Origin of the sequence: Acidisphaera sp. S103 (assembly GCF_009765975.1) — a bacterium.
Lineage (GTDB): Bacteria > Pseudomonadota > Alphaproteobacteria > Acetobacterales > Acetobacteraceae > Rhodopila.
This window is the reverse complement of record NZ_LMUJ01000054.1, coordinates 1-45,975: the sequence shown is the minus strand read 5'-3', so window position 1 is coordinate 45,975 and position 45,975 is coordinate 1. Positions and strand designations below refer to the sequence as shown.

Genomic DNA, 45,975 nt, shown 5'->3' with positions numbered 1-45,975 from the left:
AGCCACTCCCAGGCCCGCGGCGGGCCAGCCCAGTACAAGGGCCGGCCCGGGGGATTCACGGAAGTCTGTTAGTCGCCACCGCCGACATAGCGCCCACCCAGGCTGTTCGCCGTGTTGTCGTACGGGCCGGAATGGTAGACCGGCCGGTGTTCGCCCGGGACGGCATGTGCCATCGGCGCGATCGCGGCAGTCAGGGTCAAAGCCGCGAACGCGGCGAGAATCAGGCTTTTCATAGAAATTCTCCGTCACTTACCTGGCTGAATGTCCGGCCAGTGCGACGGCAACATGCGACAACCACCGTAGGCGCGGCTTCGCCCGGCCATAAAATCGATTTTAGGCGCGCTCCGGATCGTCGGCGGTCACCGGGTCCGGTGCCGGCGGCGCACCCACGGGTTCGCGGATCATGTATCCCGCGCCCAGGACGGTATGAATCAGCGGGTACGCGAAGCCTTCATCGACCTTCTGGCGCAGCCGGTGAACATGCATGTCGATGATGTTGCCCCGCGGCTCGAAGTCGTAGTTCCACGCGGTCTCCAGCAGCATGGATCGCGTGACGACCTGGCCGGCATGCCGCATGAGAAACGCCAGCAGAAGCAACTCCCGGTGTTGCAGATGAATGTCCTTGCCAGTCCGCGAGGCGCGGCGGCCGGGAATATCGACCTCCAGATCGCCGACCCGCAGCACCGCCGATCCCAGCGCCCGATCCGCGCGGCGCACCAAGGCCTCCAAACGGGCCAGAACCTCCGCGAAGGCATACGGTTTGGCGAGATAGTCGTCGCACCCGGCCCGCATGCCCTCGATCCTGTCGGCCGTACCGCCGATCGCACTCAAGACCAGGATCGGCGTGACTTTGTCCCGCTCGCGCAGGCGCCGGATCAGCGTAAGCCCGTCCATGACCGGCAGCCGGCGATCGACGATAAGCACATCGTAAATCCCCTCGGATGCAAGCGCGAGGCCCAGTTCTCCGTCGGCGGCGCGATCGACGATGTGTCCGCTTTCGGTCAGGCCACGGGCGAGGTACGAGCCGGTGCGGTCATCATCCTCTACCACCAGCAGGCGCACGCTGTCTCCACAAACATTACCTATTGTTCATCTTCGCGCGAAGCCCATTTTGGTTGAGCAATGCCAAACGGACATCCAGATAGCAACTCCATATAAGGTGGCGGCGGACGCACGCCGCCACCCTTCTGCTATGAAAGTAGGACATATGACTCGCGTGCTGGTGGTCGAGGACGATCGCCAAACGGCCAACGAAATCAAAGCCGCGCTTGGCGATCACGGATTCGAGGTGGAGCAAGCCGCCACCGGGCGGGAAGGCCTGTTGAAAGCCGCCGCCGATCCCTACGATGCCATTGTCCTGGACCGTATGCTGCCCGGCGGTATTGATGGCCTTGGTGTGCTGTCAACCCTGCGAGCGGCGGGCGTGGTCGCGCCTGTCCTGATCCTCAGCGCCCTGTCGGCGGTGGATGAGCGTGTGCGTGGTTTGCGTGCGGGTGGCGACGATTATCTCACCAAACCGTTCGATTTCCTCGAACTCACCGCTCGGCTGGACGTCCTGCTGCGCCGCCAAGTCGTCCCCCAGCGTGAGACGATGTTGCGCGCCGGCAAGCTGGAAATGGATCTGCTCACCCACGCCGTCCGTTACGCTGGCAAAGCCATCGAACTGCTGCCACGCGAATTTCGCCTGCTTGAATTCCTGATGCGGCACGCCGATCAGGTCGTGACCCGAACCATGCTGTTCGAGGAGGTCTGGAACTACCGTACCGTCGAGCCGACCAATCTGATAGACATGCACATCAGCAAACTGCGCCGGAAACTCGACTGCGAAAGCACCGAACCGATGATCCGCACGGTGCGCGGCGCCGGTTACATGCTCCATGCGGCTGGTTGACCTTCCCCGGACATCGAGCTTTCGGCTCGCGCTGCGTTTCCTCATCTTGTTCGGAGTCGCGTCGTTCGTCCTGTTCGGGTTCTTGTACTGGCAGACAAACCACTACATCATCGGCCGCATCGACGCATGGCTGGCGCATGAGCAGACGATCTTGCGCCCGCTGGACCGTGACACCCTGGTGCAGCGATTGACCGCCCACGTGGTCGCGGATCCCACGTTCGAGCGTCCGGCGACGCTCTTCGACCCCGTGGGCATGCGGCTGGCCGGAACCCCGTTGTCGCTGACGGGGGCCACGTTAGCCGGCATGCCGCAAGATGTCCCGATGGAATTCGGGCTTCAACAGGACCACGGGCCGATGCGCTTCCGCGCCGTCGTCCACCGCAGGCCATCGGGGGATTACCTCGTCGTCGCGCTGGACATGGACGCGCAGCACGCATTCGCCGACGTCCTGGTCAACGCATTCATTTGGGGCGGCCTGATCACCGCGCTGATCGGCCTGGCCGGAGCGGCGTTCATCGGCGCCGGCGCCGTCCGCCGCATCGATGGCGTCACGCGCGCTATCCAGCGCATCGTGAACGGCGATCTATCGGAACGGCTGCCGACCCACGGCCAAACCGACGATCTCGACCGGCTGGCCATCGTCATCAACGGCATGCTCGGTGAAATCGAACGCCTGATGCAGGAGGTGAAGGGCGTTTGCGACAACATCGCGCACGACCTTCGCACCCCGCTGACACGCTTGCTGGCCGGAATGGAACGCATGCGCCGCCGCGCCGTCTCCACCGAGGACTATGCGGCGGCGGTTGATGACGCCATCCTGGAAACCAAGGATGTCCTCAACACGTTCGCGGCCATTCTGCGCATTTCAGAGGTGGAAAGTGGCGCCCGGCGGGCCGGATTCACCGAAACGGATATTTCCGAGGTGGTCGCCGACGCCGTTGAATTCTACGAACCGGTCGCGGAAGCAAAGGGCGTCCAACTCGTCCATCTCACGCCGGAGGACGCGCCGGTGACGATGCGCGGCGATCCAAGCTTATTGTTTGAGGCCGTGGGCAATCTTGTCGACAACGCGCTTAAGTTCACCCCACGCGGCGGTCAGGTCACGGTGTGCGGTTTCGCCCGGGCGGGAACGATCGGCTTCGAGGTGACGGACACCGGACCCGGCATTCCCGCGGATGAAGCCGCTTGCGTGCTCCGCCGGTTCTATCGTGCCGAGTCCAGCCGCAACACGCCGGGAAGTGGACTGGGCCTGGCCCTCGTCGCGGCCGTGGCTCGGCTGCACGGTATGGATTTGGCTATCAGCGACGCACGGCCCGGATGCCGAATCACGATCGCACGCCACGAGCCGGTGTTTGGATCGCCCGACGTGCCGATCTCCGGGGCGGAATTCGGTCACGACGACGCCGCCGGACGCGCACTGGCCGAACAATGGGTTGTCGTCGAAGGCGCCGGGAAAACGTCGGCGTAATACCATCAGCCTAAGCGCTGATGGTTTGCGCGCAGGGTTGGCGTGGCGACTGTGCGCGTATCAATGGCGATTATGTATTTAACAAACTCATCCATCCCTGACAGGAATGCTGTCAGGAGATAAAGCCATGTCGATCTTTTCCGCCCGGTATTTCCACGATGAAGCCGCCGCTCACGTGTTGCTGGAAGAGATCGTGTGGCAGTCTGGCCCGGTCTGCCCGCGCTGCGGCAGTCTGGACCGGATCACGACGGTTCGCGGTGGTCGGTTTGGCCTCTATCGCTTCTGCCCCTGCAAGCGTCAGTTCACGGTCAAGGCTGGCACGGTGTTCGAGTCCAGCCATGTGCCGCTGACCCAGTGGCTCCAGGTCGTCTACGCGATGGGCAGCCATCAGGTTATGCGGACCTTGAACGTTCAGTACAAGACCGCCTGGTTCATGACGCATCGTATTCGCGCTGCGATGGCTGAAACCCATGACTTCGGCGGCCCGAAGCTGGGTGGCTCTGGCATGACGATCGAGGCCGATGAAACCTACATCGGCGGCAAGGCCGCCAACCGCGCCTATGGCCCGATCCCGCCGAAGCATGCGGTGGCTTCTCTGGTAGATCGAAATGGCCGGATGAGTAGCTTCCATGTGCCGAACGTAACCGCGAACAACCTGTATCCGATCGTGGCTCTGCTGGCTTTAAATCCACAGCTTGGCCAGATAATCGCGGGTATGCGGGTAAAACATCCCGCCTCGGTTCGAAAATTCAATACGTAGTTTGTGCTGTGGTTTGCCTCGGTAACGAGTTAGCGCATCTTTTTGGCAGTACTGCGTTACCTTTTCGAGTAAGATCCGGGCCATCCAATTGTAAAAGTAGTTCTTTGACCTGACGACCTCGGTTCTTGTGTTTCGATACCCTCGCATATTCGGCTTGTGAGACACCGATACAAACCAACGAAAATTCAAACTTTCTAGATAGTGGCAAACTGTTTCCTTTCGCTCGTCATCCAGCTTCGCAAAATGAATTTCGGTTCTCTGGCGGGATCTGAGTCTGTGGAGAGCTTCGGTCAGCCACTGTTGAACGAATGCGTCCTCATGGATCGGGACGACGAATGCGCCCAGAACGAACCATTCAGATGCACCGTTTGGATCGATAGGGGCCACGGTTTTTACCCCGTCGTCGCCCGCCTCATCGATATAAACCACATAACCGATCGGAGATGATATAACGGATAATGAGAACGGACTCGACCTGAACGCTAGTACGCTTCAATTTGACCGCTTCAAGGGATTCGCCCACGATAAGGACTCGATAATGGTTATTGAAAGGGCCTTTTGATTTAGTGGAGCGGAGAATGCGCGCCATCCGAGCGGGGATCGCAACTTTGGTTTTCGCCCTGTGCGGATGCGCTAAGCCCATTCAGTATTGGGTAAAATCCAATACCGATATTACAACGACGGCAGCCGACTTGTCCGGTTGCAGGCTGGCAGCGAACGCCGGCGGTCAACGCGTCTTTAGCGCGGGAGAGTTAGAATCACCATGTATGGTGGCTAAGGGCTATCATCTTTCGCGCACTCCACCGGCCCAGAATTGAGACACTATCCCAGGAAGCCCATGCCAGCACGCAAACGACCCGACCCCAACGCCAAGTCCCAATCCCAACGCTTCGTCGAAATGGCCCGCGAACTCTGGTGCGACGAGTACGAAGCCGCGTTTATGGAGAAGCTGGGGAAGATCGCGCGGCATAAGCCGAAGGATGAGCCACACGTGCCGCAGCGGAGAGACGACAATGCCACCAGCTGAGATCGCAGACGATGCTGAAAAAATCCGAGACTTGGTACAGAGGTACTGCGCCGAACAGCGCAACTCCCATTTGGCACCGTTCGTGGTTCACGGCCCGGTTATGGCTGGCGACGAGGTTTACCGGTTGGAAGCTAGCCAAAAGCCGGGGTGCTACGTGTTCTACGGGAGAGACGGCCGCTATCACTATATCGGCATGTCTCTCGTCGGTGTCGGTAGTCGGGTCGCCGCCCATCTGAACCCAGGCACCCAAGCCAGTCCATTCTGGCATAACGGCAAGCCACCATACTCGGTTGACCTCATCGAAGTGACCGAAGCTTGGGAAGCACCCTCATTGGAGGCGTACCTGTATGCTAAGATGGCGGGCACAGCGCAACTAAAAGAGTAAGTCAGGATGGTAAACCATCCTAGCCCGATCGTGTGTTTGCAAAGTGCATAATTGCCGTATCAATGCAGTTCCTATCCCGCCTCGAACACCGGCAAAGTCAGATCATCCTTCACCCGGTCGAACGCCACCACCACCGGCAGACCGACCCTTAAGGCAGACGCGTCGATCCCTCGCGCCTGCGCATTCATCCGCACGCCCTCGGGCAGGTCCACCGTCAGCAGGATGTAGGGCAAATCCCCCTTCAACGCCGGGTGGAAGGCATAATGCGTGATGGTCCAGCTATGCACCGTCCCGGTACCCGCCGCGTCGACCCAGTCCGTGTTCATCGACCAGCACGCGTCGCACATCGGCCGCGGATAATGCCGGACCTTGCCGCAATCGGCGCAGCGTTGCAGCCGCAGCCGGCCCTCGTTCAACCCATCCCAATAAGGCCGCGTCTCCGGCGTCGGCGACGGCACCAACTTTTCGTAAATCGCGTCCATCGCTCAGCCCCTCCGCATGATAGCGAGCGCGCCGTCGCCCATGTCACCATATCCGGTCACCAGCCCGATCTCGGCATCCGGCACCTGCGCCGCCGCCTCACCACGCAACTGGCGCGCCAGTTCGACGATATGGTTCATGCCGGCCATATGCGCCTGCGATAGCAACCCGCCATGGGTATTGACCGGCAGCCGGCCGTTCAACCCGAGCGCCCCGTCCTGCACGAATGCACCGCCCTCACCCTTCTTGCAGAAGCCAAGGTCCTCCAACTGGCACATCACGATGTAGGTGAAACAGTCGTACACCTCGGCCACATCGATATCGGCATGCGTCACCCCGGCCATCTCGAAAACCTTGGGCGCCGCCTTGGCCAAACCCAGCGTCGTCAGGTCCGGGCGTTGGGTGATGGCGGACGGCGAGTCGGGATGACCCTCGGCCACCCCCATCACCAAGATCGGCCGCTTCGCCAAATCCCGCGCTCGGTCTGCCGCACTGATCACCACCGCCGCACCACCGTCGCTCTCCAGCGAGCAATCCAGCAGACGCAGCGGGTCGGAAATCATCCGGGATGATTGGTGGTCCTCGATGGTGATCGGGTTCTTCATCGTGGCATTGGCCTGCAGCGAGGCATGGTAACGGGTGGTCACGGCGATCTCCGCCAGTTGGCGGGACGTTGTGCCATACAGTTCCATGTGCCGCCGAGCCATCGGGGCATAAAGTTGGGCAGGGGCGATGGCGCCCAGCGGCATTTCGAACTCACCAATTACCTTGAACTGCGGCATCTGCTGGACGCGCGTGCCGATGCGGCCGCCGGAGTAGCCGGTGCGGCCCAACGACAGCAGCACGTGCTTGCAGATGCCGGCCTGGATGACCGCCAGCGCGCACTGGATCGAGGCAACGGCCGAGGCGCCGCCCATCGGCGTGGTGGCGGAAAACCGCAGGTCCTTGATGCCGAAATTGGTGATGAAGTCCTCGGCGACGGCGCCGTGGCCATAGGGGATGACACCATCGATGTCCGATGGTTTCAGGCCCGCGTCGCGGATCGCGTTCAGCGAGGCTTCAAGTTGGAACGACAGCGCGGTGCGATCCGTGCCGCGCAGATATTTGGTTTCACCAACGCCCGTGATGGCGCCTGCTTCTTGCCGCGGCATAAGGCGGTTTCCTTTCCTTGGACCGTCCGAGGGTGCGCCAAATCCAGGAATTGGGAAAGAGTCGACGTTCGTTCCAGCTATTGCCGGGGACCGGCTCCAGCAAGCCGGCGTGCCCGGAAATGCGATCAGGACCGGCGATTTTTGCGGTTGCGATCGTGCAACCGGGGGCGTTACGACAACATCGATGTCAGATGCCAGTGCCCCGCCCACCCCCGACCTTCTGCCCATCGCCACAGCCGCGGCGGCGACCACCTATATCGAGCGTAAACGTCTCTTCAAGGGTCAGTCCGGCATCGATTTGTGTGACGCTCTGGCGAGCCGTCCGAATGGCGCATTCTTCAATGCCGCCGGCGGGACGGCCACCGTGCGTAACTACACGCTTGAAGACGTGATACTGGACGCGACCACGCTGCTGCTGCTGAAGAACGGGCAGGTTATCGCCGAAACGGTCTATTTCCTGCCAGGCAATGATGATGGGCATCGGTCAATGCAGCCGACCGCCCCCCTTGGCGAGAACGAGGTGCTGGTCTTCGGCACCAACAACGCCCACTGGGGGTATCAGCACTGGCTGATGCAATGCCTGCCGGCGATCGACTGGTCACTGCGCCAGACACGGACCGAAGATGTCCGGCTACTGCTGCCGGATATGCAACCGTGGCAGGAAGACTTTCTTGAACTGCTGGGGTACGCCGCCATCCCCCGCCTCACGCCTCGCCGCGGCGAACTGTACTACCTGCCGCGGGTGGAGTTTTCCGAATTCATCAACGGCACCACCGGCTTCGAGATCAGTCTGACCCTGCTGGACACCGTCCAGCGCATCCTGGATGCGGTGCCGTCGCAGCCGACGGCCGGCAAGCTTCTGTACCTTCCTGACATGAACGCGCAGCACGGCAAAATCCGGAATCAAGCCGAGGCGATCGCACTGCTGTCCCAGCACGGCTTCACTGTTATCGATCGCGACCAGCTTGGCACAGCCGAACGCATCAACCTGTTCCGCCAGGCCGATGTGGTGATCGGACCGCTGGGTCCGCACCTGGCCGACGTGGTGTTTTGTCGGCCGGGCGCCCTGTTGTGGGAATGGATGCCGGAACATCATCAAAACCACACGTTCAACCGCCTGGCCCAAACCGCCGGGGTCGATTACTGGGGCGATCTGTTCGAGGGCGTCGCCGAACCGGCCAGTCCCGGGGAATGGGAAATCGATCTCGATGTCGTGGCCCGGCGGCTCGCCGCGCTCCCGGCCCGCCCCGTCCCAAGACCGGCCGCTGGGGCAGTTCTCGCCAGCCACACCGCCAGCCCGCCGCTGGAGACGTTGATGCTATGTTTCGAGAGCCTGGGCGATAGTTGCGAATTCGGCCTGGTGCAGCGCAACGCCGGGGTGGAGCCGCTGGGCCTGATGCGCTTCAACGGCATCTATGTGCCGCCGGAGTTCCGCCTGGAAAAGCTGGTCGCCGCGCTGGAGCGCAAGTTCGAGGGTCTGGCTGCCCCGGGCACGATCACCGTCACCCCGGAGGGCCTGCCGGGTCAGCGCGAACTGATGGTGCGCGAGTCACACTATAATTTTCATTATCATACCGGGATATCCGAAGGCCGCATCGAACCGCTTGCCCAGGCCGAACGCGAAATAACACGCTTGACGTTTCTGCGACGTAAGCTGCTGGAGGACCTCCAGTCCGGCGACAAAATCTTTGTCTGGAAGTCGGAGGCAAGTACAGATTCCGAGCATGTGAGGCCGTTATTGGATGTACTGCGCCGCATGGGCCCCAACATCTTGCTTTGGGTCGTCGAAGCCGACACGGATCATCCCGTCGGTTCCGTCGAGCGGCTTGAGCCGGACTTCCTCAAAGGCTACATCCGGCGCTTCGCCCCCTGGCCCAACACGACGGATATCGACTGGGCATCGTGGTTCGAGGTTTGCTGGCACGCTTATGAATTGCGCCATGGGCCACAAGAAACGGCGCAATTGGGAACAGTAACGATCACCAAAATCGCCTTGCCGCCACGCCCGGCAACCCGGATACAAAAGGCCGCCATTCAGCCCGCGCCGGCTCGGGCACCCCTGGCACTCGCCGACGTGGCAGAGACGAAGGTCTTCATCGAACGTGAACGTATTTTCAACGGCCAATCCGTCACGAGGCTGAGCGACGCCCTGGCCAACCACCCGAACGCAGTGTCCTTCAAAGCCCTTGCCGCCACGATGACGCTGCGGAACTATACACTGCGCGATATCGTTCTGGACGCGGACACACTGCTGCTGCTGAAGGACGGCGAGGTCATCCCCGAAACCAACTACTTCGCGCCAGCGTACGACCCCCGACACCCCCGGAATGAAACCCCACCGGTATCGCTCGACGAGAACGAGGTTTTCATTTTTGGCTACAACAACCAGCACTGGGGCTATCAGCACTGGCTGACCCAGTGTCTGCCGGCAATCGACTGGTCGCTGCGCCAGCCCCGGGCACACGGCGTCCGACTGCTGCTGCCGGATTTGGAGCCCTGGCAGGAAAATTTCCTTCGCCTGCTGGGTTATGCCGATGTCCCGCGCTTCCGGCCGAACACCGGTCAGCGATATCATCTGCCCCGCCTGGAATTGTCCGAATTCATAATCGGCGCGAATAGCTTCGGCATCAGCCGTAGTTTACGCGACACCATCCAGCGCATCCTGGACGCCGTGCCGGCCGACCCGTCACCGGACAAGGTGTTATACATCCGCAATACAAGGCCATATTACGGCGCCGTGCGTAACGAGGCGGCGGTGATCGCCGTTCTACGCCAGCGCGGCGTCACCATCGTCGAACCCGATTCTCTGGGCGTCGCGGAACGCATCAATCTGTTCCGTCACGCGGATGCGGTGATCGGCCCACTGGGTCCGCATCTGGCCGACGTGGCGTTCTGCCGGCCGGGCGCCCTGCTGTGGGAATGGATGCCGCGTCACCACCAGAACCACACCTATTACTGCCTCGCACAGGCGACCCTGGTTGATTACTGGGGCGATCTTTTCGAAACCGCCACCGATCCGGCTACCCAAGACGAATGGGAGGTTGACCTCGCCATCCTCACACAGCGCCTTGCCGAATTATCCGCTCGGTTTGCCCTGTTGGCATCCACGCCCCCCGCCACGCGGACCCAATCCGCCCCCATCCGTTCCAGCGCCTCGCCGGAAAAGCTGATGCTCCGCTTCGAAAGCCTGGGCGACGACTGCGAGTTCGGTCTGCTGCAACGCCATGCCGGCGCGGAGCCGCTGGGTCTGCTACGCTTCAACGGCTTTCGTGTGCCGCTGGCGGAGCGGATGGACCAGTTGATCACCGGAATAGAACGCAAGTTCGATGGTCTTGGCGATCCTGGCACCTTCTCGGTCGTTCCCCAAAAAGTCGAACTGTTCGCCAGCGACAGCCTCTACAACCTCTGGTACCACACCGGCGCCAGCGTGGTCGGCGCAGACTTGCAGGCAGCAGCCCAGGCACAAGGCCCCCGGCTCAAGTTTTTGCGGCGTAAGTTCCTGGAGGATCTGGAAAGCGGGGAGAAGATTTTTGTATGGAAATCACCGCTAACGACCCAACGCGAGCAAGTACAGCCGCTACTGGCTCTCCTCCGCCGCATGGGGCCCAACACCTTGCTTTGGGTGGTGCTCGCGGACGGAAACCATCCCCACGGGACGGTTGAAGAACTCGAACCGGATTTACTCAAGGGCTACATCCGCCGCTGGCCAAGCTCTGACCACCTGGGTGACATCGACTACGAGTCGTGGCTGGACGTGTGCTGGCGCGTCGACGAACTGCGCCCACCGGCGCCGGAGAATGTCGAACAACCCGAGGACGTAAAACCGCCTCGATCCGCGATAGAGTTGCTGGCGCGCAACCCAGCCGTGACGCCCGCTGTGCAACCGACGCCCAAAGCTTCGATGTTCACGGGAATCCGCAAATGGCTGGGCATCCGGTCGGCCTGACCGTCTGGCACCCGATCGCAGAAAAGCGACTACGTGGCGCAAAGCGGCGTTGGTGTGCAGATGAACACTCGAGATCGACCGGTTACCGGCCTTATTGGGGAGGTGGCGGCGGCGGACGATCGGGTGGCGGCGGACGGTGCGCCCTCTCATGGTGGCCAGAGGGCATAACAGTGCCGCCCTCGCTACCGCACATGCAATAGCCGCCAATCGGCATACTGGTCCCGCACGTTCGGCGGCCCGAATCAGTGAGACACATATTGGCGGGCAGTACCGGTGTAGCCGACACTGCGCCAATCAGGAACACGCAGGCAGTTAGCATGGATTTCATGCGAACGACCTTTCAGGATCGGGTTATCGCACCTGCGATTGTGCCGAAACCATGGAAAGCATCAATCCACATTACAGTGAAGCGTGTGCCGCACCGCGGCACACGTCCCCCAACAGCCAGACTACTCCGCGGCGATCGCAGCTGAGCGCCCCGGAAACGCATGCATCACATCCAGCGCATCCTCGAACACTTCCATGTTCTTGCCGTAGGAAATCGCCGCCGCCTGCACCCCGCACACCAGATGCTGCCACCGCCACGGATCCCGCGTATTGCGGAACTCCTCGACGATCGACTGGTGGTGCTTGAACGCGTGCATCTCGGTAAAGCTGTCATGGCACACGATCTCCGCCAGACGAGCAATCAGCACCTCCGGATCATACCGCAGGTTCACGTATTGCTGCGCCAGGTTCACCGTCTCCTTCACCTCCGGCACCGCGATCATCTTGCCCAGGTTGGTGACCGTCGACCAATCGGTCGGCGGCTGCTGGTGGATGCTGTCGGTGATCGCCGCCAGCAACTCGTCCTGGCTGCGATGCGGCAGGGCGGCCACCGCATCAAGGTCAGGCTCCGACACCGGGTTCATCCGGTACTGAGTCGACATCACTTCCGGCCCGGTGTGCCACAGCAGCAGTATCAGCAACCGGTTGCGACGGCTGAACCCGTCCAGCTTCAGCAGCCAGCGGCGCAGATTGGCGCTGGTGTGCATATGCACATCCATCGGATTTCCGGTCTGCGACCGCAGGAACAGCCCCGCCGCGCCGATCGACAGCGCCTCACCCGCACCTTCGATCGACATCCCGTCGACCAGTGCCTGAGCCAGCAGCCGTGGGATCTCCGGATATTTTTCGACGCGCCCGATCGCCTCACCAACCCGGCCGATCTCGGCCGTCTCGTCATCCCCGGTCTTCTCGCGCAGTTCGATATCCATCAAGCCGTATTTCTCGATTACCGAATCCACATCCGGAACGACCCGATGCGTGGGGAACCTGGCGACATACCGCACCGCCGGCCGCATCAACACTTTCAGGTGCTCATCGCCATACAGTTCCAGCGCGCGCCAAGTATAGGCCGGGAAAATGAAATAGTGATCGTCCAGCGAATTCTTCGGAATCGCGACGCTCATCAGCAGATCGAACGCTTCCATTTTCGGCACATGGTCCCACAGCCACAGGAACAGATGGTCGGCCTTGTTGCTTTCACCGCGGCTGCACGCCTTAAGGAACGCCGCTTTGGCGGCCTCGACACCCTCGGCATTGACCACATCGCCCGAACCGTCGGCGGCCAGGTCTTCGGTGCGGCTAACCGCCGCGCCGCGAGGGTCCAGTGGCTTGAATTCCAGCAACTGGAATGGGCCGGTGACCGGATCATGGATATGTTTGTTCGACAGCGCGACGTGCTGCATGATCGGCAGGAACCGTTCCTCGCCGTGAAGCCGCTCGCTCAGTTTGGTAATCGCGTAAATGCCAGCCAGCGGGTGCAACGGCCCGCCATGGTGACCGGGAGGCAGGTCGGCCGACCGCACCACCGCCAGCGCGGAGGCTGTCATCATGGTCTGGATCGGCACCCCAGCCCGTAGTTTCTCCAGCGTACGATCGATAATGTCCGCCCTCGGGGTTTCCTCGATGAACTGGACTAAAGGTTCTATGGATTCAGGATACTGGACGCGATTCGGCACGGTGAACTCTCCCTAAATACAGTGATAATCGTGGTCTTCGGTGTCTGGTCCGGATCGTCGATCCGGCGCTGCGTCTCTCGAACGGATCGGCGCAGCCTCGGCCCGCGAAGCGGCGGCTTTCAGCGCGGTCTTGATCCAGTGAGGCGGACGTCTCCATCACACGGTGTCCCGCTAGCGCTCGATAGTCGTCGGACGATCCCGCTTTGGCACGTCGCACTCAATCGCTGGCGAAACGGCGGCAAGACGAGGTCGTTCATCAATCTGTCGCTGATCGTCATACGCGATTCAACGGGTGTCAATGTTTGGACATCGCCAAGGCCGCTACGCGACCTCATGTCGTCACGATTTTACGCGGTTTTCCAGCATCCATTCCCCCGCCCAGGCGTTACGGCGGAGAACGACCGGGCAGGTCGCCAACCCGTTGGGCATCGCAGCAGCCCCGAAACAAGGAGTCCCCCATGAAGCCCCTGCTAGCATTGGCTACCTTGACCCTGACAGTGCTGTTATTTGAGGAAAAAGCCCGCCAGATCGCGAGTGACGCCCAAGACGCGATTGATCAAACCGTGGTTCAGGTGCGGGACGCAAAACGATCCCTGACCCACAAGGTGGAGCAACAGCCTCTGATCTCGATGCTGTTCGCCGGCGGGGTCGCCTACATGCTGGCGAAAATCATGCCGGTCCGAGAATAAAACGTATCGGACACAAAAAACCCCGGTGCCAGTCACCCGGCGCCGGGGCCAAACCAAGCCATCGCTCGCCGATCAGACGTTCGCGGCGATCCAATCCTTCAGTTTGCTTTTCGGCAGCGCGCCAACTTGGGTCGACACCGGCTTGCCGTCCTTGAACATGATCAGCGTCGGGATGCCACGCACGGCGAACTGATTCGGCGACATCGGGTTGTTGTCGATGTCCACCTTCGCCACCGTCAGCTTGCCGGCGAACTCACCCGCCAGTTCCTCCAGCGCCGGCCCGATCATCTTGCAGGGGCCGCACCACTCCGCCCAGAAATCCACCAGCACCGGGCCGGTCTTGCTTGCTTCCACCACGTCGGTGGCGAAACTCTTATCCGTCACAGGGACCGTATTCGCGCTCATTGTCGGAATCCTCGAATTTCAGTTGGACCAAAAGTGGGACCGGTGGCCAACCCGGTCAAGCCGCATCCCTCGCATGGCCGGGATCGTGCGAATCGAGCATCTCATCCGGCAGAATCGCCACGCGCGCCTCCCGCGTCCAGATCAAAGCGCATCGCACCCGCCGATCCGGGAAAATTGCCCGCAGCACCGCTCGGTACGACGCCATCTGGCGCAGATACAACACCGGTGTGTCCTCCACCCGAACCGGAGGGCGGCGGTTGGTCTTGAAATCCGCGACCAGCACGCGATCCGGCAGCACCACCAGCCGATCGACCAGGCCGCCCACCACCGCATTCCCCACAACGCCGGTCAACGGCACCTCCGCCCGGCTATCCGGCCCAAACAGAGGCGCCAGATCAGGGTGCGCCAGCACCGCCAATACCTCATCCGCGATCCGTTCGGCCTCGCCCGCCAGCAGCCCGTGCCCCGGCTTGTCGAGGAACCGCACCGCCGCGTCCCATCGCGCCTCTTCCGGCACTGCGGGCAGATGCTGCAACAACGAATGGATCAACTGGCCACGCCGGAACCGGCTACCGCCGCCATCCCGATCCGCCAACGGCGAATCAGCCGCCGGCACCGTCCCGAGTTCGACTCCGTCCGGACGGCTCGGCGCCAACGGCATCGGCCGGGCAGGTTCAGGCGGCGGCTGGGCTGGCACCCACGCGGGCGCCGACCCCATCCACACGGGAAGATCCTCGGCATGATCCGGCCCGGTCGGCACAATCGGAGTTTCGGTCGGAACCGATTGTGCGGAGCGCAACCGCAGTGCCTCACCATCCCACGGGCCGAATGGCGTCCGTTCGGTAGCCACCGCCTCAAAACCACGCCGCACCAGGCTGTGCCAGCTTTCGTCCTTCACCGAACGGGCTTCCCAGCCGCAAATCAGCAGACGGTCCTCCGCGCGGGTCAACGCGACGTACAGCAGTCGGTTGTGCTCCTCCATCTGCCGCTGCCGGCCAGCGGCACGCAGCCGGTCCAGCGCGGCGCACCGGAATTCCCTGCGCGGCGCCCAAAGCGGCACGGCGCGCGCGGTCACGGCATCCTCCGCCCAGACAATCGACCCGTCGTCCTTCGGCAGCGCCGAGGTGTCCGGCACGATTACCAGCGGCGCCTGCAAACCCTTGGCCCCATGTACCGTCATGATCCGCACCAGGTTGCCCGCGGCCTCGGGTTCGCGTTTCACCTCGGCGCCGGACCGGCGCAACCAGTGCAGGAACCCCTGCAACGACGGCGGATGGCGCCCCGCATACGTCAGCGCGGCATTCAATAATTCGTCCACGGGCTCCGCCGCCTCCGGCCCAAGCCGAGCGAACAGTCGCGCCCGCCCACCGAGCGGCCCCAAGGCCTCGGCGAACAATGCATACGGTGAGACGTAATCGACCCGGCCCAAAAGCTGCGCAAAAACCACCGCGGCCCGGCGCCACGACAAACGCTCTTCCGCTCGGTCACGCAATGCATCCCACAGCGAGCCTGGCCGATCGATCGCGAGGTCGGACAGCTCATCGTCCGAAAGCCCACCCAAGGGGCTGGTCAGCAAACAGCCGAACGTCAGATCGTCGTGCGGCAGCAGCAGCGCATCCGCCAGTGCCATCAGATCCTGCACCGCCGGCTGGTCGGTCAGTACCATCCGGTCCAGGCCAGCCACGGGAACACCCCGGGTTTTCAGCGCCCGCACCAGCGCGCGCGCGAACTCGTCCCGCCGCCGCACCAGAACCAGCACATCGCCGGCCGTCAGAGGGCGGCCTTTGCTCTCCAGCATCACCGAACCGTCGGTCTGGTCACGGATCCAGTCCGCCAGCGTGTCGGCCAGCAACTGGCGCGCCGAGGTCTGCGACTGGTTGTGCTCCGGCACGGTCCACGGCCGGTGCGGCGCAGGGTCTGGCAGTGGCGCGAGCGGCCAAAGTTCCACCATCCCGGCATGTCCGGCGCGGTCGGCATAATGCGCCAGGGTTTCGCCCGGCGCGACAACGCCGGGGCGCGCCAAAGGGTCGGCGAACACCGCGTCCACCAACGCCAGCACCGGTCCGGTGGACCGGAACGACACGTCGAGCCCGACATCCTCGAAAACCTGGCCGGAGGTCCGCACCCGGCGCGCCAGTTCGTCGTGCGAACGATCGAATTCCTCAGTATCCGCCCCCTGGAAGGAATAGATCGATTGCTTGCGGTCCCCCACCGCGAACACTGTGCGGATCCGATCGCGAGCACCCGCTCCGGCGAAGAATTCCTCGGTCAACGCGTGGGCGATCCGCCATTGCTGCGGGGCAGTGTCCTGCACCTCGTCAAGCAGCAGATGATCCAGACCGCCATCCAGTTTGTACAGCACCCACGCCGCGCCCGGATCGAATAGCAGCGTGCGGGTCCGGTCGATCAGATCGTCGTAATCGAGCAATCCGGCCTCGTCCTTGCGCTGCGCATAGCCGCGCGCGACCGGCCCGGCCAGCAACGCCAGCGCGCCCGACACGGCGGCCAGCCGGATCGCGCGCCTGCTGTCCTCGATAGCCAGAATGCGGGCGACTTCTTCCCGGTAACGATCCAGCAGATCCGGCCGCTTCTCCAGCAGCACCTTGTTGACCAGCGCCGTATCGCCACGTGGTTCGCCCGCTGCATTAAGGAACAGCCCGCACCAATCAGCCCAATTTTCGGCGCGCTGGTCCGATTGCTGGCTCAGCCAATCCAAAATCGCCGCCGCCCGATCGGCAACCCCCTTCGAGCCGCTGGCCAGCACGATCCTTGCGGCGTCCCGCAGGGCGGATTCGCCCAGCCATTCAACGGCTCCAGCGATCAACGTCGCGTCGTCGGGTGCCGTTACCCCCAGGACGCGCTGCTGCGCCCGTTCCAGTTCCTCACCAAGTTGCAAGGCCGCCTGCAATCGCGGCCGGTCGGACTGCAACGTTTTGACGTGACCGCCGAACGCCTCGGCCGAACACAACCCGGCCAACGTGCGCAACGCCTGTTGCATCGCCGAGGTGCCGGCGCTGGTCAGCATATCCTCACGCGCCTCGGTCAACGCGTCGTCGGCGTCACGGTCGTCGACCAACTGGAAATGTGGGGAGATCGCGGCTTCCAGCGGGAAGCGCCGCAGCAGCGACTGGCTGAACGCATGGATCGTGCCGATCCGCATCCCACCCGGCAGGTCCAGCACTTTCGCGAACAACGCCCGAGCGGCCTGACACGCGGATGCGGTGGGTTCCACGTGCAGGCGCAACAATTCCTCGGCCAATCCGTCGGGGGGCATCGTAACCCACCGACCCAGCATTCGTTGCAGACGCAACGACATTTCAGCGGCGGCGGCCTTGGTGAAAGTCAGGCACTGGATGCGTTCGGGCGCCGCGCCGGTCAACATCAAGCGCAGCAACCGGTCAGTAAGAAGCTTCGTCTTCCCCGATCCGGCGGAGGCAGCAACAAAGGCGGATACCGCAGGGTTGGAGGCAGTCAGTTGCTCGCGATTGGCACGCTCGCGGGCCGTTTCGGGGTCGTTTCGTTCAACCATTGGACGCGCCACCCGCGATCTGCGTCAGGCTTTCTTGCCTGGTCTGATGATACAAACGCATCCGGGCGCCACGAGTCTGCTGCAAGACCGGGCTAGTGCGCTTACTCATCGCCATCCCCCGCCGCCGACCATTCGGCGACCCGCGCAAGCTGCTCGTAGTCCGAGAACCGGGGTGCCAACCCGGGATGCGGACGCGACAGGTATGCCCGGTCCGGTTGATCGAACGCGTCGATCAGGTCGCAAAGCCGATCTTTCGCATCCAGGACGGCGTCATGGATGCCTGCAGCATTCTTCTTGAACAACGGGATGGATTTACCCGGGTCCAAACCACCCGACAGGTGCCAATAGACCAATTCCCCCGTCACACCTGCCAGATCCGAGCCGAACCCCCGGTCCGCCGCTATCGCGGCCTCCAACAGCAATTGCGGCGCCAAGCCGGCATCGACCTCTTTTTGCGTGGGCGGAGACCCGGTTTTGTAGTCCAGGATCGACAGCGTCCCATCCTCATACCGCTCGATCCGGTCGGCCCGCCCGGTCAGGCGGAATTTACCGCCGGGGCGTATCAGTTCGATCCCCCCGTCCATCTCCGTCGCGATCGTCACCGGCGCCCGCACCGCTCGGCGATCCGCTTCGGTCTGCGCCACCCAGTCGGCGATCCGATCCAGCCGAGGCGACCACCACGCCCGCAACGCCTGCCGCAAGCCGGCCTCAGCCAACGCCTGGGCCATCGCGAGGCGAAGTTCGCGGGCCGCGTCGTTAGGCCAAATAGCGCCGTGCCGGCGCAGGAACCGGTGCAACCCGTCATGCACCAGGGAGCCATAGTCCGAGGCATCCGTCGCTTCGTCCAACGGCTTCAACGCGGAGAGTTTCAGGATCGTACGCGCATGGATCGCATAGGGGTCGCGCAACCAGGTCTCGATCGCGGTGACACTCAGCCTGCGGGGGCGCTTGTTGACCGGCGGGGACGGGCGAGGGGGTTTGACCGGACTGGCCGGCCCGTCCGGCAGGTCTATCGCCCGCGCCCACGCGACGGCCGGGTGCTCAAGCAGGGCGACCGGTGTGTCATAGCCCATCGCGCCAGAGCTCGCCGTGTCATGGCCGGGCTTGGCCCGGCCACCTACGACTTCGCCGTCGGCACCGGCATGCGTTACCGGCCCGGCCAAGCCTGGCCGTGACCCGACGGAAGTTCCCGCCAGGAACATATCCAGTCGCGTCAGCCAACGCGCAGGCACGGCCGGAGCATTGTCGCGCCGTACCGGGCATGACAGCACCACGTCGGGCGCCGAACAGCAGGCCGCGACGAAGTCGTGCGCGGCTTGCCCCACGACGTCCTCCGGCGCCGGCAATCCAACCCGCGTCCGCATCGGCCGGGACAACCATGGTCCCGGCTCCGCCATCGGCGGCCAGACCGTCTCGGCCAGACCGCCCAGTACGATCAGGTCGACGGATTGCAATCTGGCCTCCAGCAGGCCCCAGATGAAGATGCGGGGATGCTCGACGCCGCCACGGCCACGCAGCGCCCGCCGGCTGCGCACGACCTCCCCTTCCAGGACCGCATCCAGCAGGCCAGGCAGCACGCCGCGCCGCAGATCGGGCATCAGGTCGACCGCATTCCGCACGTCCGTCAACCGAGTCGCCAGCGCCTCGCCTTCCTCCGCCGCCCACAGACGGACAGGACCGGCCGTATCATCCGTGGCGGCCAGGCGTTCGGCGGCCTCGATGACAGCGGTCAGGGCTTCGGCCGGTGCAATCTCCATCGCCGCGTCGATCCGCAGCGCGGGTTCCAAGCACCTCTCCAACCGCGACAGGAACGCGGCGACCGGGGAATCCGGACCAGCCTCCTTGTCCACCGCCATGCGCAAACCGGCGATCCCATGCGCCGGCCGAGGCCCACGCAAACGCAATGTTTCCAGCCGCCGCGTCGCCTCTCGGCAGGCGATTAGACTCATGCCGGCGCCAGAAAATGGATGCTTCAGCAATGCCAATAGCGGCACCGGCGCCAGCTCATCGGCCACAGCGCGCACCAACAGGCGCAGGAACACCGCGGGGGGCGAATCCGCCAAGGGCTCACCGGCGCTGTCATCGGCGACGACGTCGAACCGCAACAAACCGGCGGCCACGCGCCCGGCCAGGTCACGGTCCGGCGTCACCAGCGCGACCCGGGCACCCGGCGTCTCCAGTGCTTGTCGCAGCACCAGAGCGATTGCCTGGGCTTCCTGTTGCTGGTCGGCGGCCTTCAGCCGCGACAAGCCGTCCAACGCCACCGGTGCGCGATCCATCCAGTTGTGCAGCGCACTTGCCGGCAACAACGCCCGCGACAGCAGCCCGAAACGCGTGGCCGGAACCTCGCCAGTTGCCCCGCTTTCCCACAACCGCACGTCACCGCGCGTTGCGTGCAGATCCGTCAACAGTCGCGCCAACCCGGCCTGGGCGTGAGAAGATTCCAGCTCGCTCCAGGCGTCTTCATCCATACCCAGGTCTAATTGCGGCAACACGACCTGCCCGAGCGGCATCCGAGCGACAACGCGCAGCAAGCGGGCGACGGCGGGAATGCCGGCCGTCGTGCCGCCAATCAGCACGTGGTAGTCGGGCGGATCATCTTCCCAGGCTCGAGCCTGCGCCTCCAGCAGGGCGACTTGTCGCGCCGCCGGGTTCATCACCCCGTTGTCGGCCAGCCAATTCGGCCAGATCCCGGTCACGATGTGCAGGAATTCCAGCGTCTGCGCCCAGTGCGCTGCATAGTCCGGGTCGGCCGCATCCGGCAGGCGTTCGGCAAGATCGATCTCCGCCCGCTCCGCCTCATCCATCAGCGATGCAAGTTCGCGGGCCAGCAGCCAGGCCCGATCGGCGGTTTGCGGGGCGCCGCCTTTGCCTTTCATCGCCAGGATCAGCGTGGACAACGTGGCGAGGCGCCGCATCGGCGCCACCGCCGGCGGCAAGTCCAAGGCTCCAGCCAGGGTCAGCGGGGTTTCATCCAGCGCACCCAGCGCGGTGATCCGGGGCAGCAGCAACGGGCGGCCGTCATGAACGCGCAGGAACGCCTCCGCCAGGGCTCGGGCGGATCGACGCGTAGGCAGCAGGATCAGGCCCTTGCTGACGATCAGCGGATCGTCGTCCCCATCCTCGCGACAACGTGCGAGCCACCCGCGCGCGAGGGCATCCAGGAAAGGAACGTGCGGCGGGACGGTGAAGAGGTTCAGCGCCACGGCCAGCGGGCGTCGCCGGTGACGCGAGCCTCCAGGATCTGTTCGGCTTCCGCCAGATCAGGCGGGGTGGACAGATGGAACCAGATGCCATCATGCACCACCGCGCGCAGGCGGCCGGCGGCCAGGGCGATGTCCCAGGCGCGGTTCATGCTGAACGCGCCGTCAGGCATCCCGACCAGCAGGCGGGGATGGATCAATTGCACGCCGGCATAGATGTAGGGGACGATCTCTCGTTCTTTCCGCCGGCGCGGGGTTCCCCATTTGTCCAGCGCGAAATCGCCATATCCGACTTCGGCATGCACGTGCGACGTACGGTGGACCAGCAACACCCCGTCAACCGAGTCATCGAACACCGACGCCAACCGAAGCAGCGCCGAGATCGGTCCATTCAGCCAGAACGCGTCGCCATTGACGACAAAGAATGGCTCCGAACCCAGCACCGCCAGCGCGGCCCGCACACCGCCGCCAGTCTCCAGCAGGTGCTGCTCACGAAGCAGGACCGTCCGAGGCGGCGAGGCTCGGTGTTCCAGATGCGCCGCCACCGCGTCGGCCTGCCAGTGGGCGTTGACCGCGACGGTTTCGACGCCAGCCTCCACCAGATGGTCCAACGCATGGTCCAGCAACGTGCGCCCACTCAGGGTGAGCAGGGGCTTGGCGGTCGTGTTGGTCAGCGGTCGCATGCGGGTCCCGAGACCGGCGGCCAGAACCATGGCGGAGCGTGGGGAAACGGTCATGGGTCAGATCCTGGCTTCACTCAGTCCGGCCGGATTGCCACGTTCGGCGACCGGTATCCAACGGTTCAAGGCGATCGCGAGCGGTTCGGCCGCCGGTTCGGACAGAGCGTCCGCCAGCAGGCACCACGTCCGCGGCCCGTGCGCGAGGTATTGCGGCCGCCCGTCGCGCAGGGCAAGCCTCACCCACTGGCAGGCGACACGAAGATGCCGCTGTGCCGCGCAAGCGGTGAACGCTGCCAGGAATGTTGTCGAATCCAGTTCAGGTCGTGCGGTCAGGTACCGTTCCAGGGCACGTCGGCGGCAAGCCGGCGGAATGTCCCGGCGGGCGTCCTGCAGCAGGGACACCAGATCGTAGGCCGGATGCCCAATCGCAGCCCCCTGGAAGTCGATGACCCCGATACGGTGGTTTGGCAGGCGCAGAAGATTGCCGGCGAAGTAGTCACGATGGACGAAACAGCGCGGCCCGTTTGCGACCGGTTCCAGCATGGCCGCCAGCGCCGCCGCCACGTCGTCTCGGGCGGCGATCGGAGCAGGCATGCCGAAGCGGGCCGGCCACCACCAATCGAACAGTGTTCCCAGCACGGTCGAGGTCATCGCCGAAGCGTCCCACGCTGGCAGGCCATCCGGCGGAGGCGCGCGTTGCATGATGACCAAGGCATCGACGGCGGCATCCAGCAGCGCGTCCGGTGCGTCACCCCGGTCGAGCAGGAGGGACAGCAGATCGTCGCCAAAGTCTTCCTCCAGGATCAGGCCCCGGGTTTCATCGGCGGCGAAAATCGCGGGCACCGACAAGCCGATCCGGCGCAGATGGGCCGCGATACGAAGGAATGGACGAACATCCTCCGGCGGTGGCGCATCCATCAGGACGGCCGGCCGATCGCCCGTGATCCGCAGATAACGCCGGAATCCTGCATCCTGCGCCAGCGGTTCCGCATCGCTGGGCGCATAATCGTTGCGAGCCAGAAAAACCGCGATCTGCTCGTCGCGAGTCACGTGCAGGCGCCATTGTCGCTGGCCGCCGCCTTATCGTCGCGCTTCGTCCTTTCGCCATGGCCGGGCGTGTCCCGGCCATGGCGAAAGGACGGGACTGCTCTCGCCGGAACATTCCCCACACTCGATTGATCCGAGGGGATTAGGGATCCGATCCGCCCGTCCCACCCCACCAGCGTCGCCTCTCGCGCCTCGTCGTCTCGGAGTCGCAGAATGACGGTCAACGCGTCCTCTGGCCGCAACGGGCCCAGCCGATCCGGCCATTCCACCAGCACAACACCATCCAACGCGTCGTCCCAGTCCAGCTCAGCCAACGAATCGGACCCCTCCAGACGCCAAAGGTCGTAGTGAAACACCGATCCAATTTTCGTGTCATAGATCTGCACCAAAGTGAACGACGGACTGGGTACCTCCATCGCCGGATCGTCCGCCGCCGCTCGCAGGAATGCCCGGGCGAACGCGGTTTTCCCCGCGCCCAACGACCCCTCCAGCAGGATGCAGTCGCCGGCCCGAGCGATCGAAACCAGCCGGACGGCTAGGGCTTCCGTCGCGGCAAGGTCGGGCAAGGGAACGATCAACGGCACAGGCATGGAAGCAATCTGAACCACCGCCGGAGTCGCACACAACAGTTCAGGTTTGTCGCTCATGCTGCGCATGCTACAGGATCACGGTAAATGGCAACCGTGGAAGTTCGATGAACCAGCCTAGTATCCAACGCTTCTTCTCCGCCCCTTTGGCGGAGACCGATCCTGAACTCGCCGCCGCCATCCGGTCGGAACTGGGTCGTCAGCAGGACGGCATCGAACTGATCGCGTCGGAGAACATCGTCTCCGCCGCCGTGCTTGAAGCCCAAGGATCGGTGCTGACCAACAAATACGCCGAGGGTTATCCCGGCCGCCGCTATTACGGCGGTTGCGTCTACGTCGATGTGGCGGAAAACTTGGCGATCGACCGAGCGAAACAGCTGTTCGGTTGCGAATTCGCCAATGTGCAGCCGCATTCTGGCGCACAGGCCAACCAGACCGTGTTTCTGGCGCTGATAAAGCCCGGCGACACCATCCTGGGCATGAGCCTCGCCGCTGGCGGACATCTGACCCACGGCGCGGCGCCGAACCTGTCGGGAAAATGGTTCCGTCCGATCCAATACGGCGTCCGCAAGGAAGACGGCATCCTGGATTACGAGGAACTGGAACGCCTCGCCCGCACCGAAAAGCCGAAGCTGATTATTGCTGGTGGGTCGGCGTATCCTCGGTTCATCGATTTCCCTCGGATCCGCAAGGTGGCGGACGAGGTTGGTGCGTATTTCATGGTGGATATGGCGCACTTCGCCGGGCTGGTGGCGGCGGGGTTGTTTCCCAGCCCGTTGCCGCATGCGCATGTCGTCACCACGACGACGCATAAGACACTGCGCGGGCCGCGCGGCGGCATGGTGCTGACCAACGACCTGGAACTGGGGAAGAAGATCAACTCGGCCCTGTTCCCCGGCCTGCAGGGCGGGCCGCTGATGCATGTCATCGCCGGCAAGGCGGCTGCGTTCGGGGAGGCGCTGAAGCCGGAATTCAAGGCGTATCAGAAGGCGGTGCAGGACAATGCCCGTGTGCTGGCGGAGACGCTGAAGCAGCAGGGGCTGGATATCGTCAGCGGCGGGACCGACAGCCATTTGATGCTGGTCGATCTCCGCCCCAAGCATGTCACCGGCAAGGCAGCCGAGGCCAGCCTGGAACGCGCACATATGACCGCCAACAAGAACGCCATCCCGTTTGATCCGGAAAAGCCGGCGATTACCTCTGGCGTGCGGCTGGGGTCTCCGGCCGGAACCACGCGCGGATTTGGGGTCGAGGAATTCCGGGATATCGGTCTTATGATCAATGAGGTTCTGGAGGGGCTTGGACGGTCCAATGACGGCACCAACACCGCGGTCGAACAGGCGGTCGGGGTGCGGGTAAAGGAACTTTGCGCTCGTTTTCCGCTGTATCGGTAGGTCGCCATGCGCTGCCCGTTCTGCGGTTTCGACGACACCCAGGTGAAGGACAGCCGTCCCACCGAGGATAACGGCGCGATCCGCCGGCGGCGGTTCTGCGGCAATTGCGGCCAGCGCTTCACCACGATTGAGCGGGTGCAGTTGCGCGAACTGACGGTGGTAAAGTCGGATGGGCGGCGGGTGCCGTTCGATCGGGACAAGCTGGCTCGGTCGATCCGGATCTCGATGCGCAAGCGGCCGATCCAGGAGGAGCGGATCGAGCGGATCGTCAATTCCGTGGTGCGGCAGTTGGAGGCGTCGGGCGACAGCGACATCCCCAGCAAGCAGATCGGCGAGCTGGTGATGGATACGCTGAAGGAGCTGGACAAAGTCGCCTATGTCCGCTTCGCCAGCGTCTACCGCAACTTCCGCGAAGCCAAGGACTTCGAGGACTTCGTCGGCGGCCTGGGTCCGGTGGCGGAGGAGTAGAGCATGCCATCCAACGGCGACGACCGGCTGCGGTTTTCCCGTCATGGCCGGGCGTGTCCCGGCCATCTTCGCACCAGCGGTGAAGCGCGGATGGCCCGGACACGCCGGGCCATGACGGATAGCCCCATCTCCGCCGTGACAGTTTAAACGGGGACCAGTTGCCCACCTCCCCCCACGATCTCACCCACATGCGTGCCGCCCTGGCGCTGGCGCGGCGGGGCCTGGGCACCACCTGGCCCAACCCCTCCGTCGGCTGCGTCATCGTCCATGACAACCGCGTCGTCGGACGAGGCCACACCGCCCCCGGCGGCCGCCCCCATGCCGAACCCACCGCCCTCGCCATGGCCGGCGACCACGCGAAAGGCGCCACCGCCTACGTCACGCTGGAACCATGCTGCCACTTCGGCCGCTCCCCCCCCTGCACCAACGCCCTGATCGCCGCCGGGATCGCCCGCGTCGTTGTCGCGGCGACCGACCCCGACCCCCGCGTCAACGGCAAGGGCCTCCAGCAGCTCCGAACCGCCGGCATCCAGGTCGAAACCGGTATCCTGGAAGCCGAGGCCCTGGAAACCCTCATCGGGTTCACCACGCGCGTCACCCTCGGCCGCCCGATGGTGACGCTAAAACTAGCCTCCACCCTCGACGGCCGCATCGCCACACACTCGGGGGAAAGCCAATGGATCACCGGCACCCCGGCGCGCCGCCTCGCCCACGCGATGCGTGGCCGGCACGACGCCGTCATGGTCGGCGTCGGCACCGTCCTGGCCGACGATCCGGACCTGACCTGCCGCATCCAAGGCTTCCGTCCCACCCCCAACGTCCGGGTCATCGCCGACAGCCACTTGCGGACTTCACTGACCTCCCGCCTGCTGGTCACCGCCGCCGACATCCCGACCTGGTTTCTGCTCCGCGAGGGCACCAACCTCGCCCGCGAGGAAGCCTTCACCAACCTTGGTGCCAGGCTGATCAAGGTGCCCGGCTCGACGGCTGGCGTGGACCTGAAAGCCGCGCTGACCGCCCTGGGAACAGCCGGCCTGACCCGCCTGCTGGTCGAAGGCGGAGGCCAGATCGCCGCCGCCCTGCTACGCGCCGACCTGGTGGACCGCATCGCCTGGTTTCACGCCCCGTCGGTCATGGGCGGCGACGGTTGGCCCGCCGTCCAGGCGTTCGGGACCGAGACCCTCGCGCACATGCCGCGCTTCCGCCGGGATTGCATAACCGTAATCGGCGACGACATGTTGTCGGAGTTCACCAGGCAGAGACCATGTTCACCGGCATCATAACCGCCCTCGGCCACATCCGATCCATCGACCCGATTGCCCAAGGCCACGACATGCGCCTGGTGATCGAAACGCCTGAAACCTTCCTGACCGAACCGCCGGTGGCGCTGGGCGCTTCGATCGCCTGTTCCGGGTGCTGTCTGACCGCGGTCGAATTCGGCGCCGGATGGTTCGCCGTCGATGCCTCCGCCGAAACCCTGGCCCACACCAAGCTGGGAACGTGGCAAGTCGGATCGCGGGTCAATCTGGAGCGGTCACTGCGCCTCGGCGATGAACTCGGCGGCCACCTGGTCTCTGGCCATGTCGACGGCGTCGGCCACGCGGTCTCGGCGACGACGGAAAATGCTTCTACACGCTGGGTTTTCCGCGTTCCCAAGGACATTTCCCGCTTCATCGCGGTCAAGGGCAGCGTCGCCGTGGACGGCGTATCGTTGACTGTCAATGAGGTCACGGGCGATACCTTCGGGGTGAACATCATTCCACACACCGCCTCGGTCACGGGGTTCGGGACACTGAAGCCAAACGATCCAATGAATATCGAGATCGACACCCTCGCGCGCTACGTTGCTCGCCTGGCGGAGACCGCCTGATGGAAAACCTGCACGAAAAACTCGCCACCGCTGAGTTGTCCAAGTATCTGTCCTCCGCCGAGGAACTGATCGAGGAAGCCCGCAACGGCCGGATGTTCATCCTGGTGGATGACGAAGACCGCGAAAACGAGGGCGATCTGGTGGTCCCCGCGCAGTTCGCGACGCCGGACGCCATCAACTTCATGGCGCGTCACGCCCGCGGCCTGATCTGCCTGGCGCTGACCCAGCACCGTGTCGAAAAACTCGGCCTGCCGCTGATGAGCCAGCAGAACGGCACGCGGCACCAGACGGCGTTCACCGTGTCGATCGAGGCACGCGAGGGTGTGACCACCGGTATCTCCGCCGCCGATCGTGCCAAGACGGTGGCCGTGGCGATCAACCCCGATAGCACGCGCGACGACATCACCACGCCGGGGCACGTGTTTCCGCTGCTGGCGCGCGAAGGCGGCACCCTGGTGCGCGCCGGCCATACCGAGGCATCGGTCGATATCGCCCGCAAGGCCGGGCTGAACCCGTCGGCGGTGATCTGTGAGATCATGAACGACGACGGCACCATGGCCCGCCTGCCGGACTTGGTCACCTTCGCGCAGCACCACAACCTGAAACTCGGCACCATCGCCGACCTGATCGCGCATCGGCGGCTGACCGAACGCCTGGTGCGCAAGGTCGAGGAAGGTGCCTACACCCACGCCGCCGGCGGCGACTGGCGCGTGATCGTCTATGCCAACACGGTCGAGTATCAGGAGCATCTGGTGCTGATCAAAGGCGACGTCAGCGGCCCGGAACCGGTGATGGTGCGCATGCATGCGGTCGATCTGCTGGACGACATGACCGGTTCCCCGCACTGGATCGCCGTGCATAACGCCATGCACATGATCAGCAATGCCGGCCGTGGCGCTGTGGTGATGATCCGTGAACACCGCCCCACAGCGCTGGCCGAACGGGTACGGGCCCTCGCTGCCGCCGGGACACGGCGTCCGCAACGGGAACTGCGCGATTACGGCATCGGCGCGCAGATCCTGCTCGACCTGGGCGTGAAGAACATGATCCTGCTCACCAACAGCCGCCGCACCGTCATCGGCCTGGACGGTTATGGGCTGAACATCGTCGAGCAGCGGCCGATCCCCAACGTCGTCGGCGTGAGTTACGAAGGATGAGCACTCAAGACGCCGAACTGCCGAGCGCGCCGCATGTCGAAGGGCCATCGCCGCATTTGCTGATCATACGGGCACCTTACTACCGCGACGTGGTGGATGGGCTGAGCACCGGCGCGCAGCGGATTTTGAAAGAGGCCGGCGCCACGGCCGAGACATTGGACGTCGCGGGCGCCTACGAACTGCCCCAGGCGATCCGCATCGCCCTGCGCGGCAACCGCCGCTTTGATGGCTTCATCGCCCTGGGCTGTATCGTCAAGGGCGAGACCGATCATTACGACTTCATCTGCAAAGCGACGATGGACGGCATCATGGCGGTTGCCCTGCAATTCGGTATCGCGCTGGGCACCGGTCTGCTGACCTGCGACACCATCCAGCAGGCCGAGGCCCGCTCCGGCCAGGATGGCCACAATAAAGGCGCCGAGGCCGCCGCCGCAGCACTGCTGCAGATCAACGCCGCCCGTCACCTCGGCGCGGCCTGATGGGCAAGGGACCGAAAACCCGGACGCGCACCGCGTCCCGGGTCGCCGCCGTGCAGGCACTGTTCCAGGCGGAGCAGGCCGGCGACAATCCGGAAACGGTGATCGATCAGTTCGTCCGCCATCGCCTCGGCGTGCTGGAGGGTCAGGACGGGTTTGAAGACGGCCGCATCCCGGACGCCGAGGTGCCGCTGTTCAGCCGCGTGGTGCGGGAAGCGGTGCGGCGCCAGGATGCCATCGACCCGATGCTGATCGACGCCCTGCCTGACGACTGGCCGTTGGCGCGGATTGACCCCGTGCTGCGGGCGCTGATGCGCGCCGGCGCCGCCGAATTGTCGATGACGGGCGGCCCGCCGGCGAAAGTGGTGATCAACGAATACCTGGATATCGCCCGTGGCTTCTTCACCGGACCGGAACCTGGTCTGGCGAACGCCGTGTTGGATCGGTTGGCGCGTTCGTTACGGGCAGCGGAGTTTTAGAGCGTTCTACCGTGACTGGAACCGCCGCGTTGGACGCCCGTGTGTAATTGCGTCACCGCCATGGCCTGACTCGTCCCGGCCATGGCGGTGAGAGGCATGCCGGATGTTTCCACCCGGCAGAGGAACGTTCCAGAAAGAACCGTACCGTAATGGTTTTATACCAATCGCCGTTGACATCGACCTTTCATTCCCGTCATGGCCCGGCTTGTTGTTGTTGTTGTTGTTGTTGTACAGACTGGAGACCTTCCTGACAGGTGTTCGGAGAGCTTCCTGACACTTTAGGATCGCTGGAGCAATGGAGCGCCAGCGATGCCGTGGAAATCTGGAACGGTCATGGACAGTCGGCGGGAATTCGTGCGTCTGGTCGAACAAGGTGACATCAGTGTCGCCGAACTGTGCCGCCGGTTCGCCATCAGCCGGGAGACCGGCTACGTTTGGCTGCGCCGCTACCGGGCGGAGGGCGAGGCGGGTCTGCGGGATCGTTCCAGCCGCCCGCTGACCAGCCCCACCCGCTGCGCCCCGGAGATCGAAAGCCATATCGTCGACCTGCGGGGTATCCGTCCAAGCTGGGGCGGGCGGAAGCTCGGGCAACGGCTGCGCGACCTTGGCGTCACACGGGTGCCGGCCGCCTCGACGGTGACGGAGGTGTTGCGCCGCCACGGCCTGCTCGACCCGGCCGAAAGCGAGCAGCGGACACCGCCACAGCGGTTCGAGCGGTCGGCGCCGAACGAGCTGTGGCAAATGGACTTCAAGGGCCACATCGCGATGGATCGAGGCCGCTGCCATCCGTTGACGGTGCTGGACGATCACAGCCGTTACTCGATCGGGGTGATCGCCTGTGCCAATGAGACCGAGCAGACGGTCAAGGCGCATTTGACCGACCTGTTCCGCCGCCATGGCTTGCCGGTGGCGATGCTGGCCGACAATGGCTCGCCCTGGGGCGGCAGCGGGGCCACCGGCTACACAGCGATGGAGGTTTGGCTGATGCGGGTGGGCATCCGGCTGTATCATGGCCGGGCGCGCCATCCGCAGACGCAAGGGAAAGAGGAGCGGTTCCATCGCACGCTGACGGTCGAACTGCTGCAGGCGAACCGGTTCGCCGACCTGATCGCCTGCCAGGCGGCGTTTGACGCGTTCCGCCGCATCTACAACACCGAACGCCCGCACGAGGCTCTGGGACTGGCGGTACCGCAAAGCCGCTACCGGGTCAGCCAGGTGGCCTTCGCCGAGGCTCTGGCGATGCCGGATTACTATGCCGAGGACGTAGTGCGCCGGGTGCATCAGGATGGGGCCACATGCTTCCGCGGTTGGCGGGTCAAGCTGTCGCAGGCCTTCGCCGGGCTGGACGTGGCGTTCCGTCCGACCGCCACCGATGGTGTGTGGCGGGCGTATTTCATGCGTTTTCTGATCGCCGAAGTCGATCTGCGCGACCAGGCCGGCAAAACCGCGGCGGTCAGGAAGGTCTCGGACCGCTCGGCTGGTTTGGTTACGGTGTGACGGCATGGTTCTGCCCGGCCTGCATTCTTCGGGGCCTTGCGCGCGGCCGCGGTCAAGCCTGGCGCCAGCCACCGCGAAGCGGCGCGCAGCGGGCTTGAGGGTGGCCGCGCGCAAGGCCCCGAAGAATGCAGGCCGGGACGAGGAAACGGCTCTGTGCAGCCGAACCAGGAAACCACACCGATGGATCAGGAGAGGCGGTTCGCCGCCGGCTAGCCGACCGTTTTGGACACCAAAGGCGACATCGCACCTGTCAGGAAGGTCTCCGAACATCTGTCAGGCTTGACTCCGGTCTGTACACGACAGTCCGGGCCATGACGGGGTTGATGTGTCAACGTCAATGGCCGCTGGTTTTAAATGCGTCCTACCCGGCCACCATCGGGCAACCGCCGTCGTGCGACGGCCGGAACGCGTCCTCCGCCGAAACAGTCCGCACCAGACGGTAGTAGTCCCACGGGTAATGGCTTTTGGCCGGTGATTTCACCTGAAACAGATACATCGGGTTCATCACCCGCCCGTCTGCTCGTATCGAGCCTTTCCCGTACGCCTCATCCTCCACCGGCATCGCCTTCATCTGTGCGATCAGCGCCTTGCCGCTGGCCTTGGCCTTCGCCACGCCCATCGCCTGCATGGCTTTCAGCGTGTGGGTGATCGCCGAGAAATCCCCTGCCTGCAGCATGTTCGGCATCTTGCCGTCCATCCTCGGCGCGTAACGTTTTGCAAAAGCCCTGGTCTGGTCGTTCATGTCCCAATACCACGCCTCGGTCAGCAGCAGGCCCTGCGCCGTGGCGAGGCCGATCCCGTGCACATCCGGAATGGTCAGCAGCAGCGCCGCCAGCTTCTGGCCCCGCTTGGCGATACCGAACTCGGCCGCCTGCTTGACGCAGTTCACCGTGTTCTCACCACTGTTCGCCAGCCCGATGACCTTGGCGCCGCTGGCCTGCGCCTGCAGCAGGAAGGTGGAGAAATCGGTCGTATCAGGGAACGGATGTGATATCTGCCCAACGACCTTCCCACCCACCGAGGTCACCGCACGCGCCGTATCGGAGGCCAGAAATTTGCCGAATGTGTAGTCGGCGGCGATTAAGAACCAGGTGTCCCCGCCCTCCGCCACAATTGCCTTGCCGGTGCATGACCCCAGCGAATAGGTGTCATAGGTCCATTGCACGTGATTGGGGCTGCACGCTTTGCCGGTCAGGTCGGAACTGGCGGGCGTCGTGAAGATCGCGGCCTTGTCCTTCTCCCGCACCAACGTCGCGATCGCCAGCGCGGCGGAGGAATTGTTGACGTTGGAAATGAAATCGACCCCTTGCCGGCCGAACCAGTCGCGCGCGATCGACTGGGCGATGTCGGGCTTGCTCTGGTAGTCGGCGACCAGTACCTGCACGTCGACATCCGGATGCTGGCGAGTGAAATCCTCAACCGCCAGCTTGGTCGCGACGACCGACCCCTGTCCGGTGCCGTTGGCGTTCGGCCCGTTCAGGTCGGTCAGCACGCCAATCCGAATGGTCGAACGGTCGGCGGCAGGGGCGCGGCGCAGCGGGGCGGCGGCGGCGGCACCGGATACGGCGAGCGCCGCCCTCCGGGTGATAGCGAGTGACATGACGTTTCCTGTGATCGTTCCGGCTTGCGCGAATGGAATCTTGGACGATGGCCTGATACCGGTCAACACGCCGCTGGACGCCCGCACCCTATCGAAAGCCGCCGCCCAACCAGGCCAGGACCATACCGGCGAGACCGACGAGGATTTCGCGGGCCCGTTTGACCAGGGACAGCGACAGCCCGGCGGACTCGGGAAGTCCGGCCGACAATGCCGCCAGCGCGAACCCGCCCTCCTGCACGGCCAGGGCGCCGGGTATCGCGAATCCCGCCGTGCGCGCCGCCATGCCGAGGCTTTCGATTACCAACGCCTGCGGCAGGCTGGCGGGCACACCCAACGCGTACAGAATGATCCAGGTTTCGATCGTACCGAGCGACCAGGACAGGACGTGCAACAGGGTCGCGGCGGAAAGCACGCGGCCTCGGCGGTAGACCGCTGCCACCCCGGCGTGCAGACCGGTCAGCGACACATTCGCCAGTCCGGGAAATTGTCGGGCGATCCGGTCGGTCAGCATTTCCAATAGCCGCAGCAGGCCGAAGCGCTGCGCGAGCAGGAAGCCGCCAGCCGCGACCGCCGCCAGGGCCAGCGTTCCGAACCATTCGGTGGATCGGCCGCCATCCGCCACCAGCGCCAGCACACCGATTCCGCTCAGCAGGAAGACGGCCTGGGACAGCACTTCCAGGGACACATCGACGATCACGCCCGAACCAGCTTGCGCCGCCTCGATGCCGCGTTTCGTCAGCATGCGCGCGACGATCACCTCGCCGCCGATCTGTGCGACCGGCAGCAGGCTGTCGATACCCTCGCGGATCAGCCGCAGACGAAAACAGGTGACGATCGAGGGGGCCGGCCTGGCGAACAGCAGCCACCAGGAAAGACTGGACAGCAGCAATTGGATCAGATGCACGCCGATCAGGACCGGCAAGGTCCACAGCGCGCCCAGCACGCCTGCGCCCATCGCCGCGATGTCGGCCCAGGTCGCGAAGAACGTCCATCCCATCCCCGCCGCCAGAACGGCGGCCAGGGCCATCAGCAGCAAGCCGCGCATCAGGCGGGAAGCAGGGACGGCCGTTCGGAAAACAAGGTGGCCAGGAAGAACGCTCTGCGATGTTCCGACGTGACGGTGAAGCGCGGGCATGCCTTGAACGCGCGATGGATTTTGCGCGACACCTTGGAATCCGGATCGGCGGCGAAGAAGAAGTGGTTGGCCAACAGACAGGTTCCGCCGGGCGTCAGCAGGTCGGCGATGCGGCGCACGACGGCGTGCAAAATACCCTCATCCAGCGGCGACAAATAATACAGCACGTCCGCGACCACCACGAGATCGAACTTACCATCGAGCGACGACGGCAGGTTCAAGATGTCGCCCGGTTCGAACGCAAGGTTGTCGAAGGCCGCGCCACGGCGGCGCGCGTGCTCGATCGCGGCCGGCGCGATATCGATTCCCAGGACACGTTCGGCCCGGTTGGTCAGTTTCTGGGAGAGCAATCCAAGGCCACAACCTAGGTCGAGAGCGTTGGCGAATCGCTTACGCGGCAGGAGAGCGACCAGCCGGTCGTATTTCAGCCCCTGATAGCGATAGCGTGGCGACGCCGATGCCCAGGGATCCTCGGATTCGCGATACGCGGTCTCGAATGCCGCGGTCGTCCCGTCCCGCCGTTTCGCCCGAGCGATTTTGGCGTCGGTGCGCGCGCTTTTCAGGAACAGGCCGATATCGAGGGGCAGCATAGCCAGCCATGGCAGACGCGGTTCAGTCGACTTCCGGCGCGACATGAACCGGCCGACGCCAGTGACGATCGATGGTAGAACGGTTACGGACACCGGGTTGGCCCTTTTATGGTTTTTGGGACGTTCCCGTCGGCCCGATTCAAAGTGGGCCGGCCTGCCTGGCGATTCGCGGGATCCGCCGGCCTGTATCGGTTCCGAAAATCGATTTTAGCACGACAATGGGCTGCCTATGGGTATGGCAAGTCACGGGGGCATGACTATGCGAGATTCGCCCATGCCATGCAACGGCTTGTAACGATAAATCCTCAATAATCATTTACCGCAAGCGGGACCGAAAATACCGCGACCGAACGCGAGGATGAACTGGCATCCACGCTTTCGTTGAAGCGCGGATGCCCCGATCGACGTGGACCGACGGCTCAGGCGACACCCCGGATTAGGCGGCCGCCCGCTGCATGCCCTGCTTCTCGATCGCCGCCAGCAGGATGCACAGCGCGATCCCTTCCGATGCAACCGTGACATCGGCAAGCGAGGGAAACGTCGGGGCAAGGCGCAGATTGCTGTCGTTCGGATCGCGGGTGTGCGGCCAGGTGGACCCGGCCGCGGTCAGCGCCAGGCCGGCGTCCTTCGCCAGCGCGACCACCTGTTTCGCGGTGCCGGGCGTGGCGTCCAAACCGATGAAGTAGCCGCCGTCCGGCTTGGCCCAGGTCGCCGCGCCGGTGCCAGCCAGCCGGCTGTCCAGCGCGCGGGCCACGGCGGCGAATTTCGGCGCCAGAAGTGCTCGGTGGCCGTCCATGTGACGCATCAGCCCGGCCTGGTTTTTCAGGAACCGCACATGGCGAAGCTGGTTCAGCTTGTCCGAACCGATGGTCCGTTTGAACACGCGTGCCATGAACCATGCCAGGTTGGCGGGTGACGACGCAAAGAACGCCAGACCCGCCCCCGCGATGGTGATCTTCGACGTCGAGCCGAAGATGAAGGCCCGGTCCGGGTTCCCGGCCGCCGCACAGGCATCGAGGATGTTGGCGACCTCGTGCCGCTTCTCGGTCAGATGATGCACCGCGTAGGCATTGTCCCAGAGCAGCCGGAAATCCGGCGCACCGGTGCGCATCGCGGCCAGCCGGCGGACGGTTTCGTCGGAATACACCTCGCCGCTGGGGTTGGAGTATTTCGGCACGCACCACATGCCCTTCACCGACGGGTCGGCGGCGAGGCTTTCAACCGCGTCCATGTCCGGGCCGTGGCCGGTCATGGGGACGGACAGCATGCGGATGCCGTATTCCTCGCACAGGGCGAAATGGCGGTCGTAGCCGGGAACCGGACAGATGAAGGCGGGTGTCGTCTTGCCCCACGGTTCGGTCGATCCCGGCACGCCCTTCAGCAGCGCCCAGACGATGCAGTCGTGCATGACCGCCAAGCTGGAATTGTCGGCGACGAAGACCTGGTCGGCCGGCGCGCCCAGCATCGGCGCGAACAGCGCCCGCGCTTCCGGCAACCCTTGCAGGACGCCGTAGTTCCGGGCGTCGTCGCCGGCCTCGCTGAAATGGTCGCGATTTCCGGGAAACGCCAGCATCTCATTGGCCAAATCGAGCTGATCCGCCGCCGGTTTCCCCCGCGTCATGTCCAGTTTCAGGCCGCGCGCCCGGAAGGCGTCGTATTCGGCCCGCACACTGCCGTGCAGCGCCTGGAGTTCAGCGTTCGCAAGGTCGGCAATCCGGTTCATGGCAGGCCTCGATAGTGTGGCGCGCGGTCTATCGCGAAACGGGTGGGCCGGCCACCGGTTTCGTGCGCGCCTCGGGCATGCGTGAACGCGGGATGAGACCGTCCGGAACCGTCCGGACGGTCGGGAAGCCCTCAGCCGAAGCGGAAGTGCTGCGGCAACTCCTTCTGCACCTTCGCCAGATGCTCGACGTATTGCTTCATGCCGCCGTTGTAGTTGCCGTCCTGGCGGCGGTTCGATTCACCCTCAAAATTATAGTAGCCGGGGGTGCATTCCGCATTGCGGTTGGTCTTGCCGCGGTGGCGGATGACTTCCTGCACCCACCATTCCTCGGTTTCCGCCGAGGCATCGATCGTCGTGTGATTGCTGTCGCGGACGAACTTGATGCACTCGGCGATGTGCTGGCCCTGGGTCTGCAACATGAAGGTCAGGTTGAACTGGAACGACGCCTGGTAGCCGCCCATGATGAACAGGTTCGGATAGCCGGCCGAGTGAATGCCGAACACGGTGCGCATGCCGTCGGCGTATTTGTCGTTCAGGCTCAGGCCGTTTTCACCGCGGATGTCGTTGTAGATGCCGGTGACCTGGACCTCGAACCCGGTGGCGTAGATCAGCACGTCGACCGGGTATTCCTTGCCTTCGAACACGACGCCGCGTTCGTTGATCTCGGTGACGCCTTTGCCGTTGGTGTCGACCAGATGCACGTTCGGCAGGTTGAACGTCGGCAGGTATTCGTCGTCGTAGCAGGGCCGCTTGCAGCGATGCATGTACCAGGGCTTCAGCGCCTCGGCGGTGGCCTTGTCCTTCACGATTTCTTCGACACGCGCGTGGATGCGCATCTGATGTTCGATGTTCTGGTTTTCCTGGCGCTGGATTTTGACGTCGCGCGGCAGGGCGGCCAGGTCGCGCTTTTGCTCCTCGGTCAGGCCGTAGCCTGGCGCGGTGGTTTCCACGTGCTTGCGGATGCGTTCCTTCTGCCACCCCGGCTGCAGCGACGCCGCCCACGTGGGGTCGGTCGGGATATCGTCACGGATGTCGATGGCCGATGGCGTGCGCTGGAACACATACAGTTCCTTCGCCGCTCGTCCGACACGCGGGATGATCTGCACGGCCGAGGCGCCGGTGCCGATGATGCCGACGACCTTGTCCTTCAGGTTCGACAGATCGGCGCCGGTATAATTGTAGTCGAAGCGGGAGCTGTGGAAGGAGTAGCCCTTGAACGTCTCCATCCCCTCGATCTTGGATAGTTTCGGCTTGGACAGCGTGCCGTTGGCGCAGATCACGAAGCGGGCGGACATGGTGTCGCCGCGGTCGGTGGTGACGCGCCAGAGTTTGGCTTTTTCATCCCATTCCGTTGCCGTGACGGTGGTCTGGAACACCGCCAGTTCGTAGAGATTGTACGTTTGGGCGATCTTCTGGCAGTGCGCGTAGATCTCCGGCCCTTTGGCGAAGAAGCTGTTCGGCACGTGGCCCAGCTCATCCAGCAGAGGCATGTAGTCGTAGGCGGAGACGTCACAGGCCACGCCGGGGTAGCGGTTCCAATACCAGGTGCCGCCGACGTCGCCGCCGCGTTCCACGATGCGGATGCTCTCCACGCCCTTTTCCCGCAGCCGAGCGGCGGTCAGCAGCGCGGAGAAGCCGCCGCCGATGAACAGGCATTCGACGTAATCGTTGATCGGGTCGCGTTCCTGACGGGTCTCGACCCAGGGATCGCTTTCATACTTGGCGAGCTCACCGGTCAGCTCCGAGGTGTATTGCGCCCGTCCCTCCGGACGGTAGCCGACGCGGAGGTCGCGGGCCTCGGCGAATTTCTGTTTGATCTCGTCATAGTATTCCTGCGGCTTCTCGGTTGGCCGTAGTGGATTGAACGCGACACGCACCGCTTGGGTGTTCGGATTTTGGTGGTGGCCTTGCGTTGGTTTTTCCTTGGTCTCCGACATTCTCTATCCCTTCCGCGGCTCGCGTCTTTGCTCGTATGTCCTTGGTATCCGGTCCAGCTTGCACAGTCCTGATCTTCTGCCAACCCTCGCGGCCTCCCCGGTTGTTTCCTGTCGCGGCGGAAATGCCCTAGCCTTCCGTTGGTGAGGGAGGAGACAATCGATGACGGATGCTCTGACGCTGGTCGTTCGCGGCGGCCTTGTTGTGGACGGGACCGGCGGCGAACCGTTCGAGGCCGATGTCGGCATCGCCGGTGGTCGTATCGCCGCGGTGGGGAAAATCCCTAGTCGTGGCACCGAGGAAATCGACGCGCGCGGCATGCTAGTCACGCCCGGTTTCGTCGATCCGCACACGCATTACGACGCGCAGGTGATGTGGGCGAACCATCTGTCTCCCAGTTCCAGCAACGGCGTCACCACGGCGCTGATGGGCAATTGCGGCGTCGGGTTCGCGCCTTGCAAGCCAGACCAGCGCGACATGCTGGTGCGGCTGATGGAGGGGGTGGAGGACATCCCCGAACCTGTCCTGACCGAGGGCCTGCCGTGGGACTGGCAGAGTTTCCCGGAGTACCTCGATCGCCTCGACGCCCGCCATTTCGACATGGACATCGCCGCCCAGGTGCCACACGCGGCCCTGCGCGTCTTCGTCATGGGCGAACGTGGCGCGGCCCGCGAACCCGCCACCGAAGCCGATCGTGCGACAATGGCCAGGCTGGCGGCGGAAGGAATCAGGGCGGGAGCGCTGGGGTTTTCGACGTCTCGGACGCTGAACCATAAGACCGTGGATGGTCAGCCGACGCCAACCCTGGACGCCGCCGAGGAGGAACTGTCCACCATCGCCCGAGCCATCGGCGAAACCGGCATGGGATGGCTGCAGGTGATTTCCGATTTCGGCGACACCATTGAACCGGAGTTTGCGATGCTGCGCCGGCTGGTCGCATTGTCCGGCAGGCCGATGACGACGACGGTGCTGGAGCGTGACTCGAAGCCCGCGGAATGGCGCCGCCTGCTCGATCTGATCGCCGAGGCCAATGCGGCCGGGCAGGCGATGACCGGCATGGTGCTGACACGGCCGACCGGCATCATGCTGGGGTTCGAGATCTCGCAGAACCCGTTCGTCGAATGCCCGAGTTGGCAGCAGGTGGCGCATCTGCCGTTCCCCGCGCGTATTGCCGCCCTGCGCGATCCGTCGTTGCGGGCCAGGCTGCTGGAGGAGACGCCGGGTGGTCCGGTCATGACGAACCGCCTGCACCGCTGGGACCGCATCTTCCCCCTCGGCGACCCCGCCGACTACGAACCCCCAGCCGATCGCAGCATCGGCGCGGAGGCTCGGCGTTTAGGCGTCGATCCGGCGGGGCTAGCCTACGACCGGCTGCTGGAAAATGACGGGCGCACGATCCTGTATCGTCCGCTCAGTAACTACGCCGATGGGACGTTGGAGACGGTGCGCGCGATGATGGCGCATCCGAATACGCTGATCGGGTTGGGTGACGGCGGGGCGCACGTGTCCATCCTGTGCGACGCGTCGGCGATGACGTACGGGCTGACGCATTGGACTCGAGACCGGGCATCCGGGCGGTTTCCGGTGGAGTGGATGGTACGGCGGTTGACGCGAGACAACGCATGGGCGCTGGGGCTGCGGGACCGAGGCGTGATCGCGCCGGGCCTGAAAGCTGACCTGAACGTGATCGACCATGGCAAGCTAACGCTACGCGCGCCGCATGTCGTGTACGATCTGCCGGCCGGCGGGCGGCGGCTGATGCAGCGGGCGGACGGTTACGTGGCGACAGTGCTCTCGGGCGAGATCGTGAGCCGTGACGGTGTCTCCACAGGGCGGCTGCCTGGACGTCTGGTGCGCGGGGCGCAGGCCTGACCCGTCCCGCCGTCATGCCGCATCGGTGAAGCGTGGCCATCTTGTTCCGGCAGTGATGGCGCGGCATCTGTCGTTCCAGACACGATTATCTGGAGCGAACATGAACGACACAGGCCGCTCGGGCGATGGTCCGTCCAAGAAGGACCATCATGGCAGTGCCTTGTTTTCAGAGATCGCACTGTGGGCGTCCCGCCAGTGCGGCCGAGCGTCGACTTTCATCGTTGCTTGTGTGGCGATTGTCGTTTGGGCAGTCACGGGTCCGGTCTTCAACTACTCGGATACCTGGCAGTTGGTCATCAACACCGGCACGACGATCGTCACGTTCCTGATGGTCTTTCTGATCCAAAATACGCAGAACCGGGACATGTCGGCGCTGCACCTGAAGCTGGATGAGCTGATCCGTGTCAACCAGGATGCTCGCAACAAGCTGCTGGACCTGGAAGACCTGACGGAGGAGGAGCTTGACCAGCTGAAGGGGACGTTTTCGAATCTGGCAGGCAACGCCCCGGGTAAGGCGGCCGGCGACGATATCCCCGCCCCGCAGAACGCCACGCGGTAATATCAAACGCCGTTGATACCGATTGTTGGATGTCGTCATGGTCGCGCGCGCTATGCGTGTTCCGGCCATGACGTCAGCAGAAGGGTTAAACTTAACGGCGGCTGGTATAAACCGTCAGTCGCTGCCTTGCGGTGCGCGGAAGCCGCCGACGCCGCGTTCGATCTCCGTCACGTGTTTCGTGCGAAACCCGGTGGGATCGGTCAGCCCGCAGGTATGGGCGATGATTTCCACCTCCTCCCGCACCTGCATCGCATAGTGTGCAACCCGAGCGGCTTTGTCGGTCGGGTCCAGGCCGGCGATCAGTCTTGGATTGGCAGCGGTCACCCCGGTCGGGCACTGGCCGGTGCCGCACTTCATCGCCTGGATGCAGCCCAGGCTGAACATGAACCCGCGCGCCGAGGACACGAAATCCGCCCCCATGCACAACGCCCATGCCACCTTGTCCGGGGTGATCAGCTTGGCGGAAGCAATGATGCGGATGCGGTCCTCCAGCCCGTGGCGTTCCCGAGCGGCGGCGACCATGGGCAGCGCGATGGTGATCGGCAGCCCGACATAGTCGATCAGCGCGGACGGCGCGGCACCGGTCCCGCCCTCACCGCCGTCGATCTGCACATAGTCGGGGCAGCCTTCCGGGTGGATGATGCAGTCCTCGAACCAGGCTTCCAGGAATTCGGTATCGCCGGCAACGAATTTGACGCCGACGGGTTTGCCGGTGATGCCGCGCACACGCTCGATGAACTGGCCGAGTTCGCGGACATTGCCGATATCGTGGTGGCGATTGGGGCTGATGCTGTCCTGGCCCTGCGGGATGCCGCGGATGGCGGCGATTTCGGCCGTGACCTTGGCGCCGGGCAGGATGCCGCCTTTGCCGGGCTTGGCACCCTGGGCCAGCTTGACCTCGAACATGCGGACCTGTTCGTGGGCGGCGATCTCTCGCAGCTTGGGTTCGGAGAGCGTGCCGTCGGGGTTGCGCACGCCGTATTTCGCCGTCCCCATCTGCATGATGATGTCGCAGCCGCCGGCGAGGTGGTTGGGGGCCAGCCCGCCCTCACCGGTTGCCATCCAGATGCCGGCGAGCTTGGCACCGCGCGACAGGGCCAGCACCGCGGCCGGGCTCAGCGCGCCGTAGCTCATGCCGCTGATGTTGAAGAAGGTTTTGGCGAAATACGGTTGCCGGTAGGCGCCGGGTCCGTCGCTGAGGCCGATCTGCTTGCCGGGATAGGGCTTCTTTTCCTCATCCAGCACCGGGAAGGCGGCGTTGCGGAAGACGAAGGCCGGCACATTCTCGCTGCCGAAGCTGCGGAGGTTGGAGACACCCTTGGCCGAACGGTAGACCCAGGCGCGCTCCAAACGATTGAACGGGCGTTCTGACCAGTCGGGCAGGTATTGGTATTGCCGCATGTACTCGCCGAGGGTTTCGGCGAAATACCGGAAGTAGCCGATGATCGGGTAGTTGCGCAGGATCGTATGGTGGACCTGCCGCTTGTCGTGGACGTACAGGGCGGCCACGGCCAGCAGGACGACGGCGAGAATAGCGGCGACGAGCATCGGCGTTCACCTCCGGGGTGGGCCGAATGCATAGCGTTCGGCCCCTTACGAAGGGTTAACGGTCGTTGGTCTGGGTTGTCCAGAGGTGTTCTGGTTACACCTCGGACGGCCGCCCGTTGAGGCTCGGCTCTTGCGCATCTGCGTTCAGCTGCATTCCAGAGGCCGCTTCGGCGAAGGAAGGCCAGCATCACTCCGACCAGGCCGTCGAAGAGAACGCCTCAGCCCTTGCAACGGTAGTACAGGCGGTACCGCTGCTTCTTGTCGTGACCCATCGCCGATCGCCGCTTGACCCAAACAATCCGGGCAACGCACCAATCGCGCCGTCAATGCCAACAGATCAGATCAATCGCACCTGTCGTCGTCTATGAGAGGTGAGATTACCAGCATCGCGACAGCCATGACGACGCCCGAGAAGTGAGAAACCGACGGCCTCGAATCGGCCATCCTATATCGTAGTCATTGCTAAGCTGCGATATTATGCCAGTCCATCGAAAAAGTGATACGCTGAAACCGCCTCTCGTGGTCGTTGTGGGAGATGGCTCGCCATTTCTGCCTTTGGATGGAACGGCGAAGGGCGTGTGTGCCGACCGGAGTCGATGTCAGGCTTGACTCGATATCGGCATGATTAGGCGGGCACCAGCGGCAAATCGGTCTCAACGCGAACTGGTATGAGACGAGTCTTGCCGCCATGGCTTCAGAGCTATCTCACTACCCTAGAATCCAGAATGAGTCATAATGGACACAATTATGCCCCTAAGTAGAACTCCCGAATTAACTCATTATTATTCAGTTCGTCGGCCGATCCCCCCTCGAATGCGATGTGGCCATGGACGATAACGTAGCCGCGATCAGCAATCCGGATTGCCTGCGTGAAATTCTGCTCGGCCATCAGCACCGCGAGTTGGAAGCTATTTTTCAACTCCTGGATCTTATCGATCGTTCGCGTCACCAATAGCGGTGCCAATCCCACTGAAGGCTCATCGATCAGCAGCAGCCGAGGCGCCGACATCAGTGCTCGGCCAAGCGCCAGCATCTGTTGCTCACCGCCACTCATGGACCCCGCGAGCTGTTTTCGGCGTTCGGCCAGACGAGGGAATACCTCGAAGCAGAAAGCCAAATTTTGCTGGATGACTGGTCGGGCTTTCTTGCGGAAGGCACCCATCAGCAAATTTTCCATTACGGTAAGCCGCGGAAACAAACGGCGTCCCTCCGGTACGAAGCCAATTCCAAGGTCGACGATCGCCTCAGCGGACATACCGATAAGTTCGTGCACGGCACCGTCTATCGTCGCGACGATAGATCCCGCCGTTGGTCGCACGATACCCATGATGCTTTTCATCAGGGTCGATTTGCCGTTTCCATTAGTACCCAACAATGCGACCGTCTCGCCCTCGGCGACGAACAGTGAAACATCGTGCAATATCCGCACCGCGCCATAACCGGCATCTAAACCGGTGATTGAAAGACTAGCTGCCAAGATAAGCCGCCACGACATCGGGTTGACGAATGACGTCCTGTGGAGACCCGTCCGCTATCTTGCGCCCGGCAACCAGCACTACAAGGCGCTGAGAAAACGCCAGCACCGCCCGCATAATGTGCTCGATCATGATGATGGTGACGCCTTGGCCGTTCAGCTTCATCAATAACGCCAGGATATCGTTCACTTCCTGGTGCGACAAACCAGCCATGGCCTCATCAGCGATGAGCAGGCGTGGTTCGGATGCCATCGCCCGAGCGAGTTCCAACTTCCGCATCTCGATTTGGGTCAAGTCAGCGGGTTTGTCATTGGCCTTGGGCAGCAAACCCACCAGATCGAGCAATTCCTCGCAGCGCTGTCGTGGATCCGCCACGACCCTGCCCCGTTTGATGTTCGCGGTATATAGAATTGGAACGCGGACGTTTTCCGCCAACGTCAATGTCGGGAACGGTCGGGGCAATTGGAAACTGCGCGCTATACCAAGCCTTGTTCGCTGATGCGCGGACAGTCCGTTCAGCTTGCGCCCACCGAAGGTCACCTGTCCGGAGTCATTATGCAGCGTGCCGCACAAGCAATTCACTAAGGTGCTTTTGCCGGAACCATTCGGGCCGATCAATCCTAGGCGCTCGCCCTCCACAATCTGTAGCGCCACCTCGGAAAGAGCGACAAACCCACCGAACCGTTTGCCCAGTCCGGCTACAGTCAGAAGTACGTTGCTCATCGGCTGAGCCAACCCACGATACCCTTCGGAGCGGCAATCACAAAGCCCACCAGCAGCAGGCCAACCAGCAATAAGGATAACGCCGAAGATATCGTCACCGTCGCGAGTTGCTGGAGTGTACCAAGCAAAATTGCCCCGATTACAGGTCCGAACCAGGTAGCGGTACCACCGATCAGTGGCATGGCGATGGTGTTAATGGCATAGCTCAAGCTGAAGCCGGAAGCAGGATCGAGATACGTCACGTAGTAGGGCAGCGGCGCGCCAGCCATACCCATCAAACCTCCCGAAATAGTAGTGGCGATCAACTTTAGCCGCAAAGTCGGCACTCCGGATGCCTCAGCGGCGAGTTCATCGTCACGGATAGCCGAAAAGCCATAGCCAAGACGAGAATGCTGGATGGCCCGAGCGATCGAGACAGATATTACCGACAGCAACAGCATGATAACAAATAGATATTGAATGTAATCGCCGGCGAAAAGAGGTGATTCGGCCGGCCGGATAATGTATGCGCCTCGCGATCCTCCGACAAAGTTCCAGTTCGTTATCAAGGTTTGTGCAACAACCGCCATCGCGAGTGTTGCGATCGAGAAATACGTGCCACGCAATCGTAGCGTCAGATACCCCATCCCGAGGCCGATAATGCCCGAGATCATACCGCCCAGCAACATCATCACTGGCAGCGGTAACAGCGGGACTGTCTTATGCAATACGACGGACGTATATGCCCCCAGGGCGAAGAACGCCGCGGTACCGAAATTCACGTAGCCCGTGTAGCCACCAAGAATATTCCAAGCCGTCGCCAGCACGACGTATTGCAGCACGACGTAACCAGCAAAAAAAACATAGGCATTGTCGATCAGCCGAGCGACAGCAAACGTGACGACCGCGGCGACCAAGGCCAGCAGGGTGAAGCGGATATTATGCATTAGCGGCGTCCGAACAGACCCGCGGGTCGTATTGCCAGTGTGAGCAATAGGAAACCGAAGGCGACCGCAGGTGACCAGGACGGTCCATAGAAGGTCGAGGTCAGACTCTCCATGATTCCCAGGATCATCGCGGCAATCACCATGCCACCGAAACTTTCCAAACCGCCCATAACGCAGATCGCAAAAATCCGGCCAATATAGTCACGGGCGATCGACGGCTCGACCGGCTGAATGACGATCAGAATCGCTCCGGCAATCGAAGCACTGGCGATTGAAAGTCCAAAGGCAATTCGTTTGATCCGGCTGGGGTCCGCGGCCATCAACCGCAATGCCATGGGATCTTGGGCTACGGCCTGTACCGCTCGGCCGACAAACGTGTATGACATAAACAGTTGCAGTGTGCCGATAAGAGCCAACGATACGAGGCATGGGATGAGTAGCCGCAGCGGCAGATCGATGACCCCGATGTGAAGACTCGGCCCAATGTACGGCGCATCGACCAGCCGATAGTCCACACCAAAAACCAGCACCAAGGTCACCTCGGTGATAAACAGGATGCCAAAAAAGAATGCCAGGCCACGGATCGATGCGTCTCCTCGTCGCTCGAATGAGACGTCGTACACGTGATAAATCGCCACCCCCAGCAAATAGAATGCCGGCAGCAAGACGATACTGGCCAAAATCGGATCGAACCCAAACACGCTGTTGGCGATATAAGCCGTGTAGGATCCCAGAATGACGAATGCGGGATGCGCGATATTGACGATATCGAGCATGCCGAATGAGATCGACACTCCAATCGTCACGGCAGCGTAAAAGCCGCCCAGCAGCAGTCCCGACACGAGGGCGTTACCCAGCAGATCGAAAGACAGGTCCATTGATTCGCTTATGACGTTTCCGGTTCCTAATGTGACGAATGCCAGAGCCTTTGGCTAGCCACCATTCGGATCAGTCGGATTAGCAGTGCCGATTTTGGCTTGACGCGGTCCATCTTTGTCTGTTGGCCGTTTTTTCGGCGATTATATACTTCGCAATCACACGGCTAAAATAGGTACATAATCCGCTCGACTCGTTGTGGCGGCCTTCTCATTCGCTCTCTGTCTTTGCCGGATCGCGCATTGGCTTGTACCGCGCTACCCGCACCACCTCTTCCCAGAACTTCTCTTCATATTCATCGCACCCGAGTTCCCGCGCGGCTTCGCGGCACCGCTCGATCTGCGGCTTGGCCACAGGTTCGGGTGGTTTCCTGGCTCGCATCATCAGACTCGCAAGTTGGTTTTCTATACAACATAGTGGG

Annotated in this window: 40 protein-coding genes; 17 read left to right on the top strand and 23 right to left on the bottom strand. The window is 63.4% G+C overall.

Annotated elements, in window-relative coordinates; translation table 11 throughout:
- Positions 1-68: 68 nt before the first annotated feature.
- Both GSQ89_RS16585 and GSQ89_RS16580 read right to left on the bottom strand, forming a co-directional pair.
- Positions 69-233 carry a hypothetical protein gene (locus GSQ89_RS16585; RefSeq protein WP_158927162.1) on the bottom strand — a complete coding sequence of 55 codons (165 nt, stop codon included), beginning with the start codon at positions 231-233 and terminating at the stop codon, positions 69-71.
- Between the two features lie 100 nt (positions 234-333).
- Positions 334-1,062, bottom strand: coding sequence for a response regulator transcription factor (locus GSQ89_RS16580; RefSeq protein WP_158927160.1), 729 nt, complete (start codon positions 1,060-1,062; stop codon positions 334-336).
- Positions 1,063-1,207: 145 nt separating this feature from the next.
- Here GSQ89_RS16580 and GSQ89_RS16575 point away from each other — a divergent pair, with 145 nt between their 5' ends.
- The 3 genes from GSQ89_RS16575 to GSQ89_RS16565 all read left to right on the top strand — a co-directional run bounded on the left by GSQ89_RS16575 (position 1,208) and on the right by GSQ89_RS16565 (position 4,119).
- Complete coding sequence (locus GSQ89_RS16575; RefSeq protein WP_158927158.1) at positions 1,208-1,891, top strand: response regulator transcription factor; 684 nt, start codon at positions 1,208-1,210, stop codon at positions 1,889-1,891.
- Positions 1,878-3,359: a HAMP domain-containing sensor histidine kinase gene (locus GSQ89_RS16570; protein WP_158927156.1), complete on the top strand. Its 1,482-nt coding sequence runs from the start codon at positions 1,878-1,880 to the stop codon at positions 3,357-3,359. Before GSQ89_RS16575 ends, GSQ89_RS16570 begins: the two co-directional genes overlap by 14 nt.
- Positions 3,360-3,465: 106 nt before the next feature.
- The gene (locus GSQ89_RS16565; protein WP_371734261.1) at positions 3,466-4,119 is read left to right on the top strand and encodes a transposase; all 654 of its coding nucleotides are present in this window, start codon (positions 3,466-3,468) and stop codon (positions 4,117-4,119) included.
- On the opposite strand, the gene GSQ89_RS40145 is transcribed toward GSQ89_RS16565, so the two are convergent.
- The gene (locus GSQ89_RS40145; RefSeq protein ID WP_371734270.1) at positions 4,042-4,506 is read right to left on the bottom strand and encodes a hypothetical protein; all 465 of its coding nucleotides are present in this window, start codon (positions 4,504-4,506) and stop codon (positions 4,042-4,044) included. The genes GSQ89_RS16565 and GSQ89_RS40145 overlap by 78 nt on opposite strands.
- Positions 4,507-4,957: 451 nt before the next feature.
- On the opposite strand from GSQ89_RS40145, the gene GSQ89_RS16555 reads away from it, so the two are divergent.
- Together GSQ89_RS16555 and GSQ89_RS16550 are read left to right on the top strand one after the other, a co-directional pair.
- On the top strand, positions 4,958-5,146 hold the full coding sequence (locus GSQ89_RS16555; protein WP_158927150.1) for a hypothetical protein: 189 nt from the start codon (positions 4,958-4,960) through the stop codon (positions 5,144-5,146).
- Positions 5,133-5,531, top strand: coding sequence for a hypothetical protein (locus GSQ89_RS16550; RefSeq protein ID WP_158927148.1), 399 nt, complete (start codon positions 5,133-5,135; stop codon positions 5,529-5,531). The genes GSQ89_RS16555 and GSQ89_RS16550 overlap by 14 nt, the downstream gene beginning before the upstream one ends.
- Positions 5,532-5,602: 71 nt before the next feature.
- Here GSQ89_RS16550 and GSQ89_RS16545 read toward each other — a convergent pair whose 3' ends face one another.
- Both GSQ89_RS16545 and GSQ89_RS16540 read right to left on the bottom strand, forming a co-directional pair.
- Positions 5,603-6,013 carry a Zn-ribbon domain-containing OB-fold protein gene (locus GSQ89_RS16545; RefSeq protein ID WP_158927146.1) on the bottom strand — a complete coding sequence of 137 codons (411 nt, stop codon included), beginning with the start codon at positions 6,011-6,013 and terminating at the stop codon, positions 5,603-5,605.
- 3 nt (positions 6,014-6,016) lie between these two features.
- Entirely contained in the window at positions 6,017-7,162 is a 1,146-nt protein-coding gene (locus GSQ89_RS16540) for a thiolase C-terminal domain-containing protein (RefSeq protein ID WP_158927144.1), read from the bottom strand.
- A 184-nt stretch (positions 7,163-7,346) separates the two neighbouring features.
- Here GSQ89_RS16540 and GSQ89_RS16535 point away from each other — a divergent pair, with 184 nt between their 5' ends.
- Complete coding sequence (locus GSQ89_RS16535; protein WP_158927142.1) at positions 7,347-11,108, top strand: DUF563 domain-containing protein; 3,762 nt, start codon at positions 7,347-7,349, stop codon at positions 11,106-11,108.
- Between the two features lie 449 nt (positions 11,109-11,557).
- Here the strand turns inward: GSQ89_RS16535 and GSQ89_RS16530 are convergent, their stop codons facing one another.
- Positions 11,558-13,111 carry a hypothetical protein gene (locus GSQ89_RS16530; RefSeq protein ID WP_158927140.1) on the bottom strand — a complete coding sequence of 518 codons (1,554 nt, stop codon included), beginning with the start codon at positions 13,109-13,111 and terminating at the stop codon, positions 11,558-11,560.
- Between the two features lie 458 nt (positions 13,112-13,569).
- Between GSQ89_RS16530 and GSQ89_RS16525 the strand changes: the two genes are divergently transcribed.
- Positions 13,570-13,800, top strand: coding sequence for a hypothetical protein (locus GSQ89_RS16525; RefSeq protein WP_158927138.1), 231 nt, complete (start codon positions 13,570-13,572; stop codon positions 13,798-13,800).
- 72 nt (positions 13,801-13,872) lie between these two features.
- On the opposite strand, the gene trxA is transcribed toward GSQ89_RS16525, so the two are convergent.
- The 6 genes from trxA to tsaE form a co-directional block, all read right to left on the bottom strand.
- Positions 13,873-14,205: a thioredoxin gene (gene trxA / locus GSQ89_RS16520; RefSeq protein ID WP_158927136.1), complete on the bottom strand. Its 333-nt coding sequence runs from the start codon at positions 14,203-14,205 to the stop codon at positions 13,873-13,875.
- Between the two features lie 55 nt (positions 14,206-14,260).
- Entirely contained in the window at positions 14,261-17,734 is a 3,474-nt protein-coding gene (addA, locus tag GSQ89_RS16515) for a double-strand break repair helicase AddA (protein ID WP_158927134.1), read from the bottom strand.
- Between the two features lie 101 nt (positions 17,735-17,835).
- A complete protein-coding gene (gene addB, locus GSQ89_RS16510; RefSeq protein WP_254073242.1) occupies positions 17,836-20,940 on the bottom strand; it encodes a double-strand break repair protein AddB in 3,105 nt (1,034 codons plus the stop codon).
- Positions 20,931-21,674, bottom strand: coding sequence for a nucleotidyltransferase family protein (locus tag GSQ89_RS16505; RefSeq protein WP_158927132.1), 744 nt, complete (start codon positions 21,672-21,674; stop codon positions 20,931-20,933). Before GSQ89_RS16505 ends, addB begins: the two co-directional genes overlap by 10 nt.
- A gap of 3 nt (positions 21,675-21,677) precedes the next feature.
- Positions 21,678-22,667 (bottom strand): aminoglycoside phosphotransferase family protein, encoded by a 990-nt coding sequence (locus tag GSQ89_RS16500; RefSeq protein ID WP_254073241.1) that lies wholly within the window; start codon positions 22,665-22,667, stop codon positions 21,678-21,680.
- A complete protein-coding gene (tsaE, locus tag GSQ89_RS16495; RefSeq protein ID WP_371734260.1) occupies positions 22,664-23,311 on the bottom strand; it encodes a tRNA (adenosine(37)-N6)-threonylcarbamoyltransferase complex ATPase subunit type 1 TsaE in 648 nt (215 codons plus the stop codon). The genes GSQ89_RS16500 and tsaE overlap by 4 nt, the downstream gene beginning before the upstream one ends.
- A 47-nt stretch (positions 23,312-23,358) precedes the next feature.
- On the opposite strand from tsaE, the gene glyA reads away from it, so the two are divergent.
- From glyA to GSQ89_RS16455, 8 genes are all read left to right on the top strand, one after another.
- Positions 23,359-24,645: a serine hydroxymethyltransferase gene (gene glyA, locus GSQ89_RS16490; RefSeq protein ID WP_158927130.1), complete on the top strand. Its 1,287-nt coding sequence runs from the start codon at positions 23,359-23,361 to the stop codon at positions 24,643-24,645.
- Between the two features lie 6 nt (positions 24,646-24,651).
- Complete coding sequence (nrdR, locus tag GSQ89_RS16485) at positions 24,652-25,113, top strand: transcriptional regulator NrdR (protein WP_158927128.1); 462 nt, start codon at positions 24,652-24,654, stop codon at positions 25,111-25,113.
- 188 nt (positions 25,114-25,301) lie between these two features.
- A complete protein-coding gene (ribD, locus tag GSQ89_RS16480; RefSeq protein WP_158927126.1) occupies positions 25,302-26,396 on the top strand; it encodes a bifunctional diaminohydroxyphosphoribosylaminopyrimidine deaminase/5-amino-6-(5-phosphoribosylamino)uracil reductase RibD in 1,095 nt (364 codons plus the stop codon).
- Positions 26,378-26,983 carry a riboflavin synthase gene (locus GSQ89_RS16475; protein ID WP_158927124.1) on the top strand — a complete coding sequence of 202 codons (606 nt, stop codon included), beginning with the start codon at positions 26,378-26,380 and terminating at the stop codon, positions 26,981-26,983. The genes ribD and GSQ89_RS16475 overlap by 19 nt, the downstream gene beginning before the upstream one ends.
- Entirely contained in the window at positions 26,983-28,140 is a 1,158-nt protein-coding gene (gene ribB, locus GSQ89_RS16470; RefSeq protein ID WP_158927122.1) for a 3,4-dihydroxy-2-butanone-4-phosphate synthase, read from the top strand. Before GSQ89_RS16475 ends, ribB begins: the two co-directional genes overlap by 1 nt.
- Positions 28,137-28,619, top strand: a complete 483-nt coding sequence (gene ribH / locus GSQ89_RS16465) for a 6,7-dimethyl-8-ribityllumazine synthase (RefSeq protein WP_158927120.1) — start codon at positions 28,137-28,139, stop codon at positions 28,617-28,619. Before ribB ends, ribH begins: the two co-directional genes overlap by 4 nt.
- Positions 28,619-29,095, top strand: coding sequence for a transcription antitermination factor NusB (gene nusB / locus GSQ89_RS16460; protein ID WP_158927118.1), 477 nt, complete (start codon positions 28,619-28,621; stop codon positions 29,093-29,095). Before ribH ends, nusB begins: the two co-directional genes overlap by 1 nt.
- Positions 29,096-29,404: 309 nt before the next feature.
- Complete coding sequence (locus GSQ89_RS16455) at positions 29,405-30,592, top strand: IS481 family transposase (RefSeq protein ID WP_254073240.1); 1,188 nt, start codon at positions 29,405-29,407, stop codon at positions 30,590-30,592.
- 361 nt (positions 30,593-30,953) lie between these two features.
- Here the strand turns inward: GSQ89_RS16455 and GSQ89_RS16450 are convergent, their stop codons facing one another.
- The 5 genes from GSQ89_RS16450 to GSQ89_RS16430 all read right to left on the bottom strand — a co-directional run bounded on the left by GSQ89_RS16450 (position 30,954) and on the right by GSQ89_RS16430 (position 37,577).
- The gene (locus GSQ89_RS16450; RefSeq protein WP_158927116.1) at positions 30,954-32,192 is read right to left on the bottom strand and encodes an ABC transporter substrate-binding protein; all 1,239 of its coding nucleotides are present in this window, start codon (positions 32,190-32,192) and stop codon (positions 30,954-30,956) included.
- An 88-nt stretch (positions 32,193-32,280) separates the two neighbouring features.
- Complete coding sequence (locus GSQ89_RS16445; protein WP_254073256.1) at positions 32,281-33,219, bottom strand: lysylphosphatidylglycerol synthase domain-containing protein; 939 nt, start codon at positions 33,217-33,219, stop codon at positions 32,281-32,283.
- A 17-nt stretch (positions 33,220-33,236) separates the two neighbouring features.
- On the bottom strand, positions 33,237-34,010 hold the full coding sequence (locus GSQ89_RS16440) for a class I SAM-dependent methyltransferase (RefSeq protein ID WP_158927112.1): 774 nt from the start codon (positions 34,008-34,010) through the stop codon (positions 33,237-33,239).
- Between the two features lie 343 nt (positions 34,011-34,353).
- Entirely contained in the window at positions 34,354-35,640 is a 1,287-nt protein-coding gene (locus GSQ89_RS16435) for an aminotransferase class I/II-fold pyridoxal phosphate-dependent enzyme (RefSeq protein ID WP_158927110.1), read from the bottom strand.
- Between the two features lie 131 nt (positions 35,641-35,771).
- Positions 35,772-37,577, bottom strand: a complete 1,806-nt coding sequence (locus tag GSQ89_RS16430; RefSeq protein ID WP_158927108.1) for an NAD(P)/FAD-dependent oxidoreductase — start codon at positions 37,575-37,577, stop codon at positions 35,772-35,774.
- 160 nt (positions 37,578-37,737) lie between these two features.
- Here GSQ89_RS16430 and GSQ89_RS16425 point away from each other — a divergent pair, with 160 nt between their 5' ends.
- Positions 37,738-39,447 carry an amidohydrolase family protein gene (locus tag GSQ89_RS16425; protein WP_158927106.1) on the top strand — a complete coding sequence of 570 codons (1,710 nt, stop codon included), beginning with the start codon at positions 37,738-37,740 and terminating at the stop codon, positions 39,445-39,447.
- A 100-nt stretch (positions 39,448-39,547) separates the two neighbouring features.
- Complete coding sequence (locus tag GSQ89_RS16420; protein WP_158927104.1) at positions 39,548-40,006, top strand: low affinity iron permease family protein; 459 nt, start codon at positions 39,548-39,550, stop codon at positions 40,004-40,006.
- Between the two features lie 114 nt (positions 40,007-40,120).
- Here GSQ89_RS16420 and GSQ89_RS16415 read toward each other — a convergent pair whose 3' ends face one another.
- From GSQ89_RS16415 to GSQ89_RS16390, 6 genes are all read right to left on the bottom strand, one after another.
- The gene (locus GSQ89_RS16415; protein WP_158927102.1) at positions 40,121-41,554 is read right to left on the bottom strand and encodes an FMN-binding glutamate synthase family protein; all 1,434 of its coding nucleotides are present in this window, start codon (positions 41,552-41,554) and stop codon (positions 40,121-40,123) included.
- 745 nt (positions 41,555-42,299) lie between these two features.
- The gene (locus tag GSQ89_RS16410; protein WP_216856209.1) at positions 42,300-43,031 is read right to left on the bottom strand and encodes an ABC transporter ATP-binding protein; all 732 of its coding nucleotides are present in this window, start codon (positions 43,029-43,031) and stop codon (positions 42,300-42,302) included.
- A complete protein-coding gene (locus GSQ89_RS16405; RefSeq protein ID WP_158927098.1) occupies positions 43,021-43,752 on the bottom strand; it encodes an ABC transporter ATP-binding protein in 732 nt (243 codons plus the stop codon). Before GSQ89_RS16405 ends, GSQ89_RS16410 begins: the two co-directional genes overlap by 11 nt.
- Entirely contained in the window at positions 43,749-44,678 is a 930-nt protein-coding gene (locus GSQ89_RS16400) for a branched-chain amino acid ABC transporter permease (RefSeq protein WP_158927096.1), read from the bottom strand. Before GSQ89_RS16400 ends, GSQ89_RS16405 begins: the two co-directional genes overlap by 4 nt.
- Positions 44,678-45,556: a branched-chain amino acid ABC transporter permease gene (locus GSQ89_RS16395; RefSeq protein ID WP_158927094.1), complete on the bottom strand. Its 879-nt coding sequence runs from the start codon at positions 45,554-45,556 to the stop codon at positions 44,678-44,680. Before GSQ89_RS16395 ends, GSQ89_RS16400 begins: the two co-directional genes overlap by 1 nt.
- A 208-nt stretch (positions 45,557-45,764) precedes the next feature.
- Positions 45,765-45,975: hypothetical protein (locus tag GSQ89_RS16390; protein WP_216856208.1), on the bottom strand; the 211-nt coding region annotated here is incomplete at its 5' end.

Coding starts and splice junctions, on each gene's coding strand:
- GSQ89_RS16585 (WP_158927162.1), bottom strand. CDS start 233: ATGAAAAGCCTGATTCTCGCCGCGTTCGCGGCTTTGACCCTGACTGCC.
- GSQ89_RS16575 (WP_158927158.1), top strand. CDS start 1,208: ATGACTCGCGTGCTGGTGGTCGAGGACGATCGCCAAACGGCCAACGAA.
- GSQ89_RS16570 (WP_158927156.1), top strand. CDS start 1,878: ATGCGGCTGGTTGACCTTCCCCGGACATCGAGCTTTCGGCTCGCGCTG.
- GSQ89_RS16565 (WP_371734261.1), top strand. CDS start 3,466: ATGCTGTCAGGAGATAAAGCCATGTCGATCTTTTCCGCCCGGTATTTC.
- GSQ89_RS16555 (WP_158927150.1), top strand. CDS start 4,958: ATGCCAGCACGCAAACGACCCGACCCCAACGCCAAGTCCCAATCCCAA.
- GSQ89_RS16550 (WP_158927148.1), top strand. CDS start 5,133: ATGCCACCAGCTGAGATCGCAGACGATGCTGAAAAAATCCGAGACTTG.
- GSQ89_RS16545 (WP_158927146.1), bottom strand. CDS start 6,013: ATGGACGCGATTTACGAAAAGTTGGTGCCGTCGCCGACGCCGGAGACG.
- GSQ89_RS16540 (WP_158927144.1), bottom strand. CDS start 7,162: ATGCCGCGGCAAGAAGCAGGCGCCATCACGGGCGTTGGTGAAACCAAA.
- GSQ89_RS16535 (WP_158927142.1), top strand. CDS start 7,347: ATGTCAGATGCCAGTGCCCCGCCCACCCCCGACCTTCTGCCCATCGCC.
- GSQ89_RS16525 (WP_158927138.1), top strand. CDS start 13,570: ATGAAGCCCCTGCTAGCATTGGCTACCTTGACCCTGACAGTGCTGTTA.
- trxA (WP_158927136.1), bottom strand. CDS start 14,205: ATGAGCGCGAATACGGTCCCTGTGACGGATAAGAGTTTCGCCACCGAC.
- addA (WP_158927134.1), bottom strand. CDS start 17,734: ATGGTTGAACGAAACGACCCCGAAACGGCCCGCGAGCGTGCCAATCGC.
- GSQ89_RS16505 (WP_158927132.1), bottom strand. CDS start 21,674: ATGACCGTTTCCCCACGCTCCGCCATGGTTCTGGCCGCCGGTCTCGGG.
- tsaE (WP_371734260.1), bottom strand. CDS start 23,311: ATGAGCGACAAACCTGAACTGTTGTGTGCGACTCCGGCGGTGGTTCAG.
- glyA (WP_158927130.1), top strand. CDS start 23,359: ATGAACCAGCCTAGTATCCAACGCTTCTTCTCCGCCCCTTTGGCGGAG.
- nrdR (WP_158927128.1), top strand. CDS start 24,652: ATGCGCTGCCCGTTCTGCGGTTTCGACGACACCCAGGTGAAGGACAGC.
- ribD (WP_158927126.1), top strand. CDS start 25,302: ATGCGTGCCGCCCTGGCGCTGGCGCGGCGGGGCCTGGGCACCACCTGG.
- GSQ89_RS16475 (WP_158927124.1), top strand. CDS start 26,378: ATGTTCACCGGCATCATAACCGCCCTCGGCCACATCCGATCCATCGAC.
- ribB (WP_158927122.1), top strand. CDS start 26,983: ATGGAAAACCTGCACGAAAAACTCGCCACCGCTGAGTTGTCCAAGTAT.
- ribH (WP_158927120.1), top strand. CDS start 28,137: ATGAGCACTCAAGACGCCGAACTGCCGAGCGCGCCGCATGTCGAAGGG.
- nusB (WP_158927118.1), top strand. CDS start 28,619: ATGGGCAAGGGACCGAAAACCCGGACGCGCACCGCGTCCCGGGTCGCC.
- GSQ89_RS16455 (WP_254073240.1), top strand. CDS start 29,405: ATGCCGTGGAAATCTGGAACGGTCATGGACAGTCGGCGGGAATTCGTG.
- GSQ89_RS16450 (WP_158927116.1), bottom strand. CDS start 32,192: ATGTCACTCGCTATCACCCGGAGGGCGGCGCTCGCCGTATCCGGTGCC.
- GSQ89_RS16445 (WP_254073256.1), bottom strand. CDS start 33,219: ATGGCCCTGGCCGCCGTTCTGGCGGCGGGGATGGGATGGACGTTCTTC.
- GSQ89_RS16435 (WP_158927110.1), bottom strand. CDS start 35,640: ATGAACCGGATTGCCGACCTTGCGAACGCTGAACTCCAGGCGCTGCAC.
- GSQ89_RS16430 (WP_158927108.1), bottom strand. CDS start 37,577: ATGTCGGAGACCAAGGAAAAACCAACGCAAGGCCACCACCAAAATCCG.
- GSQ89_RS16425 (WP_158927106.1), top strand. CDS start 37,738: ATGACGGATGCTCTGACGCTGGTCGTTCGCGGCGGCCTTGTTGTGGAC.
- GSQ89_RS16420 (WP_158927104.1), top strand. CDS start 39,548: ATGAACGACACAGGCCGCTCGGGCGATGGTCCGTCCAAGAAGGACCAT.
- GSQ89_RS16415 (WP_158927102.1), bottom strand. CDS start 41,554: ATGCTCGTCGCCGCTATTCTCGCCGTCGTCCTGCTGGCCGTGGCCGCC.
- GSQ89_RS16405 (WP_158927098.1), bottom strand. CDS start 43,752: ATGAGCAACGTACTTCTGACTGTAGCCGGACTGGGCAAACGGTTCGGT.
- GSQ89_RS16400 (WP_158927096.1), bottom strand. CDS start 44,678: ATGCATAATATCCGCTTCACCCTGCTGGCCTTGGTCGCCGCGGTCGTC.
- GSQ89_RS16395 (WP_158927094.1), bottom strand. CDS start 45,556: ATGGACCTGTCTTTCGATCTGCTGGGTAACGCCCTCGTGTCGGGACTG.